Source organism: Streptomyces inusitatus (assembly GCF_014651115.1).
GTDB lineage: Bacteria > Actinomycetota > Actinomycetes > Streptomycetales > Streptomycetaceae > Streptomyces > Streptomyces amakusaensis.
This window is the reverse complement of record NZ_BMWG01000009.1, coordinates 1-57671: the sequence shown is the minus strand read 5'-3', so window position 1 is coordinate 57671 and position 57671 is coordinate 1. Positions and strand designations below refer to the sequence as shown.

General features: G+C 71.3%; 36 protein-coding genes and 3 pseudogenes (1 of these 39 running past the window's edge). 20 read left to right on the top strand and 19 right to left on the bottom strand.

The window, feature by feature from the left end; genetic code table 11:
• Positions 1 to 264 carry the 3' portion of an ester cyclase gene (locus IE247_RS16390; protein ID WP_190123871.1) on the top strand. 198 nt of this gene lie to the left of the window's left edge, so 264 of the gene's 462 nt are visible here — the last part of the coding sequence; its start codon lies off the left edge, out of view; its stop codon occupies positions 262 to 264.
• An 80-nt stretch (positions 265 to 344) separates the two neighbouring features.
• On the opposite strand, the gene IE247_RS16385 is transcribed toward IE247_RS16390, so the two are convergent.
• The 3 genes from IE247_RS16385 to IE247_RS16375 all read right to left on the bottom strand — a co-directional run bounded on the left by IE247_RS16385 (position 345) and on the right by IE247_RS16375 (position 3062).
• Positions 345 to 1367 carry a recombinase family protein gene (locus IE247_RS16385; protein ID WP_190123870.1) on the bottom strand — a complete coding sequence of 341 codons (1023 nt, stop codon included), beginning with the start codon at positions 1365 to 1367 and terminating at the stop codon, positions 345 to 347.
• A 335-nt stretch (positions 1368 to 1702) separates the two neighbouring features.
• Complete coding sequence (locus tag IE247_RS16380; RefSeq protein ID WP_190123869.1) at positions 1703 to 2353, bottom strand: hypothetical protein; 651 nt, start codon at positions 2351 to 2353, stop codon at positions 1703 to 1705.
• 163 nt (positions 2354 to 2516) lie between these two features.
• Positions 2517 to 3062, bottom strand: a complete 546-nt coding sequence (locus IE247_RS16375) for a hypothetical protein (RefSeq protein WP_190123868.1) — start codon at positions 3060 to 3062, stop codon at positions 2517 to 2519.
• Between the two features lie 506 nt (positions 3063 to 3568).
• Between IE247_RS16375 and IE247_RS35010 the strand changes: the two are divergent.
• Positions 3569 to 4218: pseudogene (locus IE247_RS35010) on the top strand (IS5 family transposase).
• Between the two features lie 30 nt (positions 4219 to 4248).
• On the opposite strand, the gene IE247_RS16365 reads toward IE247_RS35010, so the two are convergent.
• Together IE247_RS16365 and IE247_RS16360 are read right to left on the bottom strand one after the other, a co-directional pair.
• Complete coding sequence (locus IE247_RS16365; protein WP_190123867.1) at positions 4249 to 4860, bottom strand: hypothetical protein; 612 nt, start codon at positions 4858 to 4860, stop codon at positions 4249 to 4251.
• Positions 4857 to 5723: a hypothetical protein gene (locus IE247_RS16360; RefSeq protein WP_190123866.1), complete on the bottom strand. Its 867-nt coding sequence runs from the start codon at positions 5721 to 5723 to the stop codon at positions 4857 to 4859. Before IE247_RS16360 ends, IE247_RS16365 begins: the two co-directional genes overlap by 4 nt.
• A 93-nt stretch (positions 5724 to 5816) precedes the next feature.
• On the opposite strand from IE247_RS16360, the pseudogene IE247_RS16355 reads away from it, so the two are divergent.
• Positions 5817 to 5981, top strand: a pseudogene (locus IE247_RS16355) (pirin family protein); the annotation flags it as partial.
• Positions 5982 to 7270: 1289 nt separating this feature from the next.
• Here the strand turns inward: IE247_RS16355 and IE247_RS34750 are convergent.
• Positions 7271 to 14716, bottom strand: a complete 7446-nt coding sequence (locus IE247_RS34750; RefSeq protein WP_190123865.1) for a LamG-like jellyroll fold domain-containing protein — start codon at positions 14714 to 14716, stop codon at positions 7271 to 7273.
• 550 nt (positions 14717 to 15266) lie between these two features.
• Here IE247_RS34750 and IE247_RS16345 point away from each other — a divergent pair.
• The 5 genes and pseudogenes from IE247_RS16345 to IE247_RS35005 all read left to right on the top strand — a co-directional run.
• Positions 15267 to 18014 (top strand): zinc metalloprotease, encoded by a 2748-nt coding sequence (locus IE247_RS16345; protein ID WP_190123864.1) that lies wholly within the window; start codon positions 15267 to 15269, stop codon positions 18012 to 18014.
• A gap of 108 nt (positions 18015 to 18122) precedes the next feature.
• Positions 18123 to 18278, top strand: a complete 156-nt coding sequence (locus IE247_RS16340; protein WP_190123863.1) for a hypothetical protein — start codon at positions 18123 to 18125, stop codon at positions 18276 to 18278.
• Between the two features lie 419 nt (positions 18279 to 18697).
• Positions 18698 to 18967 (top strand): hypothetical protein, encoded by a 270-nt coding sequence (locus tag IE247_RS16335; RefSeq protein WP_190123862.1) that lies wholly within the window; start codon positions 18698 to 18700, stop codon positions 18965 to 18967.
• A 96-nt stretch (positions 18968 to 19063) separates the two neighbouring features.
• A complete protein-coding gene (locus tag IE247_RS16330; protein ID WP_190123861.1) occupies positions 19064 to 19204 on the top strand; it encodes a hypothetical protein in 141 nt (46 codons plus the stop codon).
• Positions 19205 to 19295: 91 nt separating this feature from the next.
• A pseudogene (locus IE247_RS35005) lies at positions 19296 to 19574 on the top strand (hypothetical protein); the annotation flags it as partial.
• Positions 19575 to 20294: 720 nt separating this feature from the next.
• On the opposite strand, the gene IE247_RS16320 reads toward IE247_RS35005, so the two are convergent.
• Positions 20295 to 21944 carry a PLP-dependent aminotransferase family protein gene (locus IE247_RS16320; protein WP_190123860.1) on the bottom strand — a complete coding sequence of 550 codons (1650 nt, stop codon included), beginning with the start codon at positions 21942 to 21944 and terminating at the stop codon, positions 20295 to 20297.
• 211 nt (positions 21945 to 22155) lie between these two features.
• Positions 22156 to 23544: an isopeptide-forming domain-containing fimbrial protein gene (locus IE247_RS16315; protein WP_190123859.1), complete on the bottom strand. Its 1389-nt coding sequence runs from the start codon at positions 23542 to 23544 to the stop codon at positions 22156 to 22158.
• A gap of 710 nt (positions 23545 to 24254) precedes the next feature.
• Here IE247_RS16315 and IE247_RS16310 point away from each other — a divergent pair.
• Positions 24255 to 25907: an ABC-F family ATP-binding cassette domain-containing protein gene (locus tag IE247_RS16310; RefSeq protein ID WP_190123858.1), complete on the top strand. Its 1653-nt coding sequence runs from the start codon at positions 24255 to 24257 to the stop codon at positions 25905 to 25907.
• Between the two features lie 72 nt (positions 25908 to 25979).
• Positions 25980 to 26933 carry an aminoglycoside phosphotransferase/kinase family protein gene (locus IE247_RS16305; protein WP_190123857.1) on the top strand — a complete coding sequence of 318 codons (954 nt, stop codon included), beginning with the start codon at positions 25980 to 25982 and terminating at the stop codon, positions 26931 to 26933.
• A 199-nt stretch (positions 26934 to 27132) separates the two neighbouring features.
• On the opposite strand, the gene IE247_RS16300 is transcribed toward IE247_RS16305, so the two are convergent.
• The 3 genes from IE247_RS16300 to IE247_RS34745 all read right to left on the bottom strand — a co-directional run bounded on the left by IE247_RS16300 (position 27133) and on the right by IE247_RS34745 (position 30005).
• The gene (locus IE247_RS16300) at positions 27133 to 27594 is read right to left on the bottom strand and encodes a hypothetical protein (RefSeq protein WP_190123856.1); all 462 of its coding nucleotides are present in this window, start codon (positions 27592 to 27594) and stop codon (positions 27133 to 27135) included.
• Positions 27595 to 27718: 124 nt separating this feature from the next.
• Complete coding sequence (locus tag IE247_RS16295; protein ID WP_190123855.1) at positions 27719 to 29632, bottom strand: KedN5 family methylcobalamin-dependent radical SAM C-methyltransferase; 1914 nt, start codon at positions 29630 to 29632, stop codon at positions 27719 to 27721.
• 241 nt (positions 29633 to 29873) lie between these two features.
• Positions 29874 to 30005: a hypothetical protein gene (locus tag IE247_RS34745; protein WP_268247200.1), complete on the bottom strand. Its 132-nt coding sequence runs from the start codon at positions 30003 to 30005 to the stop codon at positions 29874 to 29876.
• Between the two features lie 75 nt (positions 30006 to 30080).
• On the opposite strand from IE247_RS34745, the gene IE247_RS16290 reads away from it, so the two are divergent.
• Positions 30081 to 30503: a DUF6027 family protein gene (locus tag IE247_RS16290; protein ID WP_190123854.1), complete on the top strand. Its 423-nt coding sequence runs from the start codon at positions 30081 to 30083 to the stop codon at positions 30501 to 30503.
• 7 nt (positions 30504 to 30510) lie between these two features.
• Here IE247_RS16290 and IE247_RS16285 read toward each other — a convergent pair whose 3' ends face one another.
• The 7 genes from IE247_RS16285 to IE247_RS16255 are packed head-to-tail and all read right to left on the bottom strand — an operon-like array spanning position 30511 to position 38494.
• On the bottom strand, positions 30511 to 31389 hold the full coding sequence (locus IE247_RS16285; RefSeq protein ID WP_229869152.1) for a dimethylarginine dimethylaminohydrolase family protein: 879 nt from the start codon (positions 31387 to 31389) through the stop codon (positions 30511 to 30513).
• A gap of 49 nt (positions 31390 to 31438) precedes the next feature.
• On the bottom strand, positions 31439 to 32692 hold the full coding sequence (locus IE247_RS16280) for a sulfotransferase family protein (protein WP_190123852.1): 1254 nt from the start codon (positions 32690 to 32692) through the stop codon (positions 31439 to 31441).
• Positions 32685 to 34616: a methyltransferase domain-containing protein gene (locus tag IE247_RS16275; protein ID WP_190123851.1), complete on the bottom strand. Its 1932-nt coding sequence runs from the start codon at positions 34614 to 34616 to the stop codon at positions 32685 to 32687. The genes IE247_RS16280 and IE247_RS16275 overlap by 8 nt, the downstream gene beginning before the upstream one ends.
• Entirely contained in the window at positions 34613 to 35065 is a 453-nt protein-coding gene (locus IE247_RS16270) for a rubrerythrin family protein (RefSeq protein ID WP_190123850.1), read from the bottom strand. The genes IE247_RS16275 and IE247_RS16270 overlap by 4 nt, the downstream gene beginning before the upstream one ends.
• 1 nt (position 35066) lies before the next feature.
• A complete protein-coding gene (locus IE247_RS16265; RefSeq protein WP_190123849.1) occupies positions 35067 to 35810 on the bottom strand; it encodes a class I SAM-dependent methyltransferase in 744 nt (247 codons plus the stop codon).
• Positions 35807 to 36826: a sulfotransferase family protein gene (locus IE247_RS16260; RefSeq protein ID WP_190123848.1), complete on the bottom strand. Its 1020-nt coding sequence runs from the start codon at positions 36824 to 36826 to the stop codon at positions 35807 to 35809. The genes IE247_RS16265 and IE247_RS16260 overlap by 4 nt, the downstream gene beginning before the upstream one ends.
• Positions 36827 to 36829: 3 nt before the next feature.
• Positions 36830 to 38494, bottom strand: coding sequence for a B12-binding domain-containing radical SAM protein (locus IE247_RS16255; RefSeq protein WP_190123847.1), 1665 nt, complete (start codon positions 38492 to 38494; stop codon positions 36830 to 36832).
• Between the two features lie 174 nt (positions 38495 to 38668).
• Here IE247_RS16255 and IE247_RS16250 point away from each other — a divergent pair, with 174 nt between their 5' ends.
• Positions 38669 to 39823 (top strand): sulfatase, encoded by a 1155-nt coding sequence (locus IE247_RS16250; RefSeq protein ID WP_190123846.1) that lies wholly within the window; start codon positions 38669 to 38671, stop codon positions 39821 to 39823.
• A complete protein-coding gene (locus IE247_RS16245) occupies positions 39820 to 41187 on the top strand; it encodes an MFS transporter (protein ID WP_190123845.1) in 1368 nt (455 codons plus the stop codon). Before IE247_RS16250 ends, IE247_RS16245 begins: the two co-directional genes overlap by 4 nt.
• Here IE247_RS16245 and IE247_RS16240 read toward each other — a convergent pair.
• On the bottom strand, positions 41083 to 42090 hold the full coding sequence (locus tag IE247_RS16240) for a ParB/RepB/Spo0J family partition protein (RefSeq protein WP_190123844.1): 1008 nt from the start codon (positions 42088 to 42090) through the stop codon (positions 41083 to 41085). The genes IE247_RS16245 and IE247_RS16240 overlap by 105 nt on opposite strands.
• 350 nt (positions 42091 to 42440) lie before the next feature.
• Here IE247_RS16240 and IE247_RS16235 point away from each other — a divergent pair, with 350 nt between their 5' ends.
• The 7 genes from IE247_RS16235 (at position 42441) to IE247_RS16205 (ending at position 57211) form a co-directional block, all read left to right on the top strand.
• Complete coding sequence (locus IE247_RS16235; RefSeq protein ID WP_190124008.1) at positions 42441 to 44153, top strand: non-ribosomal peptide synthetase; 1713 nt, start codon at positions 42441 to 42443, stop codon at positions 44151 to 44153.
• Positions 44150 to 45436, top strand: a complete 1287-nt coding sequence (locus IE247_RS16230; protein WP_190123843.1) for an FAD-dependent oxidoreductase — start codon at positions 44150 to 44152, stop codon at positions 45434 to 45436. Before IE247_RS16235 ends, IE247_RS16230 begins: the two co-directional genes overlap by 4 nt.
• Positions 45430 to 46002, top strand: coding sequence for a DUF6875 domain-containing protein (locus tag IE247_RS16225; protein ID WP_190123842.1), 573 nt, complete (start codon positions 45430 to 45432; stop codon positions 46000 to 46002). Before IE247_RS16230 ends, IE247_RS16225 begins: the two co-directional genes overlap by 7 nt.
• Positions 45999 to 53381, top strand: a complete 7383-nt coding sequence (locus IE247_RS16220; RefSeq protein ID WP_190123841.1) for a non-ribosomal peptide synthetase — start codon at positions 45999 to 46001, stop codon at positions 53379 to 53381. Before IE247_RS16225 ends, IE247_RS16220 begins: the two co-directional genes overlap by 4 nt.
• 2 nt (positions 53382 to 53383) lie before the next feature.
• A complete protein-coding gene (locus tag IE247_RS16215; protein WP_229869151.1) occupies positions 53384 to 54361 on the top strand; it encodes a methyltransferase in 978 nt (325 codons plus the stop codon).
• On the top strand, positions 54358 to 55479 hold the full coding sequence (locus IE247_RS16210; protein ID WP_190123839.1) for a cytochrome P450 family protein: 1122 nt from the start codon (positions 54358 to 54360) through the stop codon (positions 55477 to 55479). Before IE247_RS16215 ends, IE247_RS16210 begins: the two co-directional genes overlap by 4 nt.
• Positions 55480 to 55681: 202 nt before the next feature.
• Positions 55682 to 57211, top strand: a complete 1530-nt coding sequence (locus IE247_RS16205; protein WP_190123838.1) for an alpha/beta fold hydrolase — start codon at positions 55682 to 55684, stop codon at positions 57209 to 57211.
• The last annotated feature ends 460 nt before the right edge of the window (positions 57212 to 57671 follow it).

Below are 57671 nucleotides of genomic sequence, written 5' to 3'. Positions count from 1 at the left end.
TTCGGCACCATCACCATCACCGTCGACCTCGGCCCGATCGTCGACGGCGCCATGATCGCCGCCCGCTGGACCATGCGCGCCACCTACACCGGCGGCATCCCCGGTGCCACGGCCCCCGTCGGCACGAAGGCCTCCTTCAGTGGCCACGACATCCTGCGCGTTGAGAACGGCCGGTTTGTCGAGTACTGGACCTGCACCGACATCCTCGACGGCCTGTCCCAGCTCGGCGCCATCTCCGGCCCCAACGGTCCCGCCCAGCACTGAGCAGGCGAGGCCAGGCACGGCCGGGGCGTCACTCCTCCGGCCCCGGGGATCAATCGAGCCGTGGTTGGCGCTGAGATGGATCATGGTCTCCGGGCTGGCACGGCGAGGCTGACCGACGCCTTCGCGTTCCCCTGTCCCGGAAGGCCCCCGGCTGCTTGGAGTGCGGTGTGGTCGGTGTGCGCCGCAGTGACGGCTTCTGGGTAAGCCTCCCGCTTGGCGTGTTCGGCGAGTGCCTGGTAGATGCTGGCGACGGAGGGGTTCTTCCCGGCGCGTTTGCCGGTGGCGATCCGGAGGTGGGGCTGGATCTGCTCGACGGACTCGCCGTTCGCGCGGCGCCGGAGGACGGTGTGGAGCATGTCGTCGGTGATGACCGGGGGTCGTCCGCCGTGTTTGCCCTTGCGGGCGGCGGTGTCGAGTCCTTCGAGGGTGGACTCGCGGATGTTCTCGCGCTCGGTCTCCGCCATGGCGGCGAAGAACGCGAAGAGCAGCTTGCCGGGGCCGGTGGGGTCGTAGAGGCCGGGCAGGGGCCCGGCGAGTATCTCCAGGATGAGGCCGTGGGCGGTGAGGTGGTCGGCGAGTGCGGTGAGTTCGGCGGCGTCGCGGCCGAGGCGCTTCATCTCGTACACGGTAAGGATGACCCTGCAGTGCGGGGCGTGGGCCTTGACCTCCCGGGCCGTGCGCAGGGCCTCCTCGAACCGGACGCGGACGCGGGTGCTGATCTTTTCGCTGAAGATCTTGTCCCGGGGGATGCCGTGTCCCGTGAGGGCGTCGAGCTGGGAGTCGAGTTCCTGGCCGAGGGTCGAGCAGCGGGCGTATCCGATGCGGATGTCCGCGCCCGGCAGGTCCGGGTCGAGGGGCGTCGGCGGCGGGTTGCCCGGCCGCCAGGGCCGTCCCGGTCCGCGGTCGGCGGGCGTGGGCACCCGCAGCGTCTTCTTCAGCCGGAACACCAGGGTGAAGCGGTGGGTGTGGTAGGCGGAGGCGGCCGCGCCGCCGCGCGAGCGGCACGGCGAGCCGGGCTGGGCGTCGCACTTCGGACAGGCGCGCTGTTCGACGTCGTCAGCGTCAGGCCGGCCGGACGGAGGCTGCTGCTGAGGGTCCGTCATGGGCCCGGATTTTCGCACAAGGCAAGTCTCAGAAGAGGGTCGTCCCGGTTTTGAGTGAGAACGGTTTCTGAGAGCGAATCCGGGTCCGGCGGTGGTCCGGTGGCCCGCTGTCGGTCTTTCTCGCGCAAAGGACCATTTGTGAGAAGAAGCCAGCCGATTCCGATCGGTGGCTCTGCACCTGCTCGTGGCGAAGCGAAAGGTGTGTGCCGCACAGCGGGTCCGCCGGGCGGCACACATCCGTCATCGCGTGGTGCTCCGGGTGCGGCTCAGCTGTCACCGGGCATGGTGGCCGGGGGTTCGTCCGTGATGGTCCCGGGGTGGCGGGGGCGGTCCGGTCACGCTGCCGGTTCCTCGGCTGCCTGTGCTTCGGCTGCTTGGAGTTCGTCGGCGTCGTCGGTGTTGATGTCGAAGGCGGCACTTCTTTCGCCGGCTCCGCGGTGGACGACCATGAGCTGGTTGCGGGTGCCGTCCTTGTCGCGGTAGACGATGAGGCCGGGGCCGCCGGCGCTGCGGTGGGCCGGGAGCGGAACGTCGCCGCTCCACCGGGTGCCGTCGAAAGCGGTCCACCACAGGTCCTGGTCCAGGTGGCCGCGGTGGAGGCAGTACAGCTTGTTCTGGAACACCGCCAGGCTCACACCTTCCCGGGATCTGTGGCCGGCGAACTTGGAGGGACCGTTCCAGGTGGTGCCGTTGGTGCTGGTGTGCCAGTACAGGGAGGCGTCGGTGTTGCCGCGGGTCACGCAGTACAGCTTGTTGTTGTACACGGCCAGGGCCGGGCTGGCCGAGGTGCCGTGGGCGGGCAGGGGAGGGTGCCCGGTCCAGGTGCTTCCGTCCGCCGTGCTGGTCAGCCAGACGCTGGCGTCCTGGTTTCCCTTGAACGCCATGAACAGCTTGCCGTTGAACACGGCCAGCGCCGGTCCGGCGGAGCTGCCGGCGTCGTGGACCTGCGCGTCGGGGCTCCACCGGGTGCCGTCGAAGGAGGTCACCCAGATGTTGGCGTCATGGTGGCCGCGGTGGGCGCAGTAGAGCTTGCCGTTGAAGACCGCCAGGGCCGGGCCGCTCTGGCTGCCGTGCTGGGGGAACTTCGTGTCCGGGGACCAGCCGCCCTTGCTCTCGGGGTCGTAGACCGTCCACCACAGGCTGCCGTCCTCACCGCTGACGCCCTGTCCGCGATGGACGCAGTACAGCTTGTCCTGGAACGGCCAGAGCGGGGTGGGCGGCGCTGCCGTGCGCCGCGAACTTGGTGTCCTCGCTCCAGCCCAGGCCGGCTCCGGGCTCGCCGACCGTCCAGTAGAGGCTCGCGTCGTCCTTGGGAGCCAGGCTGAGCGGGATGAGCATCGAGGGCATGATCCAGGGCGAGACAAGCTTGCAGCCGTGATTCCTGCCGATCACCGCGATGAGGGCCGCCCTGATCAGACAGGCCACCTTGACCAGGCCGCCGATCTTGCCGCCCAGCGCCGCGTCCGCGGTGTTGCCGATCTGCTCGATGACCGTGACGACCGTCGCGGAGGCCTCGGCGTTCAGATGGATCTCGAAGCCCCACCACTTCGTTTTGACCTCCACCGCCGCACCCAGCGCGGCGAGTTCCTTCTGAGCCTGCTCGGCGAGCTCCCGCTCCTGAGCGGACGCGACATAGCCGCCGTCCCACTCGGGGTTCTCGTCTTGAGCGTGTACCGCGGTCTCGTCAGTGGCCATCGCTGCTCCCGCCTAAAGCCCGCTGTGGCTGCCGCGCCCACGACAAGCCGGCCACACGGACCGGACGCCCCCGGTGGCCCGGCAGAAGACGCCCACCGACAGGAACGATCACATCCCGTACGGCTGATATCGCCAACCGTAACCAGCCTCTCCGTTCCTCACCAGAGGTGCTTTCCGGCAGCTGAGGCGATCAACGTGGCGCCCTGGTCGCCTCCTGGCCGCGCGTCATTCCTCCGCGCTGTCCTCGTCGTCGAGCCGGGACCCTGTGCCCGGAGGTCACCCCGAGAGAACGGGCTGGACATCCTCACCCACACCCTGGGCCCCGAGGGCGGTCACCGGTGGTGGAACGACTCCGCCACGGTCCGTGAACGCGCCCTGCGGCTCACCGGCGATCCCCGGTGGCGCGAGCGGGCGCTGGCCTGGATCGACACCTACCGGGCCCAGCACGGCCGCGGCCCTAGGGCGTGTTTCGAAAGTGGGTTCGGGGCATGGAGTGATCGCGGTCCGTGGCACGTGGAGACATGACTGACGAGCAGTGGGCCCGGCTGGAGCCGTTATTACCCAGGGATAAGGAGCAGGGTCGGCCGCCCAAGTGGAGCCGGCGGCAGCTGATCGACGGCATACGCTGGCGGACCCGGGCCGGAACGCTGTGGCGGGACGTCCCCGAGCCTGACGACCACGGACTCGGGCGTTCGCGCGGCGGACTGACCAGCAAGCTGCACTTGGCGGTCGAGCAGGGTCAGAAGCCGATGTCGGTCGTGATCACGGCCGGGCAGCGCGGGGGCTCCCCGCAGTTCGAGCCCGTCCTGGAGAAGATCCGGATGTCGCGCACCGGAGCGGGCCGGCCCCGGACCCGCCCGGACAGGGTCCGGGCGGACAAAGCGTACGGGTCCCGCAAAACCGCTCCTACCTGCGGCGACGCAAGATCCGGTGCACGATACCGGAGAAGAGGGCCCAGATCCGCAACCGCAAGAAGCTCGGCTCCCGCGGCGGCCGGCCGCCGAAGTTCGACCAGGCCGACTACCGCGAGCGCCATGCCGTCGAGTGCGGGATCAACCGGCTCAAGCGGCACCGCGCCGTGGCCACGGGGTACGACAAGCCTGCGGTGCGCTACGAGGCGACCGTGCTGGTTGCGGCCGTCAACGAGTGGCTGTGACAAGCATTTCGAATACGCCCCGGAACAGGTTCAGCCCAGAGCGGCGGCGTCGTCGTCGGGATCCGGCACGGAGCCGAGCACCGCGTTCCAGGCGCTGGTGAGCACCGTGCCGACCTGACCGTCCACGAGATGCGGCGCACCGAGGGCCATCGCTGCATCGAGAAGCGCGCCGAGGGCCGTACGCCACGGATCCATGAGCACCTCGTCGCCGTGCTCGTCGGTGGCATCCGCGTCTGGGCCGCCGCGAAGCCGGGCGCTCCCGCGGACCGCGTCGACCAGGACGGAGAACCCGTGCCCGATCGGCGACTGGGACGGCCCCGCTCCGGGAACTGCCATCAGCCGCGCGTGCCCCTCGCCCTGGCAGGGGGCATCTTTGGGCTGTTCGGCGAGCCACCGGTCCCACGCCGTGCCGTATGCGCGGTCGGCTGCGGGATGCCGGGCGGATGCAAGTCTGCGGGCACCCTCTTCGTCCAGCCCGTATCCGACCTCGAGCACCCGGCACACGGCAGCCCCGTGCGGGCCGAAGAGCACCGACGGGGAGAGCTCCTCCAGCAGGTCGACGGATATGGCGCGGGTGTAGCCGGCGTCAGAACGCAGGTTCTCGGCGGCCCGTGCCACGGCGGCCCGTTCCTCATCCGTCACCGGGGATACGATCTCCGCCCGGAACAGTCGTCCCGGCCACCGGACCACGAGCACCCGCTCCACTGAGTGATCCACCACGAGCCACGGAGGCTTGGGCGGGGCGGGCCGGAGAAGTCGGTAGTGTCTTCCGGTGTGAGCTGGCTGTGCACTTGGCCGTGCACGGGCTCCGTGTTCTTGAGGTTGACGGCCGCCGCCTCGCCGTTGCGCATGCCGCAGCCGCTCATGAGGTCGGCGACGAGACGGAAGGCGTCGTCGCCTGCGGCGCGTATGCCGTGGAGCTGGGGTAGAGACGGGATGACCGCGCGCGCGGGGTCGTACTGCGGGGGTTTCACACCGTCGAGCGGGTTGTCCTCATACAGGCCGAGCCGGTTGGCGTCGAGCAGGATGGACTTCAGCCTGTCGTAGGCGTTGGCCTGGGTGGCGAGGCCGACGCCGTTGCGCTCCATCGTGCGGATGAAGCCGTCCACGACCTTGTGGTCGAAGGTGTCCATCCGGCGGCTCTCCAGAGCGGGCAGCAGATGGTGCTCCAGGCGCGAGTCCAGGTGGCGGAGGGAAGATGCGGCGAGGTCGCGCTGGCCCTCCTTCCACTCGGCCGCGTACGCGCCGAACTGCATGGAGCCGTACTTCTGGATGCGCTCGGCCTTGGTCTGGCCCCGGGCGGCTTCCTTCTTCGCTTTGTAGACCTTCGTCAAACGCTCCTTGGCCAGGTCCTGGGTGGTGAAGCCGGACTCCTCGACCTGCCGGCCCGCAGCGTTGCGATACCGGATGGTGTAGGTGTGGGGGCATCGGGACCAGCCGCCCTCGGGGTGCTTGCACTCCTTGAAGAAGCTGGCCATGCCGTGTCCCAGCGCCTTGGTGGCCATGGTCCGGTACCTCCTGCGTACGATGCTGACCTTTTGCTGAGGCCGCATGGTGCGCAACGTTCCTGACCTGCACGAAGACGGAATCCACGTGGTATGTGGTGGAACTTCATCGGCCGCAGCAACGAGGAGATCGCACAGGCGCGTTCAGACTGGATGGAAGGCACACGCTTCGGTGAGGTGCACGGCTACGACGGGGATCCGCTGGCGGCTCCCGAACTGCCGCCGGGGTCGCTGAAGAAGCGGGGGCGGGTGCGCTGAACTGGGGTTTCGAAGAGGCGGTGCAGCCTGGCTGCCGTAGCGATCGAGTTGGATCGGCCAGGCCCGCCAGAGTGGCCCGCGAGGCCGCTCCAGTGGATGCGGGGTGGGCTGTGGCGATTCCCGCGTGTGGTGCTCTGTGGCCAGGTCAGGTAGACCGATGCTGACCCAATGCTGGCTTTCCTGATGCATCATCAGATTGTGTGGGACTGTACCTCCTGTGGCTCTCGCCCTGATCGGAGGCTGCCGTCGTGTGAATCGCTCGTGCGGACCGAAGGAGGCTGTCCCTCAGGTGACCGCATGGGAAGCGTTGCGAGAGTACGTGGGTGGGGGCCTTGTCTGATGGTGGAGGGTCTGCAACGGGGAGCGGGCGGGAGCGGCTCGGAGTGCGATCAGGCCGGCCGCTCCCGCGGTGATCGCGAGGACGAGAACGGCTAGGGGCACCCGCCGGGAGGTGAGGCGAGAGCCGCGCAGGCGAAGAGGGCGAGGGCGGATGCCATGGAGGCTGGTGCGTCGAGGATCGCGGACAAGCGCTCGTAGTGGGCGATGCCCCTGCATCGGGGGGCCTTGGTGCGCAGGCGTTTCCTCGCGGCGTTGTCCGCCGCTGCCGGTCTGGTGCTGCTGTTACCGGCGGCTCCCGCCCAGGCCCTGCCGGGGACGGGGCCGCACACGATCACGGTCGACCATTCGGGGAAGTGCCTGGGTCTGGAACGGGACTCCGGGGACGACTGGGTGCGGCTGGTCACGGCGGCCTGTGACGGCAGTGCCCGGCAGCGGTTCACCCTGGCCGTCGCCGCCAACTTTCCGAACACGTACCAGTTCCGCACGTCCTACGGGAAATGCCTCTTCATGATTCCCGAGGACAAGATGGCGGTGGCCCAGTATCCGTGCAGGAATACGACGAACGACACGGTTTACCTCATCCGCTACCGCCCGTGGCCGGGTGAGCAGATCAGGTACTTCAGCGGCAACGGGATGCTCCTCAGCGCATTTTGCTGGCACGTGAAGGACGTCTGGACAGGGGACGCGCGACCGTCATCCCCAGCAAGTGCAACGCGGCCGGCCAGGGTGCGCGCAACGACACCTTCCCGGACCTGGTTGCCGCCGGCCGTCATCGACGAGCGCATGGAGAGCGACGCCCTCGGGAGTCAGGGGCTGCCCGTGGCAGGTCGCTCAGGGCGGCGCGGAGTCCGGGTGGGACGGTGGGCTCGGCCGGGGAGCGGCTTCACGCCACCCGGGCCCTGCCGGCGGGGTCCGCCGGCAGGGCCCGGGTGTGTCGTCACGAGTCGGTGTCATTCGGTGACGTCGTAGTAGTCGGCGAGGAACCGGCGGATGGCCGCTTCGTGGGGCAGGAGCTGTGGCAGGTGGGCGGTGAGGGCGGCGCGGACGGCCTCGGCGAGGAGGGTGGTGCTGCCGGTGGCCTGGCGTACGTACGGGTCGAGGCGGCGGACGAGTTCGTAGTTGGACGCGATGTCGGCGCGGATCAGCTCCTGTTCCAGGGGCGGCGCGTCGGCGCCGGGTACCGGCGGCAGGACGCGGGAGACGAAGGTGACCCGGTGCAGGACGCGCCAGCACGGTGGCTTGCGGTCGGACTGCTGGGTCTGGCGCAGCGCCGCCGCGTTGGGGGCGGGGGAGTTGGCGAGCCAGAGCGGGTCGACGACCTTGTGGAAGAAGTCGTCGAAGTTGTCCCCGGACTCGTGGAGGTAGAAGCTCATGAACCGGTAGGCGTCGACCTTCCCGGGCACCCTGCGGGGGCTGCCGTCGGGGTCGAACCGGGCCTGTCCGTCGGCGCTGTAGGCCTGGAGGTCGCCGGAGGGGTTGCAGGTGACGTCGAGGGCGTAGGAGCGGGAGGCGTCGCGGGAGCGGGTGCGGGTGACGCTGTGGCTGCCGCCGATGCTCGCGTCGAGCTGGGCGCCGATGCCGATGCCGAACACCTCGAAGCCGAACTCGACGCCGACGGTGGCCATGTCCTTGACGGTGTAGGAGCCGGCGGTGGTCTCGGAAACGGAGTCGGTGGTGGTGGTCGTTTCGGCGAAGAAGCCGCCGTCGGCGGTCCACACATAGGTGTTGGCCAGGTCGCGCACGGTGGCGCCGTCGGCGGCGGCCTTTCCGGCGCTCTCGTTGCGGTTGTCGCCGATCGGCCCGACGAAGGTCTCGGCGATCTTCGCGGCCCGTTCCTGGACGGGGTCGGGCGTGCCGGTGGCGGTGGAGACGCTCTCGTAGTAGCTGCGCTGCTGCTGCTGGCGGCGCTGGATGGCGCGCTTGAGGGTGTAGGCCTCGCGCGGTTTGTAGTAGCTGTACTCGCCGTACTGTCGGGCGTTCGGGTAGGCCGGGTCGAGGACCTTGCCGCGCTCGTCGAAGCCGACCCCGCCGTCCAGGGTGCCCTGCTTGGTGTACTGGGGGTTGATGGGGAAGGTGACGATGTTCCAGTCCCTGGGGATGTCGGGGTTGGGCATCATCCGGTAGGCGACGAGGGCGCCGGTGTGGGCCAGGCGCAGCGCGAAGACGTCGGCGGTCAGTGACTGGACGAGAGCGAAGCCGGTGTTGGCGGGCTGGTAGCGGCGGCCGAGTGCGGGGTTGAGCAGGCGGGCGGGATCCTCCCAGTGGCCGGTGAGGGCGACGCGGGTGGCCCGCGCGGTGTCGGTGGACTGGGAGAGGGTGGTCGCGTCGGTCCAGGTGTTGGTGAATTCGAGGGTGTTGTCCAGGCTGAGGACGGCACCGCCCTCGACGGCGGGTTTGGCGGTTCCGATGCCGAACGGGGCGAGGATGAGCAGGGTGTCCGCGTCGTAGGTGTTCTTGAACGCGAAGTGGAAGGCGGTGTCCACGCTGCGGTCGCGGGAGGAGGACAGCGACTCGGTGACGGCGTCGGCTGTGGTGAACTCGACGCTGGAGGCGCCCCGGTAGTCGTTGCCCTGGCCGGTGAGGTTCTCGGAGGGGACGGGCGGGGCGCCCTCGACATAGCCCACGAGCTGGGGGTCGTACTGGACCTGGCTGACCCACTCGCTGACCAGGTCGCCCACCTTGTAGCCGGTGACCAGACGCCAGCGGCCCTGCTCGGTGAGGTAGGAGTAGGCGCGCTTCATGACCCCGGTGGCGGTGCCGTCGGCCGCGAACTGCATGTCGGCGTACTCGCCGGCCGCCGGCGCCTCGGCGATGGTCTCGTGGAAGGGGGTGCGCACGCCGGAGACGGCGGAGCGCACGGCAGCGGTGTCGGTGGAGACCGGTGCGGTGGACAGGACCACGGCCGGGGCGGCGCCGGGGCCGGGCCGCAGGTGGTTGCCGCGCAGCCCCATGTCGCGGACCTCGCCGGTGCCGCCCGAGGTGGAGTCCCGGTCGAACGGCCAGTAGCCGAGCAGGTCCTCCTTGTCGCCCTTGAGGCGGGTGAAGAGGTTGTCGCTGATCTGTTCCGCGGTGCGGGCGGTGCGCCAGACCCGGACCTCCTCCAGGGTGCCGTCGAGGGCCTCGGTGACCGTGGTGCCCTCCAGCCGGGCGCCGAGGGTGAACTGCCGCTGTCCGTACGTGGTCGGGCTGTCGGGGTCGGCCGCGTCGAGCGGTTCGGCGGCCAGCGGGGTGCCGTTGCGGTAGAGGCGGAAGACGCTGGCCCGCGCGTCGGTGTCCCGCGTCCAGGTGGCGCCCCGCAGCCGGGCGCTGTGGGCGCGGGTGGTGTCGGTCGTGGTGCTGCCGGTGTTCTCCTCGAAGGTGAACCGCGCCACCAGGCCGGTGTCGTTGTCGGAGACCGGGGTACCGATGGCGGCGGCGTCGCGGGCCTTGTTCCAGATCCGGACCTCCCCGAGGACGCCGCGCGCCCCGTACGTGCGCAGGCCCTGCCAGACGCGTCCGATCTCCAGGACACCCTTGCCGCTCTCGACGCCGGGGCCCAGGTAGCGGGAGGTCCCGGCGGGTGTGCCGTCGATGTAGAAGGTGATGTCGTCCCAGGTGTTGACGTCGACGCCCTGGACGACGTCCACGGTCTGGGTGGTGGTGGAGCCGTCCGCGCCGGTGAGGGCGAACTGCCGGGTGCCGCGCTGCTCGACGGTCTCCCGGCCGGCCCTGCGCACGACGGCGATCCGGGTGAAGCGGCCGGCGGGGACGGTGGCGGTCGACACGAAGCGCCGGGCGACCGGACCGGACGCCCCCAGGAGCGAGGCGGCCTCCTCGAAGGCGAACTCCAGCCTGCCGTCCGGGCGTACGGACAGCTGGTAGGGGACGTGCTCGTCGCCGCCGAGCCGGCCGCGGGCGATCAGGCCCTGGGTGGTGCCGAGGCGGTCGAGGGTGCCGAAGACCTCCAGGGTGAGGTCCCCGGTGAGACCGAGGCTCTCCTCCGCGCCGCCCTCCAGCCAGGACGAGCCGTCCAGCCGGACGGCCCAGGCCTGTTCGTACGCGGAGGCTATGTGCGCCCACTCGCCGGCCGGGAAGACGTCCCGGCTGCGCACGGCGCGCTCGCCGACGCCGGAGACCACCCGGTAGCCCTTCGCGTGGGACTCCCCCGGCTGCGGGGTGCCGCCGAAGATGCCGTGGCGGCCGTGTCCCGAGGTGTCCAGGAACTGCTGGTCGCCGCAGGTCCACGAGCCGAGCAGGCCGGGCAGGCCGCTGGCGACGTTCTGCCGCATCAGGTCGCGGATCTCGTCGGCCGTCCGGGCGCGGTTCCACACCCGCAGGCTGTCGACGGCACCACGGAACGAGCCGCCGCCGAGGACGAGCCGTCCGCTGCCGGTGACGGCGCGGGTCGTGCTGCGGCGGGCGGCTTCCACGCCGTCCCGGTAGAGCAGCTGGGTGCCGGTGGCGGGGTCGAGGACGGCGGCCCAGTGGTGCCAGTCGGTGTCGGTGAACGTCGCGGCGGTGGTCAGGACCTCGCCGCCCAGGGTGAAGCTGAAGGTCCCGCCCTGGTCGTACTGCAGGGACAGCGCGGCATCGCCGTAGGTGAGCACCGCCTCGCGCGCGGTGTGCGCCGCGACGGCCCGCCGGGCCCACAGCTCGACGGTCACGGCACCGTCGGACGGGGCGAGGCCGTCGACGGACACCTGGTCGTCCGCGCCGTCGAAGACCACCGCCGTGCGGGCGGTGGCATCGGCGAGCACCAGGCTGTACGGGGCGTCGGCGTCGTTCGCGGCGTGCACGAGCCGGGCCTTGCGGGTGGCCCGGTAGGGGCTGACCCACGCCTCGACCGTGACGTCGGAGGCGGTCGCTGTGGTGGGCAGCGCGGCCGTGGGCAGGGCGAGGTGCTGGTCGGCGCCGTCGAAGGCGAAGGCCCGGCCCGGGGAGGAGCCGCGCCAGCGGCAGCCCTGGCCGAGGACCGCGTCGGTGGCGGTGCCGTCCTGTACCCGGGCGTCGGCCGAGACCGCCGCGACGGTGACCAGCCGCGAGCCGCGGGACAGGTCCGCGCCGGGCCGCTCGGCCGACGCCAGCGCCGGGTCGTACGGCACGAGCCGTACCGGCGAGCCGGGCGCGGGCCGGCAGGGCCGGTCGACGCGCAGCGCGGTGGCCCCGGCCGGTGCCGACTCGGTGAGCAGCCGGACGCCGTCGGCGGTGGCGAGGTACGCGGGGGCGGCGATCGGCGCACGGAGCGGGGCCGCCAGAGCGAGCACGCTCCCGGCGCCAGAGTCCTCCGATGCGCCGGCCGGGCCGGACTCGGCGGCGGTGCCGACCAGTTGAGGTACGGCAGTGGCACCCGAGAGGACGTCGACCAGGGTGCCCGCCCGCCGGGGCAGGCCGTGCCAGACCTCACGGTCGCCGGGCAGGTCGATGGTGAGGTCGCACAGCCCCGGCCGTCCCGGCACCGCGGCGACGCTCACGCTCGCCCCGGCCAGGTTCACCCCGGCGTCCCGGGCGGTGAACAGCAGCGCGCCGTCCCCGCTGCCGAGGGTCTTGCTGCCGCGCACCACCTTGGTGTCGTAGTAGGCGGCGAAGAACTGGTCGTTGAGACCGCGGAAGTACAGCGCGACGTGGCCGGTGGCGCTGTCCATCAGGAAGGGCCGCGAGGAGCTGCGGGCGAAGGAGAGCAGCCCGCCGGTGGCGCCGAGCCCCGTGGCGTCCGTGCCCAGGTGTACGACGGCCACCGTCAGGTCGTCGGCTCCGGACAGGCCGGCGGTGAACCGGGCCAGCTCCTCCTGCGCCGAGCCCAGGGCCGCTTCGCGGACCGCGAGCTGGAGGGTGACGGTGTTGAGCTGCTCACGGGCGGCCTGCAACACCGTGAGCTGCGCCTGGGCGCTCTCGTGGGCGGTGCGCGCGGTGGCGAAGGCGGTGTCCGCGCCCCTGTAGGAAGTCCGGACGACCCGGCACCGGCTCTCGCCGCTGGCCAGCACGGTGGAACTCGTGTACTGAGCCAGCCTGGTGCCGGGACCGCCACGCAGGCAGATCGTCTTGCCGCTGCTGGAGGCGATGAGCTGGTAGGTGCCGCCGGACTGGGGGACGACGGCGAACAGCTCGTTCGAATGATAGTCGTTCGAGGCGTCGTACAGCTGGACGTACCTGCCCTCCTCGCTGTCGCCCCAGTAGACGTTCATCTGGAAGCCACCGCTGACGAGGCGGATGAAGAAGAGCCGGCGGCCGCTGCTGTCCTGCCAGCCGGAGTAGACGAACCGCCAGTAGCTGTTGCTCGGTGCATCGCTCCAGCCGATCACCGGGTTCTTGTGGTAAAGCTGGTTGCGGTCCGGCACGATCCAGCAGTCGGTGCCGTCGGGCCTGGTGAAGCACAACTGGGCGTTGACCCAGTCGGCAGGGTTGTCGCGTTGGAGGTCCCACTGCGTCTGGGCCGCCGTCAGCGTCTGCAGTGCGGTGGCGACCCGCGCCTCCTGGTCCGGAATGCCGACGCAGGTCGCGGTGAGGGTGACGGACTGGGCCCGCAGGTCCGCGATCTCGGCCTGGAGACCCTTGATCCGCTGCTCCAGCGCGCTCTGCCGGTCCAGGTCCTCGTGCTCGCGGGTGGCGAGCTCCGGGAGGGTCAGGACGTCGGCGACCTGCGCGAGCCGGCCGTCGGCGCCGACGGCGAGGTCGAGCACGGCGAGGCGCGGCTCGGCGTCCGGCGCGGCGGCGTCGCCGGTGGCGCAGGACAGCAGCACCCTGGCCTGGTGCTTGGCGGGCTTGGGCTCTGCCTGGTACCCGGTGGCCTGCGCCTCCTGCTGGTGATAGAGGACTGCGGACGGCGCGGAGAGGACGGTGCGGCCGGCGAAGGAGAAGCTGTCCCGGCGGATGCCCGCGTGCTCGCCGACCGGGGCCGTCGAGGTCACCCAGGACACGGCCCCGGTCAGGGCGGCGTGCCGGGCGTGGTCCGTCTGGTCGTGCGCCGCGGCACCCGACGCCTCGTCGAAGCGGTAGTACCCGACCAGCCCGGGTTCGTCCCCGACCAGCCGGTGACCGCGGTCCTGCCGCAGCTCGTCCTGCGCCCGGGCGCGGTCCCAGATCCGCAGCTCGTCGGCGTCGAACGCGGTGCTCCGCCCGGCGCCGCCGAGCACCGCGGCGCCCGTACCGTCCGGCGGGGTGAACGGGCCGCTTCCGCAGGGCAGTCCGCCCACGTAGAGGGTGGCCGTGCCGTTGCGGAAGACGGCGGCGAGGTGGGCGTACTCGCCCGCCGCCAGGGACTGGGTACCGGTGACGACGGTGTCCGCGCCGCCGAGCCGGGGCACGCCGTCCTCGGTCAGCTCCAGCACGAACCCGTCCGCGTACACCGTGGTGGCCGCCGCCCGCTCGGGCCGCAACCAGACCTCGACGGTGAACTCGGGTCCGCGCGGCACCCCGGTGACCGTCGCCGCCGCGTCGGGCCCGGCCAGCCGCAGCGCCGTCTCCCCGAAGCCGGAGCCCGACACCAGCGGCACCAGCGGTGCACCCGTGAACGGGCAGGTGCCCGGCTCCCGCTCGTACACCGCGCTCCGGTACGCCGGGTCGGGGCTGGTCCAGGCCCGGTTGCCCCGGGTGTTGAACAGCCCGTCCCGGCCCTGCTCCACGCTCAGCGCGTCGATCCGGGAGGTGGCTGTGTTGAGGCTGAAGAACTGCCAGCGGCTCGCGCCCGCGACACTGGTGGGCACGAGCAGCGCCGTGAACCGCCCCTCGCTCAGGTTCCGCACGAAGCCCAGGACCTGGGTCGGCTCGCGGAACGGGCGGCCCTCCATATCGGTGCTGCCCAGGCTGTCCTTGGCCGAATCGGGCCGGTCCTTGCTGCGACTGCGCCGGTAGCGGATCTCCCGCACCGGCTTGAGCACGCCCCCGACCAGGACGAAGCGGTCGCACAGCAGAGCCGAGTCGACCAGCGGGGCCCCGGCCCCGCCTCCCGACGCCCGGCCGGGCGCCGCCTCGCGCACGGCGTCCGGATGCCCGGCGGGCACCGACTGCCGCAGCACCACCACGTACGTGCCGTCCGACAGCACCTGGAACGGGACGGCGGCGGTGAGCCGCGCCGTGCTGGACAAGAACCCGTCGCCTTCCTGCGGGGCGAGCACCTGGCCGGGCTCCGCCTCGACCCGTCCGCCCTTTTTGACCTGGGGCATCGTCACGGTGCCGAGCGCGGCGTACCCGACCCGGACGAGCTCGTCCGGGAAGGCCAGCTCCAGCGGGTCCTCGGTCCAGTAGGCGGCGTCGGACTCCCCCCGGGCAGGGTCGTACGCGTCGAGCGCCAGGACCGAGTACACGATGCGGCGCCGGTCGTCCATCGCGAACGCCAAGGTCGTTCCCTGATGGCGGATCACTGTGGTGGAGATGTAGGCACGGTCGCTGTAGACCTTCACCACGCCGTCGCTGACACTCATCAACCCGCTCCCCTCGGCTGTGTCCATGCGCACTGACAGACACCCCGGAGGCTACGGAAAGTGAATCATCGCAACCAGACAGTGGTTTCAGCCAGTGGTGGGCAGCCAGCCCACCCGGGTGTGCCCACCGGCGGACGGCGTCGCCCGGTGGCGGGGCGCGTTGGCTCCATCATGATCCACACGGCTTGCCGGTCCCGCCGGACCGGCTGATCTGCCGCAGCGACGGAAGAAGGCCCGACCTGGCCGGCGGGGTGCCGCACGCAACGCCGATGGCCCATTTTTTATCGATCATAGTTTCGAAGCCTGGGGTCGGGGGCGGGATTCCGGCAGGGCGGGTTCCGGGGCAGACCCGAATGAACCCGGTCGGATGGTCACGCCGGGCGGAGGCGGCGGACGGTCGGGGTCGCATACATGTTCGGGGTGGAGCTGGTGTGGTGCCGGTGATCGGTCAACTTCGTTTTGCGGTCTGTGAGCTGGGGGTTCATCGCTGTCAGACTCGCCCCTGGGCTGCGGGCGGAAGGTTCCGCGGCGCTTGGGGAGGGGACGGCTCATGGCGTTCATGCGGTACAAGACGACGGGCTTCGCGTGGGCGATGGCCTACCCGGGAGAAGAATGGAAGGTCCTGTTCCGACGAGGGGAGGAGGCCGCTCTGGTCAACGGGCAGTCGCTGGTCTCCTCGGGGCCGCTGACCACGGTGGTGACCCACTTCCAGGGAGTGCCGGAGGCGTACCGGAAGTTGAGTGAGGCGGTGGTGATGACACCGCTGGATCGCGGGTCATGGGCGACGCTGTTCGTCCGGGGCAGCAGCATCCTGTTCTACAACTGGGACCGGGGGCGGATCAGCGAGGGCCGGTGGGACGCCTTCTACAACTGGGGAACCGCGCTGCCGGAGTTCTTCCGTTCCCAGGTCGACGCCCTGCTCCAGGCGCCGAACGCGGCGGACGGGAACTGGCAGACGTACTTCTTCAAGGGCCCGCGGGTGCTGACCCTGCACTGGACCAGCGGAGTGGTCCGCAACGCGCTGATCACCGAGGGGCCGGACGCGTCGGGCTGCGCGGGCTGGGCCCGGCTTCCGGAGGGCTTCCGCTCTGATCTCGACCAGGTGATCGCCTACAAGCCGGCCACCGACGGGGCCCGGCAGAGCCTGCTGGTCAAGGGCGACCAGGGTCTCTTACTGAACTGGCGGACCGGCCCGGTCGGCTCCGCCGGAAAGCTGCACGAACTCGGGATACCGGGCCTGAGCGCGCTCCCCGAGCCGTACCGGACCCCCTACCGGACGGTGACGGGCACCTGGAAGAAGGACACCGGCACCGGCCAGCGCGCGGAGCTGCGCGTGGACCTGGAGGGCAGCCGGGCCCTGTGCATGGTCAGCGGCGACCTCTTCAACCCCGACGGCTCCCTGGCCGGCTCCTTCCGCAGCACCGACGCCCTGACCATCGAACAGCACAGCGACCGGTACACCCTGACCCAGACCGGTCTGGCCTGGGCCGGCAGCGTCGCCCAGACCACGCTCACCCTCACCGTCCCCCGCGTCCCCGCCACGGCCACGCCCGCCGCCGCCGCCCTCTCCCTCACCAAGCCGGACGGCACCGGCCCGCTCCAGTTCGCCTGCGCGCAGACCGGCACGGCGCTGCGGATGGTGGAGCTGGAGACCGACGTGATCGAGGGGGTGGAGGTCTTCCAGAGCTACGACACCACCCTCGCGCCGGTGCCGCCCGGCTACCGCAACCGGGTGCTGAGCGTCGCCTCCGCCTACGCCGAGGCCGGGATAGAGATCCGGGCCGCCGGCACCGCCAACACCATCGCCGACAGCTCCGGCACGGACCTGCGGTGGTCACCGTCCGAGCTGTACGCGGCGATGAGGGCGAACTACAGCCTCCGCGGCACCAGCCCCCAGTGGAAGCTCTGGGCGTTCATCGCCTCCTACAGCTCCACGGAGGCCTTCGGGCTCATGTTCGACACGCAGTTCCGGGGCCGCCAGGGCCTGGTCATCCTCTACAAGTCCCTGCGTGACCACCAGGCGCTGGGCACCGCCGACGAACTCCTCACCTACGTCCACGAGATCGGTCACGCCTTCAACCTGTCCCACTCCTGGCGCAAGGACATCAACGACCCTCCGTCCCCCCTGGGCCCCAACCAGGGCTACGGCGAACTGTCCTGGATGAACTACCCCTGGGGATACGACGACGGAGCGGGCCGACAAGGCGCCGGACACTTCTGGCAGGACTTCCCCTTCCACTTCTCCACGGACGAACTGCGCCACTTGCGGCACGGCCACTACCGGCACGTCGTACCGGGAGGTTCCTCCTTCCAGACCGGCGGCGCGCTCCTGCCCGACGAGGCCCTCGCCACGGCCCAGACACCGCTGCGGGACGACGGCTCCGGGCTGGCGCTGACCCTCGGCGGAAAGCAGGTGTTCGGCTACGGCGAGCCGGTCACCGCCGAGCTCAAACTCGCCCTCACCGGCACCCGCGACGAGGTGACCGCCGCCCGGCACATCGGTCCGGGCGGTGAACGGACCCTCGTCCTGGTCACCGACCCCCGGGGCCGCACCACCCCCTTCCGCCCCATGGTCCGCGCCTGCCACGGCCACGGCGCCGCCGAGCAGACCCTCACCCTCACCACCGCCCAGCCCGCGGTGTACGAGACGGTCTACCTCGGCTACGGCGCCGACGGCCTCACCTTCGCCGACCCCGGCCTCTACCGGGTCACCGCCGTCCACACCGCCCTCGACGGCACCCGCCTCGTCTCACCGACCCGCACCCTCCGCGTCCGCCTCCCCCTCGACCGCACCGACCAGGAAGCCGGCGAACTCCTCCTCGGCGACGAACAGGGCGCACTCCTCACCCTCCTCGGCTCCGATACCCCCACCCTCACCGCTGGCAACGACGCCCTCCAGGAACTCATCGAACGCCACGGCGACCACCCGCTCGCCGCTCACGCCCGCCTCGCCCACGGCGCCAACGCCGGACGCCACTTCCAGACCATCACCGACGGCCGCCTCACCGTCCGCCAACCCGACACCGCCACCGCCACCCACGAACTCACCGACGCCATCACCGCCTCCCGCACCGACGAGGCGACCGGCCTGGACAACCTCACCCTCAACGCCGCCATGCGCCGCCTCGCGACCGTCCACGCCAAAGCCGGCGACCTCGACCGGGCCGAAGCCGTCCTGACCGACCTCACCACTCACTTCCACCACCAGGGCGTCCCCGCCCACGTCCAGCAGCACATCCGGCAACAGGCCGACGAAACCCGTGCCGCCATCGCCGAACTCACCGGCGACCAGACCTGACAACACCCACCAGGACCGGGCCGGGGAACCGTACGGGACCCCGGCCCCGCACCCCGCGCCCCGCACCCCGACCGACGCCAGCCCAGCGCCAGCGGGGGAGGACTCACGGTGAACGTGCACCCCGAAGACGTCTCCCACGCCCTCCTCATCGCCGTTTTCACGCACCACGGTGGCTCCCCGACCGTCCCCGCCGAAGCGCTGGAGGACAACGACGGCACCGTCACCGTCAACGGCGTGCCCCACGTCGTGTCCACCCGCCCATAGGCACCAAGTGGCCCTCCGTAACACGAGCGGCGGGCTCCGCCCATGGGGACCAGCGGTGCAGCCGAGATCGGCGAGAACGATCACGGCTGCGAGCTGCCGTTCATCCGCTGCCGGATCATCTTCAGCGCCACCACCGTGTACGGCATGAAATCCTTCGCCACGCACACGGTCCGCGGACGGCTCCAATCCACCGATCCGGTGCCACCGACGACCCCGCCATTTTCACCGCACGCCCGCCGTCCACACGGTCCGCCTTCAGATCACCCGCACGAACCTCCAGCCCATCGGCAGATCGACTGGGCGGAGGATCCACCTGGACCAGCAGGTATTCCGCCGATACGGAATCGTGATCAGGGCGCGGGGGTGGCTGCCGAGGCACGGCGGGGGCGGGCTGGTGCCGTCTTCGCCTGCCGTCCGGGGTGCTCGGGTCGGCCGTCGGCCGTCGGTACGACTGGGACCCGGACACCCTGCGCATCGGGCCGATGGCTCAGGACTGGCGGGCCGCCTTCGGCTACGGCCGCCGGGAGACGACCATCGACGTCGTCGACGGCCAGGGCGTGCTGATCGCCGCCGTCCAGGAACTCTCCCGCCGCCTGCGCCACCTCGAACAGCAGCAGGCCGCACAAACCCTGTGTTGTTGCGCGCACACAAACGAACCCGAACCCGACCCCGGGGAGAGGACACCATGACTCTGACCGAAGCCATCATCGCACTGATCAGCGGCCTCGGCCCTGTGATCACCTCGCTCTGACCGCCCGCCCAAGCTCTGTGACAAGGACCCACCCGTGAACACCTTCCGCCGCGCCGCGACAGCGGCCACCGCCCTCTCCGCGACCGCGTTCGCCCTGCTCGGGTCCGTGACCCTGCTGACGTTCGGGACCTCCGTACGCGAGATCTTCAGCCTCACCATCGGCATCGGCGCCTGAACCGACGCCCCACCAGGCCCTGACTCGGCGGCGGAGTCGGCCGGACCCTCAGTCCGGGAACGGCCGGTTCGCCGCTTGCCCGCCCGCGCGTATGGCCGTCACGCTCCGAGGCAAGCGCACCCTTCAGGCAGGGTGCGGCGTCGGTGCTGGGAGCGGTGCTGGTGGTGGCCGGGCTGGTCGGAGGTGGGGCGGGGCGGGCGTCCGCGGTCGTCGGCGGGACGGATGCCCCGGCGGGCGTGTACCCGTACCAGGTGTCGGTGCAGTCCCAGAACTCCACCGACTGGGCCAGAACATCAACGCCGGCCACCTCTGCACACTCGACAAGGCCCCTCCCAAGTCGGCTTGCCTGGGCGACAGAGGCGGCCCGCTCGCCCAGAACGGCCGGGTGCTCGGCATCGTCAGCTGGGCCACTCCGTCTGCAGTGGCCGGTTCCCCTCCGTCTGCACCAACGTCGCCGCCCACCGCCCCTGGATCACCGGCAAGACCGGAATCTGACACCCCTCACGCCGTCCCCGCTCCATGTGTCCCCGCTTCCCGCTCCGCCCGACCGGGTGGAGCGGGCGTGGCGGCGTTCCTCACTCGCGGGCGGGATCGTCGGCGGGGAGGGTTTGGCATACGGTCCCACCCACCCGTCAACGCAGTCGGTGTACCCGTCCCGTTCTTGAGTGAGAACGATCTCTCAGAGCCGGACAACGGACACCGCGGCGGGGTATCCAGCTGTGTCGCGGAGTCGGGACCATACGCCGAACCCTCCGCACGGGCGATCCTCTCTGCGGGCGAGAGCCCTCCGCGCGCTGACATCCCGGGAGCGGAGGCCCCCGACACAGCCTGCTCCGCCCGGGCCGGGGCGGGGCGTTCACGAGTCGACCGGCCGGCGGGTCCACCAGCACAAGGATCTTCCGCCGCACCGTCGTCATCGGCGTGTGACCTGCCGGGCCGTGTTCGCGGGCCGACCCGCCATCCGCGGTGGACCGGCCGTACCCGTTGGCCGGGTGCGGCCGGTCCGTCGCTGTGTGGGCCCCGTCCCGCGCGCGGTCCGGCTGGGCGGGGGCGTCGGTGTCCTCGGTCCGGGTGTGCCGGGTGTGCCGGGTCAGTCTTGTCCGGGGAGGGGCGGGCGGACGGCTCCTTCCTCGGCGGTGCGGTCGAACGCTCCGGGGCGGGCGAGGTCGGTGAGGAGTTCGTCGATGAGGTCCCGGGTCACATGGGGCATGACGTAGACATGGCTGTAGTCGTGTCGTTGTCCGTCACGGCTGAGAGGGACGCAGGCCAGGGTGTATTTGGCGGTGATCTCGGTTCGGGGCTGCTGGAACCAGATGCTGAGCGCGTGGTCGCCGTGTCCGACCTCGATGCCGTCCTCCGCCCAGGGTTCCTCGCGTTCCCGGAGGGTGGCGCTCAGTTCCCTGAGCCGGGCGGCGGCGTACTCGGCGACGTGCAGGGATTCGGCGGCCTGCCGTAGCTGTTCCTCCTCGCCGAGCCGCGCGAGGTGGTTCCACATGGCGAGGGAGGCGAAGCCGCTGCGGGATCCGGCGAAGGTGCTGTCCGGTGAGGAGACGACCGCCGGGTCGGAGGGCGGGCGCAGCTTGGATCCGGCGCGGGAGAGGTAGATGCCGGTGGGGACCGGGGCGCCCGGGTATTTGTGTCCGCTGGTGACGATGGAGGAGACCTCCGGGATCCGGAAGTCGAAGACGGGCGGGGCGCTCTTCACCAGGCCGCTGTCGCGGGCTTTTTCCAGGTAGGGGGCGTAGGCGCCGCCGAGTGCGCCGTCGACGTGGACCCAGTAGCCGTTCCGTACGCTGGTCCGCTCCGGGTCGTCGGGGTCGAAGCGCACCGTGCGGTCGACCAGACCGTATCGCTCGAAGACCGGCCGGAGCCGTGCGCAGGCGGTTTCGACATCGTCGTACGCGCCCTTGAAGACGCTGCCGACGTTGAAGTTGACGAGGACGGGGTGGCCCTTGGCCGCGAAGAACTCCACGAGCGGGACGAGTGCGTCGATGTCGACCGTGCCCGGCCCCTCGTCGCCGCCGGTGGTGGGGACGCCGCCCAGGGGCCAGCCGTTGTACGTCCGCGTACCGGTGCCGGACAGGTCGATCGGGCACTGGCCGGGGTAGAGGCTGCCGCCGAGGTCGTAGAAGGTCGGGATGTCCAGGACCCGCATGGCCTTGATGTGGGAGTAGTGGGTCTCCTGGGAGAAGAAGGCCACGGGGGAGTAGGCGTTGGGGTTGTCGTCGGGGTGCTGGGCCCGGACGTAGGTGGTGCGGCAGCTCGCCTCTCCGGAGATCTCGTCGCGGACGAGGGCGTTGCCGTCGAGGTAGTCGCGGGCGTTCCACAGGGCGTAGAGATTGCCCTCGGTGCTGCCCATGGACAGGACGTAGCCCCAGGCGTCGTCGTTCCGGGGGCGGGCGGGGTCCTCGGGCAGCCGGGCGTGCCACAGCCGGGCGTAGTGTTCGAGGACCGCGCGCTCCAGCCAGCGGGAGTGCAGGCTGAAGCGGCTGTCGACGAACGGGTCCCCGGCATTGTTGATGTGGTGACGCAGGAAGCGGCCGAGGGAGGCATGGCCGTCGAGGGAGAGGTTGACCTGGTAGCCGAGCATCCGGACCCGGTGCCGTTCGAGATGCTCCTCCAGCCGGTCCAGCACCTCCGCCCGGCGCTCGTGGGTGAAGGGCTCGGCGCCCAGACGGAAGTCCGCGTCCGACAGCGGCGGTAACGGTGCCCCGGTCGCGCCGGGGATTGTGTCGGTCATTGCGGTCGTGCCCTTCGATGTGGTGGGAGTTGCATGAAAGCAGAGAGTGCGACGACCTGGTGGTGAGTGAAGGGATCGGGAGGACTGGCAGCCGGTCGTCCCGACGGGATCCGGATCAGGCCGTCGGCCGGTGGCGGCACCCGGCTGGGCGAGCGACACGTTCACAGGACGCTTCACCAAGTACTGCGTGACTGCGTAACGAAGGAGCGGTCTACGCCTGCGCGGCGCAGACGGGCGCGGCGGCGACGCAGACGATGACGCTGTCGGCGTTGTCCGTCTGGTCGGGGTCGCTCTCGCTGCCGGTCACGGTGGCGGTGTTGGTGACCCGGCCGGGGGTGGTGGCCTTGGCCCGCAGGGTCAGGGTGGCGGTGGCGCCGTGGGCGAGGGCGCCGACGGGCCATTGGCCGGTCGCCAGGTTGTAGGCCCCGGTGGAGGATTCGGCCGAGAGGAAGACGAGGGAGGCGGGGAGCTGGTCGGTGACGGTGACGCCGGTCGCCGGGTTGGGGCCGGTGTTGCGGACGGTGATCCGGTAGGTCACGGTCTGCCCGACGGTGACGCTGGTCGCGTCGGCGGCCTTGGTCACGGTCAGGTCGGTGGTCGGGCGGACGTCGACGGACGTCTGGTTGGAGGTGGCGGTCAGTTGTTCGGGGGTCGCCGCGAGACGGTTCTCATAGGTGGCCGAGGCCGTGTTGGTGATCCGCCCGCCGCCGCTCGCGGTGTTCACGGTGACCTTGTACTCCACCGTGGTCCCCGTGGGCAGGGCGGCGGTGTTGGCCAGCGCGCCGCCCTGCGTCGCGGAGGCGCCGGTACCGAGCCGGAAGACCACTCTGCTGCCGGTGGCGTCGAAGTTCGCCTGGTCGTCGCCGCTCTGGTCGGTCTTCGCGCCGGCGTTCGGCCCGTCCACGATGCGCAGGGAGCCCGGCAGGAAGGTGGTGCCGGCCGGGACGGCGTCGGTCAGGACGAGGGCCTCGGCCGCGTCGCCGCCGGTGTTCGTCGCCCTGACCCGGTAGGTGAGGACGCTGCCGACCTCCACCGGGCCTGCCGGGGAGACGGTCTTCTCAAGGGCCACGACGGGGGCGGTCCCGAAGAAGACCCCGTCCAGGAAGTTCCCGGCCGCCGGGCCCCCGGCGGCGGAGACGGAGCGGAAGGCGAAGCGGGTCAGGGTCTGGCCCGCCGGGACGGTGTAGGTCCCGGTGTAGAAGCCCCACGCGGTGTTGCCGTCGCTGAAGGTCCGCTGCTGGACCACGGCGCCCGGCGCGCCGATGTCCAGCGCCATGACATCGGTGCCCGCCCGCCCCCGGTGGTACAGCTTCCAGTAGAGCTTGGTACCGGGGGTGGTCGGCAGGTCCTGGTAGAGCGTGGACACCTGATGGGCGTTCAGCTCGGCGAACTGGGTGCCCACGGCCGACGGGACGCCGTCGTGGCCGGAGCGCCACAGCTCGACCAGATGGTCGGTCGCGGTGGTGATCCAGCCGGGGACCTTCCTGGCCTGTGACTGGGTCGAGTCCGGCAGGATCTCGAAGCTGGCGTTGAGGACCGGCTCTTCGAAGCCGCCGTTGACCAGGGCGACCCGGAGCGGAGTGGCGGGAGGTGTGGTCACAGTTCTTCCCCTTGTTCGGCGCTGCTGGGGGGGGGTGTGTCCGGATGGCCGGACCACGGGCACGGCCCCGGCGGAGCCGGGACCGATGGAGGATCAGAGCACAGTCGGAGAAGTACGAAAAGCGACGCTGACGGCTCCTCGCCAAACCACCCGCACCGGTTTGCCGGACGGCTTCACCGATGCCGTCGCACAACCTTCTCCCTTCGTGCTTCACCCCCGTCACCCCCGTCACACCGGGCGCACTTCTGACTGCCGCCCCTCTCTCAAACGCCCGGAAACATCCCCGCGCCCCTCCTTGAGCGCCCCTCGAAAGAGTGGTTTGCCGAACGCCGGGCCGGTTCCGGAGCGCACCCCGCCGAGGAGCCCGAGCCCCCCAAGACCCCCGGAGCCCCGAAAGGCCGCCCACGGCGGCGGGATCGTACGGATACGGATATGGCTGTCGGCACTGGGGCGACGCCGGCCGGGAGGCGAGATCGAGTTCGCGGGGCCGGTCGCGGCTTCGTCCCGGTCGCCGATGATGGCTTCCCCTGTCTCGCCGCCCAGGGAGGAGCGGGGTGCTTGCCACGGATTCGTGTCGCGCGAGTTGAGGCGAGACGATTCGTCTTGTTATGGTGAGGGTATGGCTTTCCTCTTCTTCGTCTGAGTCCGGGCACGGCCGATGCCGCCGTTACTGCTGTCCGTAGACCCTTCGCATGCCCAGGGAAAGCCCTATGCGCGACCGCGCCCCCACCTCCCTGCCCACCGCCGTCCCCGCTGTGGCGCAGCTGTCCGTCAAGTCCGTCACCAAGTCGTATGGCACCCGGACCGTTCTCGACCAGGTCTCCTTCACCGTCCGGCCGGGCGAGAAGGCCGCCGTCACCGGCGAGAACGGTTCCGGCAAGTCCACCTTGCTGAGGCTCCTCGCCGCAGGCGAGATGCCGGATGCCGGGGAGGTCACCGTCCGCTTTCCCGGCGGCACCGGTCACCTCGCCCAGACCCTCGGCCTCGATGCGGGTCGCACCGTGCAGGATGCCGTCGATCTCGCTCTGGCAGAACTGCGCGATATGGAGCGAAGGCTCCGTGAGGCGGAGGAGTCCCTCGCCGACGCACCGGACGAGGAGCTCGCCGCGTACGGCGAGCTGTTGATCGAGTACGAGGAACGCGGCGGCTACGAGGCGGACGCACGGGTGGATGCCGCCATGCACGGGCTCGGGCTGGCCCGGGTCGCCCGGGAGCGCCTGCTCGGCTCACTGTCCGGTGGCGAGCGGGCGCGCCTCGCGCTCGCCTGCGTCCTGGCCGCGGCTCCCGAACTGCTGCTCCTGGACGAACCGACGAACCACCTCGACGCGACGGCCGTGGGCTGGCTGGAGGAGCACCTGCGCGCACACCCCGGCACCGTCGTCGCGGTCACCCACGACCGCGGCTTCCTGGAGCGCATCGCCACCACGATTCTGGAGGTCGACCGGGACGAGCGCACCGTGCGCCGGTACGGCGACGGCTGGGCGGGCTACCGCGCCGCGAAGGCCGCCGCCCGGCGCGGAGCCGAGCAGCGGTACGCGGACTGGGTCGAGGAGGTGACCCGCGCGGAGGAACTGCTGGAGGCAGCGGGCAGGAGGCTGGCCGCCACCGGCCGCGACCCGAGGCAGGGCTTCGGCAAGCACCGCCGCTCCAGCGAGGCCAAGCTCGGCGGGCAGGTGCGCTCGGTGCGGGAGCGCCTGGACCGGCTGCGGCGCGATCCGGCGGCAAAGCCGCCGGTACCGCTCCGGTTCACGACGGCGCTGCCGTCGGCGGCCGGCGGCCCGGTCCGGGGCGCACTCGCCGAGCTCGACAACGTACAGGTCGGGGACCGGCTGCGGCTGGACGGGCTCCTGGCGATCGAGCCCGGAGGACGTCTCCTCGTCACCGGCGAGAACGGCGCGGGCAAGACGACGCTGCTCCGCGTCCTCGCGGGCGACCTGGAGCCCGACGCGGGCACGGCGTGCCGGCCCGCCCGGATCGGCTATCTCGCCCAGGAGCTGCCCGCGCACGCCACGCGGCTGCCGCTGCTCGCCGCGTTCGCCGCCCGGCGGCCCGGACCGCCGGACGAGTACGCCGAACAGCTCCTGTCCCTGGGCCTGTTCCGTGAGCAGGATCTGCACGTCCCGGTCGCCGCCCTGTCCGTGGGGCAGCGGCGGCGGTTGCAGATCGCGACCCTGGTGACCCGGCCCGCGGACCTCCTCGTCCTCGACGAGCCGACCAACCACATCGCACTCGACCTGGTCGAGGAGCTTCAGACGGCGCTCTCGGCGTACCCGGGGGCGGTGGTCGCGGTCTCGCACGATCGCGGCTTCCGCGCGCGTTTCGAAGCCGAACAGCTGGAGCTGCACGCCGGCCGCAGGCGCTGACCCGGTTCCGCCCGCCACCGCCCTGAATCGCTCACATCCATCAATCCATCAATCCACTGAAACCAGGGATCCATGACCACCTTCCTGACACCACAACAGCACGCCGATCGCACCGGCGCCGCCGTCGCGGCGGCCGTCGCGGCCGGGCGCGGGCTCGGCCTGACCGTCACCGATCCCACGGTGCTCCACGACGTCTTCTCCGTCGTCGTCCACCTTGCCCCTTCGCCGGTCGTGGCCCGGATTCCCACCGTCCTGCCCCGCCCGAACGACCTGGCCGCCATCGCGCGCCGCCAGCAGGACGAGCTGGACGTCGCGCGGTGGCTGGCCGGTCAGGGAATTCCCGTGATCGCGCCCAGCCCTCTCGTGCCGCCCGAACCCGTGCGGCGCGACGGGTTCTCGATGACCTTCTGGCTCTTCGTCGAGGAGGCCCGGGGCAAGGAACCCGACTACGTCGCGAACGCCGAGAGCGTCGCCGACCTCCACGCGGCGCTGCGCGCCTACCCGGGCCGACGGCTGGAGTTCCTGTCCGCGGCCGACCCGCGGTTCATCGCGGACAGCCTCGCCCTGCTCGACCGGCACCCCGACCTGATCGGAGCGGCCGAGCTCGACCGCGCCCGACGTGAATGGCGGATCCTCGAACCCCTCGTACGCTCACGCGGCGCCTTCGAGGCCCGGTTCCCCGGCATCGACCTCCAGCCCATCCACGGCGACTCCCCGCCCGCGAACATCTTCAACGCGGTGGACGGCGACCTCTACGCCGACTTCGAACTTGTCACACTGGGGCCCATCGAGTGGGACCTGGCCGCTCTCGGGCCCGAGCACGAAGCCGCGTACAACCGCGGCGCGCGACGCAACGGCACCAGGCCGCTCGACGAGGAGGTCCTCGCCTTCGTCAACGCCCTGGCCATGCTGAGGGTCATCGCCGCCCTCTCCCTGGTCCCGCAGCTTCCCCGACTGATGGAGTACCTCAAGCCTGCGGTCGAACACTGGAAGACGACGCCCTTCGCCGCAGGCATCAGCGGCTGACACCAACGCGAGGCCCAGCTCAAGGGCGGAGTGCGAACGTCTGCGCGGCAACCGTCCCGGCACCGGCACCGGCACCGGCACCGGCACCGGCACCGGTATCGCCGAAGCCGAACGGTCTCGATGACCGTGGCGGTGGCGCCGTTGTCGCTGGTGGGCGGGCGCACAGTGGTGCAGCCGACCAGGACGTCGCCGAGGTCGATTACGCCACGTGAGAGTCCCGGGCGGCACGGAGGCGCGACCTCAGGTCCGCGGCCTGGGTCAGCAGCTCCTCGTACCGGGTGCGCGAGGCGCGGATGTCCACGTACGGCGCGGGCAGGGGCCGGGGTCGGCGCCCGGGGCGGGAGATCACGATTCGGTAGGCGCCGTGGCCCCGGCTCGTCCGCTCCTCGACCGTAATGTCAGATATGTCGTGCCAGGCGTATGTGCGACGGGAGAGCAGGCGCCAGGCGTGGATCCCTCTCTCGTCGACGGTGGTCCGGCCGAGGCTCACCCGCAGGATGAAGGGGGCGACCGCCAGCCACGCCAGTCCCAGAGCGTGGAGAAAGTCGGGTTCGGTGCCGCGCAGCAGGCGAATCAGGGAGAGTGCGCCCCACAGGAGGAGTGCGGCCGACACGATCACCGCGCGCCGTGCTTCCCGGTTGCGGTAGACGATCGGTTCCACGCTGCTGCTTCCTCATTCGACCCGACATGGAGACTTACACCCATTTATTGGGTTGAATATGGGAATTATACGCAGTGTCGGCGGCCGCTCCGACAGCGGCAGCCGTCCGTTCAAGGCCTCTCGGTCACGGCGACGCGGTGGAAGCGTCGCGGTGCACAGTGTTCGTCCGCTGCGCTGTCAGCTCCTGGATCTCCAGGCAACGGCCGGCGTAGTAGGTCGCGAGCTCGTGGTTGTCGAGGTAGTCGTCGAACCCGACGCGATACGCGAGGGTCAGTTCGACCGGCGAGGGTTCGTCGTCGAAAGGCCGGCTCGCGCGGATGGCGTCGAGGATGTGCGGCATCGCGTACTGGAATCGCAGGCCGCTGCGGATGTAGTGGGACAGGCCGTCGATGTCGCGCACCTCGGCGTCCTCGGCACTCGCCCCGGAGTAGATCGGGCGGGTCGCGTTGTCGTAGCGGAAGATCTCGTTCAGTAGTGGTCTGTGCTGTTCGGGGGCCTTTGGCAGGATCGCCTCGTCCCACCATCGCTGGAAGACCGGAGCGAACCGCGGGTCGGCGTAGAGCTTGTGCAGCGACTCGACGATCAGGCCGGAGTCGGTGAACTCGCGGCCGTGGCCGAGCAGCTCGGCGACGGCGGGATCGGTCGAGTCCTGGAACCAGTCCGACAGGAGCAGCAGTACGGCGCTCTGGGTGAGTCCGGCGAGCTCCCGCAGTGGCACCCAGATGTGCCGGAAGTACATGTTCTCGCTCATCATCCGGGCCCAGAACATGAACCGTTGCATCATCGTGTTCTCCGCGACCGTGACGGTGCGGTTGGCGAGAACGTACTCGAAGTCGTCGTTGTCGCCGCGCACGGTGACGAAGCCGTGCTCCTCGCGGTTCTCCGTGTAGTTCGTGTTGGGCAGCAGCAACAGTGGGTAGACGGCGATGCGGGACACATGTTCGGACAGCCTGTCGTAGCCCGTCAGGAAGGAGTCGACCGTCTCACCCGGCGCGCCCCAGATCAGCTCGGCGTAGGCGTCGAGTCCCTCCGACGCGAGCCATGCCGCCAGGTCCTTCCACTCGTTGAGCCGCATGTTGCTTCTGCCCATGTCGCGCAATGCCGTGTCGTCCAGTGTCTGGAGCGCCACGGTGAACGAGCTCTGGAACCCCTCGGCCTTCATCCGGCGGATGATGTTGTGGAACGTCTTGGACTTGTTCTTCGCCCACGACGTCTCCAGCGACTGCGGGAACCCGTATTTCTCGCGCGTCCTGACGAGGTCCTCGACGAACTCCGCGTCCGGCTGTCGCATGCCGAAGTTCGAGTCGCACAGCACCACCGTCGGAATCCGGTGATAACCGAAGAGGTCGAGTTCCGCGCGCAGCCGCTCGCGGGAGAAGTCGCGCATTCTCTGGCCGACCGCGCCACCCCAGTAACAGAACGAGCACTTGTACGGGCAGCCGCGGTTGGTCTCCATCAGCGCGACGTCGTAGGGGAACCGGCCGTTGTGGTCGAGCAGTGGGATGGCCCCGGTGAGGAATGGCGACGGAATGGTGTCGAGGTCGTCGATGCGCGGTGCCTCGGCGGTGGTGTGGACCGTGCCTTCCTCGTCGCGGTAGGAGATTCCCGGCACCTGTGCGAGGTCGTGCGGCGGCTTCTCCTCAAGGGCGGCGAGCAGCAGATCGCGGAAAGTGAACTCGCCCTCGCCGTTGGCGACGACGTCGACCTCGGGGAAGCGCCGGAAGACGCGTTCCGCCTGGTGCGCGACGTGTGTTCCGCCGAAGACGACCCAGCCGTCGGGGCGCACCGACTTGTAGGTCTCGGCGAGCGCGCCGAACTGGTTGAAGTTCCAGCCGAAGACCGAGAAAGCCAGCACGTCCGGCACGACCCCGGAGAAGATCGTGCGCGCCATCGAGCCGAGCGATTCCCCGCCGCGGAAGTTCTGTATTCTCACGTCGAACTCGGGCCCCACCAGGGGATCGGCCCGTGCCGCGGCGGTCAGATAACCGGCGGCGAGCGGCATCGATTCCTTGGGCATGTCCCAGGCGCCCTGTTGCACGATCAGCGCGCACCGGTGCTTTTCCCGTGAACGTGAACGTGGTCGTGGTAACGGAAATATGGACTGGCTCACTTTTCTGCCCCTATGCCGCCAGGCCGCCAGGTTCCCGCGGCGATTGCACGCCGTACACCGTGCGAAATGTGGTTGTCCAACTGGCTACGACGTTCGAGGGAGCACCCGCTCGGCCTCCTTCGAGGGGACGCCCCGGCCCGCCCGTGCGGGAGGGCCGGGGCGGTTGTGGTCAGATGCGGTAGCCGAGGCTGCGCAGCTGCTGGCGGATCGCCTCGTCGTCGGCCGTGGCGGCGCCGCTGGTCGCGGTGCCCGAGTCGGCCGGAACGAGCGCGACTTGCTCCTCACGAAGGTTCTCGTTCACTGGTACTCCTTTCCTTGCTCCGGTGTTCATTCCTGTCCGGTCGGACAAGCTCGGTGCCGCCCTTAAGGTGGCGGCATGGATGGCGACATGGACGACCTGACCTACGACGCGACCGGTACGCCGGCGGTTCGGCTGCGCCGGTGGGAACGGTGCTGGCCACCGGACGACCCGCATGCCAACTTCAAGTCGGAGGTGGTCGACTACGGGCTCCTCGATCCGCTGGAGACCGTGCGCGGCATGTCCCGGAACCTGGACATCCCGGTCGGCGCGATCGTCCGGTATGTGCTGGCGAAGTGGGCCACCGGCGGCAGCGGCGGCCTGCTCGAACTCGGGCCGGTGATGGTGCCGCGCCTGTGGGAGCCGATCGCGGCCGCGGAGGAGGCCGACTCCGACGAGCAGCGGCTCGCGGCGTACCACCAGCTCCGGCAGATGATCTCTTGGCTGAAGGTGCCGCTGGACGACCCCACGGTGTATCCGCCTCAGTATTCGGCCGAGTGACCGGCTCTCAGCGCTCACGGCGCACCACCCCGACCACACAGCCGATCCCGCCGGCCGCCCGCAGATACTCGCCGATGCCGATCTCGTCGACGGCCACACCCGCCCGCTCCAGCGTCCGCCGGATTCCCGGGCAGCCGGCGGGCATCAGCACCCGCCCCGGCGCGAGCACCAGCAGGTTCATCCCGCGCCGTACCAGCAGTTCCTCGTCCGGCGGCAGTGCGATCACCCGATAGCCGTACTCGGCGAGCAGCGCCGTCAACTCCGGTGGGGCCGCCGCGCGGTGGATGACGGCGGTGGACGAGTCGAGGAACACCACCGTCCCCAGCAGATGCTGTACGCCCGGCGCCAGCGGCACCGTCACCACCCGCGCCCCCAGTCCCGCGACCGCAGAGGCGACCTCGGCCGCGCCGGCCGCGTTCGTGCGGAACCCGGTACCGACGATCACCGTCGACGGGTCGATCCACAGCGCGTCGGCGCCCTCGAACACGGCGGTGCCGGACACCGTGCGCAGGATCGGGAACCCGGCCCCGGCCAGTGCGAGCGCGGCATGCCGTTCCTCGCCGGCCCGCTGTGTCGACGCCATCCGCGCCAGCACCGCCCCGGCCGGGGTCATCCAGAACAGGTCTCGCGCGAACACCACGTTCGGCGTGGCCGCGGGGGACGTCAGGTGTACCTCGACCTCGTTGTCCCGCAGACGGTCCGCCAGCGCGTCGCACTGCGCCCGCATCGCCGGGAGATCCACCGGCCCGAGCATGAGCGAGGCTTCCGGCCGTCGCACCGCGGCGATGCTGTCCGGCGGGCGGACCAGCAGCACCGACCGCAGCGCGGCCGTCTCCGACCGGTACCCGCACGGCGCCCACACACCCCCGGCAGCGACTTCGTCCACATGCGACGCCGTGCGGGGGACCCACCCCGGGCCGCCGTGGGTGCTCGGCTCAGATCCAGTGCTCGTCACGGGCATAGCCAAGCCTCTCTGCCATCGCGAGCACGTCGGCGCTCAGCGCGGACCGGATCTCCTCTTCCCGCGCCCGCCACCGGCCGGGGCGTGGTGCGGCGGTGGCGACGGTGGAGGCGATGCCGTCGGTCGCGGTCCGCTTCAGCGGTCCGTCGAACGGGATCCCCAGCCAGTCCGCGATCCGCTCGACGGCGTCCGCGCGGGTGTGCGGTCCGCTGATCAGGTCCTCGAATCGCACCGTGTGATCCGCCCCGTGCGCGAGCGCCGCACGGTGACTCGACAACCACTGCTGGGCGCAGACCCGGGGCAGGGCGGCGGCGGTGTACGCGGGCCAGCAGGGCGGCAGGTCGAATTTCCACCAGTGCCGGTCGGCCGGCCGCACATCGGCGTATCCGGCGATGCGCAGCGGCCGGTCCAGCCGGTACGCGTGGAACCCGTGGTGCAGCCACCCGTCGACCAGGCCGTTGATCGACGCGGCCGGGTTCCTGGTCAGATGCAGCACCCGCAGGCGCGCGTTGGGGAACACCGCCCGCAGGAAGCCGAGCCGGTAGGCGTTGCCCGGCGTCTTGATCACCAGTGGTTTCGTGGCGAGGTCGTGTTCGTCCGCGGACCGCCACGGACGGGGGAGGACGAAGGGCGGCTCTTCGAGTAGTACGTCACCGGGCGGCCCGGCCGGTCGTGGTCCCGGTGACTGCCCGGGAAGGTCGTAGTACCACGGGTTCACGCCGGCCATACCGATCAGGGCCCGCGCGAACCGGGGGAGATCGCGGTCCAGTACCGCCTCGGCGGTCCGCACCAGGTCGAGAGGGTCGAGGTCCAGCCCCGGCCACTGCACGACCAGCCGCCACGCCGCGTCCACCGCCAGGTTCTCCACGCCGGTGCCGGGAGAGCCCGCGTCCAGTGCCAGTTCCGCCTCGAACAGCGCCCGGGACCGTGGCCGGAGCCCGTGCCAGTGCGCCGCGTCCAGCGCGTCGGATCCGGTGCCGCTGTGCGGGTGGTCGAGGCCGACCAGCCGCAGCAGCGGATTCAGCTCGGCGCGCAGATGCAGCAGGTGCGGCGAGGACCGCAGCAGCTCGGCGAGCATGCTCGACCCGCCCCGCGAACTCGACGCGACGACGACGAGATCGCGCACCTTCGCGCGGAAGTGCGGCACGGGCGTGCCCCGCAGCGGCCGCAGCGTCTCCAGCCCGCGCACGACCTCGGCGACCGGGCGATCCACGGTGCGGCTAGGCATGGTCGGGCTTCCGTACCGAGTACACACACCAACGCCACCGGTCGCGCACCGAACCGTCCGGCAGCACCTCGAACGGGTGTACGTCGCGCACTTCGCGCGGCGCGTCGTAGTAGAGGCGGTAGATCTCCTGCCGGTTCGCCGGTGTCGTCTCGTGGGTGTCGATCCACCGGTCGATCGACTCCCACAGGAAGTACTCCTCCATCCGCACATCGGTGAAACCGCCGCCGGTGAGCAGCGCCCGGAAGTCCTCCTCGCGGAACATCTGGTACAGCAGCGGCTGTTTCTTCTTGAACACGCGGAACATCCAGAACGCGTCCACGTCCGCGTACGGCACGATCTGCCCGACGATGAACTGCCCGCCGGGCCGCAGCACACGGAAGATCTCCGACACCGGCCGCTCCGGCTGGGGCAGCAGATGCAGCACCTCCCGGGTGACCACGAGATCGAAACTGGCGTCGGGGAACGGCAGGTCGTAGACGGTGCCCTGGTGTACGACGTCCAGCCGGGCGGCGGCGAGCGCGGCCATCTCCGGGGTGAGGTCCAGCCCGACCATCTCGCCGACCCGGCCGCGGAACGCGCCGCCGACGACACCGCTGCCGCAGCACACGTCCAGCATTCGCGCGTCCGGCTCCACCGCGCACAGCTCCGCGTGCTTGCCGAGGAGGTCCTCGTCGGTGAGCCAGGCGCACGAGTCGTGCCAGTCCTTCGAGCGAATCCCGAACTGTCGCTGGTAGACCGCGTAGTCGACCTCGACGGCCCGGGTCCGGGAGCGGGCCGTCCGCCCGGCCAGCCGGGCGGCGAGCCTGGCCCGGCTCGCGTCGACGGCCCGTTCGGCGATGCGGCGGGCCAGCTCCGGGTCGGCCGCCAGCGCCCGCCGCGCCTGCTCGCTGACGACGTCGAACACCCGGGCGCCCGCGTCGTCGTTGCGCAGGGTGCGTTTGGTCTGGCCGTCGAAGCGCGCGTCCGGGATCCGGATCGCGATCACCGCGGTCAGCCCCTCCAGGATGTCGACCACGGTCATCTTGTCCGCGGCCGGGCCGAGGTGGTCGGCCACCACCCCGGCCAGCGCGCCGCGCAGGGCGTCCACATGCGACCCGCCCAGGTCGGTGCGGATGGTGTTGACGTAGCTGAAGATCTGCTCCGCGTACCCCTCGGTCCACTGGACGGCGGCGTCGATCACGCACCCGTCCCCGGCCCAGGTGATGGTGGTCGGCTCGGCGTGCACCTTCTCGGCGTCGTGGGCGCGGTACGCGAGCAGGCCCCGCACCCCGGTCGTCTCGCACAGCGACTCGTGCCGCCCGGTGCGGTGGTCGGTGAGATCGACCCGCAGGCCCGGGTGCAGATACGCGATGTCGAGCAGCCGGGCGTGCACCAGGTCGGCGTCGAGCACGCACGAGGAGAAGATCTCCGGGTCCGGGCGGAACCACACCCGGGTGCCGCGGCGGCCGCTGTCGCCGACCCGCTTGAGCGGGGTCTCGACCGAGCCTTTGGCGAACGACTCGCTGTGGTGCGCGCCGTCGCGCCACACATCCAGCCGCAGCCACTGCGACAACGCGTTCACGCAGGCCAGACCGACGCCGTGGAGCCCGGCCGAGGTCGCGTACGAGGAGTGGTCGAACTTGCCCCCCGAGTGCAGCGTGGTGAGCACCAGCTCGCACGCCGGGATCCCGGCCTCCGGGTGCGGGTCGGTGGGGATGCCCCGGCCGTCGTCGGTGACCGAGCAGGAGCCGTCGCTGTGCAGCTCCACCGAGATCGCGCCGCAGTGCCCGGCGGCGGCCTCGTCCACGGCGTTGTCGACCAGTTCGAGCACCAGATGGTGGGCGCCGTCCGAGCCGGTCGACCCGACGTACATCGACGGGTTGCGGCGCACCGCCTCCAGCCCGGAGTAGACGGTGATCGCCTCGGCGGTGTAGTCGGTGGTCATGGCGCTCCGTTCCCGGCGAACCGCGGCTCGGTCAGCCCGGTGAGGGCCTGCTCCAGCCGGTTCACGTGCGTCTTCTTCAATGTGCACAATGTCTCCAGCCAGCTCGCCAGATCGGCCACCCCCTCCATGTGCGCCCGCGCCGCCAGGCCGGGGTAGCGTTCGGCGGCCTCCCCGAGGTCGCCGCTGATCGCCGCGGCGAGATTGCGGCGGGTGTCGCCGAGCGCGTGGCCGCTGCCCGGATCGTCGCCGCCCAGCAGGTCGCGCAGCACATCCAGGTGCCCGTGGGCGGCGCAGGCCACACTCTCGGCAAGCTCGCCGAACACCCGGGCGGCCTCGGTGTGACCCTCGATCTCGGCGACCCGTGCGAAGTAGGTGTACCGCGTCGCGGTGGCCGCCTCGGCGAGGAACGCGGCCCGCACATCGCCGGCGAGTGACTGGTCCGGTTCCATGTCAGACCCTCGTTCCCGAGGCGACCACGAACAGCATGTGGTCGGTGATCCGCCCGTTCGTCTCGGCCACCGCGTGCCGTGCGCGGAACGCGGGTGACGCCCTTCCGTAGCGGTCCCGGATGGCCTCCCGCGCGTCCTCGCCGATCGCGCCGTTGTCCGACCACACGTCCACGTCCTCCACCGACACATACCGCTCGGACCGCACCGGGTCGCACCCCGCGCCGGCGAGCAGGGCCTCGACATCGCCGGGCCGGAAGAAGTGCCGCCGGGCCGGGTTGCGCAGCCGCAGGATCTCGAAGTACTCCTCGCGGTCGTCGTCGCCATAGGCGCACAGATGGGTCAGCACGATCCGGCCGCCCGGCCGGGTCACCCGCACCATCTCCCGCACCGCGTCCGGCAGTGTCATGAACTGGATCCCCTGACGGCACACCACGATGTCGAACGTGCCGTCACCGAACGGCAGCTTCTCCGCCGGGGCGATCACCAGTTCGTCGAGCGTGCCGCGCGCCTGCTCGGCCATCTCCGGCGTGATGTCCACGCCGACCAGCCGCCGCACCCGCCCGGCGAACAGCCTCGACACCAGTCCGGTGCCGCACGCCACGTCCAGGACCGAGTCGCCCGGTCGGGGCTCGGCCGCGGACAGCATCAGCTCGCCGAGCGCGTCGTCGGTGCACCATGAACTGGACCGGTCGTAGGTGCTCGCGCGGTCGGCGAAGTGGGTGCGGACGCTTCCCGTTTCGTTCATCTGCTCTCTCCTGCCAGGAACAGGGCGCGGCCCGGCGCCGCGCGGCGGCGCAGCCGACGGACGGTGGCGTCGCGCCGCCAGCGCCGGAAGTGGTTGCGGTCGGTGCGCAGCGATCGCGCCTCCACCGCCAGCCGCACCGCGAAGCCGCGCAGCACGACACCGAGCGGACCGGGAGCCGGTTCGTCCAGCGAGGATCTGTCGAACGGATAGCGAAGCGCCTCCATCGCCCCCGCGGCCACGCTCTCCACCTGCCGCCGCTCCCGGTCGGACAGCCCCCGCCGGTGGGCGCCGATCCTGGCCGTGGTGATCGGGTCGCCCGCCGTGCGCCAGGACGCCGACAGCGACGCGGTGACCCGGGCGTTGCCGCTGAGGTGGTGCGCCAGCATCGCGGGCTCGACCGCCTCACCGATGAAGTCGCAGATCGCCCGGATCTCCCGGTCGGGCGCGGACACCAGATCCTCGTACCGCACCAGACGCACCACTTCCGGCCCCCACCGCTCCAGGGCCGCGCGGGCGAGTCCCTGTTCGGCCGCCCACCGCAGCGCCATCCGGTACGGGTGGCAGTGGCCGAACACGGCCCGCTTCGCCGACGCGGCCACATCGCGGGGATCGCGCACCAGCCACAGGAACCGGGCGTCCGGGAGTTCGGCGAGCACCTCGTCGACGTGCTCGACCATGAAGGTGCTCTTGCACCCCCACCGGGCCGCGCCCTCCGCGACGCGGTACTGGTCGTAGATCGCCGACACCACCCCGAACAGCGACGGGCCGGCCGCCTCGGCCACCGCGGCCCGGTCGATCGCATGCGGCCACGGGTGGATGTGGTTGCGCAGCAACCACATCGCGTCGCCCACCATCGCGTCGACATCGCCGTTGTACGGGATGCCGGACAGATACCGCATGAAGTGCGGCGGATGCGGGACCGCGATCCGCGAGTGCGCGTCGAGCACCAGCCGCAGCAGGTTCGACCCGGAGCGCTCGGTCCCGATGATCAGGATCGGGCCGTCCTGAGCGGACACCGGTCAGACCCCGACCGAGAGCTTCTTCGCGCCGCAGTCCATCAGCGTGCTCCCGACTGCGGCCACCTCCGGGTCGGCCACCTTGTCCAGGGTGTACTTCTCGGAACCGGGAACCAGTGGCGCGGCGGCGGAACTCCACTCCGTGCGCCAGCCGGTCCCGGCGTACGACGTCGACCGCTCGGTGCCGTCGGCCGGCTGCGGGTGGAAATACTGGAAGTGCTCAGGCCAGTGCCGGAAGTCCATCACCGGGCCGGGCTGATAGGCGTCGTACACCCGCTTGTAGGCGTCCCGGCAGACCTGCTCGGGCAGCCCGCTCACATTCAGGAACTCGTCCTCGTGCAGCGCCTGTTCGACCGACAGCCAATTCAGATGGTCGATCTCGGTGCGAATCAATTTGTTCCGCCGCGCGTCCTGGTACACCGTCGTACCGGGCATGGCCGACAGATATTTCACCCGGGTCACATGGTTGTACTGCTCGGCGAACTGCACCATGTGCGACAGGGACTCCTCGGTCTCGTTCGGCAGACCGACGATGAGCAGCGAGCCGAATCGCACGCCGCCCTCGAACGTGGTGCGCATCGCGCGGACGGTCAGGTTCTCGCTGCTGCCCTTGCGGGCCTCGCGCAACACCTCGGGGCCCAGCGACTCGACGCCGTACAGGATGATGTCCGCACCCGCGTCCCGCATCGCGTTGATGCGCGGTACATCCATGTCGGCGCACCGGGTCAGACAGGTCCACCGCAGATCGTGCTGGGAGATCACATCGCACATCTCGATGGTCTGGCCGCGGTGCGAGCTGAACGTGAGGTCGACGAAGAAGCAGAAATCCACGCCGTACTGGGTCTTCAGCCAGTCGAGGTCGCGGTCCATCTTCTCCGGCGACTTCGCCCGCACCTGCGGGGTGGTGCGATAGCAGAACGAGCAGTCCATCTTGCAGCCGCGGCTGTAGGACGAGATCACCTGGGGCTGCATGCCGAGCGGCGACCGCGACTGGGGCCACAGGTCGAGCCGCATTCTGGGCAGCGCGTCGAGATCCATCATCTGGCCGCGCGGCGGCGTGCGGCGTGCTTTCCCCTTCTCGTCCCGGTAGCAGATGCCCTTGATGGTCGGGAGATCCTGCTGCCACGAGCCGCGGGCGTAACTCTCCATCAGCTCCAGGATGGTGATCTCGCCCTCGCTGATCACCGCGATGTCACAGTCGGTGTCCGACATGAAAATCGCCGGAACGGAAGTGACCAGCGAGCCGCCGCAGATGATCGGTATGTCCGGGTGCGAATCGCGGACCATCGCCATCAGCGCGCGGCAGAACGGGAAATTGTCCTCGAAGGTGCATATACCGAGCACATCGGTGCCTTCGATGATCTGCTCGTACGCCGCTCGCAGCGGGTTCGGGGTGTAACGGACGTCGACGATGCGCACCGGGTAGCCGGCGTTGTGCAGCACGGTCGAGATGTATGTCGCACCCTCGTACGGTGAGGTGAGGAAGAACTCCCAACCGCGCGGCATGGTGAACGGCGAGGGCCCGACGATGAGGGTGAACCTCGGAAGTGTGGGATCGACCGGCACCGGTTCGGCGTCCTGGTTGCGCATTTGCTCGATGTAGCGCTGGTCGACGGTGCCGTTCGCGTCGGCGTACAGCTCCAGGGCCAGGGATAACTTGCGCGCCATGTGAATTCTCCCTCGCGTCACGGTCGTGGGCGTTCCGCCAGGTAACTGTATTGGCGGGAGGTGCTGTTCGGCACTGGTGTTCATAACGCGCTGTTTCGTCGTTGTCGTACGCGCAGAGCCCGTTGCTAGCCTTCGGGGCCGCTGGCGTCGACAGAGGAATACAGAGGAATCCCGGTGACCACACAGCCGAACATCCTGTTCATCTCCTTGGACACCGTGCGCGCCGACGTGGCCTATTCGGGGAAGTACCCCGGCCTGGAGCGGCTGCGCGCGAGCGGGGTCAGCTTCACGCAGGCGATCTCGTCGTGCCCCCTGACGCCGGTCAGCCACGCGACGGTGTTCACCGGGCTCCAGCCACCCCGCCACGGGGTCAGGCACCTGTTCCGCGAAGCGCTGGACAAGCGGGTGCCGACGCTGGCGGAGTGCCTGTCGGCGGCCGGGTACACGACCGGCGCGGTGGTGTCCTGCCCCGGCCTGAACCAGTGGTACGGGATCGACCGCGGGTTCGACTTCTACGACGACGAGATCCCGCTGCTGCCGGACGGCCGGGACCCGCTGTCGGTCGGCGACGTGAAGCTGCGCGGGCTGGCGCTCAAGCGCGCGCCCCTGGTGGTCGAACGCGCCACCGACTGGCTCGGATCACTGGACGGCTCCGGACCGTTCTTCCTCTTCGCGCACTTCTTCGACGCGCACTGGCCGTACGAGCCGCCGGAGGACGTCGGCGTCGAGGTGGCGAACCCGTACGAGGGCGAGGTCGCCTACACCGACCACTACGTCCAGCTCCTGCTGCGCCGCATCGCCGAGATGGGCCACGACATCGAATCGATGCTGGTGGTGTGCTTCTCCGATCACGGCGAGGACCTGGCCGGGTGGTACCCCAACGACCACGCCGGCGACCTCGGCCACCCTTACGAGGAGGGCCACGGCTGTCTGCTGTTCGACGCGACCCAGCATGTGCCGCTGGTCATCAGCGGCCCCGGGGTGCCGGCGGGGATGAGCGTGGACAGCCAGGTGCGGCTGGTCGACATCATGCCGACGGTCCTCGACCATCTCGGGCTGGACCCGCGGTCCTCGGACGGCGCCTCGCTGACCGAGTTCTTCGCGGACGGCACCGGGGCGTCCCGCGAGGCGTACTCGGAGACCTACTTCCCGCAGGAGCGGGCCGCCGCCTCGGACGACTACCCGGACCTGAAGGCGCTGCACGCGGTGCGCGCGGACGGACGGAAGGTGATCTGGGAGGCGGACGGGCGGCGGGTGTGGGCCTACGACCTCGCCGACGATCCTCACGAGCTGGGCGGGCGGGTCCTCGTCTCCGATGAGGACGCATGACGACAGCGGTGACCTCGAAGCCTCGTTCGGTCCGCCGGGTGCTGATCGCGAGCACGGTCGGCACCGCCATCGAGTGGTACGACTTCTATCTGTACGCGACGGCGTCCGCGCTGGTGTTCGGCCCGCTGTTCTTCCCGGGATCGTCGACCGCCGGCGGTGTGCTCGCCTCGTTCGCCACCTACGCGGCCGGGTTCGTCGCGCGCCCGCTGGGCGGCCTGCTGTTCGGCCACTTCGGCGACCGGGTGGGCCGCAAGTCGATGATGGTGTGGACGTTGCTCATCATGGGCATCGCCACGTTCGGCATCGGCCTGCTGCCCACCTATGAGACGGCCGGCGTCCTCGCGCCGGTCCTGTTGGTGACACTGCGCGTCGCGCAGGGCATCGGCATCGGCGGCGAATGGGGCAGCGCGGTGCTCCTCAGCACCGAACACGGCCCGCCCGGACGCCGGGGCTTTCTCAGCAGCTGGCCCGCGATGGGCTTCGCGGTGGCGCTGTTCGGCAGCAACCTGACCTTTGTGCTGATCTCCAAGCTGCCCGAGGAGGACTTCCTCACCTGGGGGTGGCGGCTGCCGTTCCTGGCGTCGAGCGTCCTGGTCGGCATCGGCATCTGGGTCCGGCTGGGGATCGAGGAGACACCGGAGTTCGTGCGTGGCCGTGCGGAGAGCCGCCCCGCCCGGGTGCCGGTGCTCATGGTGCTGCGGCGGTGGCCGCGCCGCGTGGTGATCGGCATTCTCGCTTCGCTCGGCACCGGGTCGGTGATCGCGATGTTCACCGTTTTCCTGGTGGCGCACGCGGCGAAGGCCGGGCCGGAGGCGCGGTCGACCGTGCTGACCGGGCTGATGATCGCGGCCCTGGGGGAGTGCGTGACACTGCCGGTGTTCGGCGCACTGTCCGACCGGTTCGGCCGCCGGCGGGTCATGATCTTCGGCTACGCGGTCGCGGTGGCGGCGATGATCCCGGCGGGCGCCTGGCTGGCCTCGGGCGATCTGACGCTGGTCGCCCTGGTGTTCATCCCCGCGCTGACCATCGCGCACGGCGCGATCTACGGTGGCCTGGCGGCGTTCCTGGTGGACCTGTTCCCGACCATGGTGCGGTTCTCCGCGATCGCCGTGACCTACCAGGTAGGCGTCACGATCTCCAGCTTCTTGCCGCTGGTCGCGGTCGCGATCACCGGCGGCTCGTCGGCGCTGCTTCCGGTGGTCGCGCTGTTCGCGGTGGTCCAGCTGGCGGCGGCGATCGCCGTGGCGTGCGCGCCGGACTCACGCGCTGACACGGACCTGCCCGTGGACCTGGCCGCGGACCCGGCCGGCGAGCGCCGACCAGTCGGCCGCGCAGTCCATGGCGAGGTCGGCGACGACCGGTGACCAGCGCTGGGGGACGGCGGCGGCGAGGCGGTCCCACTGCGCGGCGTCGAGGGTGCTGGCGTCGAGCAGCCGCAGAAGCGCGCGGCCGATCTCGGAGCACCGCAACGACGGATCGGCGCGCAGCGAGAGCAGGAACCGGTTTCGTTCGGCGCGAGGCGTGCCGTTGGCGCCGTTGTCACCGCCGGTGTTGTCGCCCGGTGCGTTGCTGTTTTCCGCGCGGTTTCCGGTGGAAAGGCGATGCCTCGGCGGAATAGGATCCTCGCCGCGACGCATTCTTTCCCGGACATCCCGGGCGGTGCCGACCGATATTCCGGCGATTCGGGCGATCTCCCGCAACGAAAGATCTGGGTTGTTCGAGATCGCCCGACTCGCAATCATGCGTCCGTGGGAGGCGTCGAGTGGCCGTACTTTCCCGTCGCGGCCGAGACGGGTGTTCAACTGAGTCATTTCGCCGGTTGCACACTTCCGAATCGCGGCCACCGTCTTGGTGGACAGTCCGGCTGTCGACGCGATCAGACGGTCCGACAAGTGCGGATGCGACGAGAGGATCCGGGCGGCGGCGGCCGTGCGGTCGGCCAGCGTCAGCGGCAGCCCCTGGGTCACATTGACGCTCACGGCCAGCACGAACGCGTCCTCCTCGGTGCCGTCGACGAACCGTACGCCGATGGTGGCGTCCCCGCGCAGCTTGGCCGCGCGCAGCCGGTGCACGCCGTCGATCACCCGCATGGTCGGCCGGTGCACCAGGATCGGCGGGAGGTCGTCCGAGCACTGCGCGAGCGCGCTGACGTGGTCGGGACTGGAGCCGGCGACCCTCAGGAGACTCGTCTCGGTCACCTGGTCGACCGGCACGGACGCAGGCGGCGCGTCCATTGATCGCTTCGTACACGGCGATGTCTCGCTCATCCGAACTCCTCCAGATGGCCAACCCATTTCCGAGCACGACTCGGGCGCGCTCGGCAGCGCGTAATTGATCAAGTCTCAGGAAGCGGCTGAAAGATACCGGCCAGGTTATGGTGTCGAACAGGCCGACGGAACGAAATTTCCATGAGCAAGTTCTCATAATTGCCATTGCGGTTGGCGCATCGGGTGAGCGCCTAGGTATGCACCTCCTCGACCTTGTCGACCTCGTTGACACCGATCCGAGTCATGGGACAGAGTTCCCCTCGTTCCCCTAATAGATTTCCGTGGGTCACGGAGTGTGAAACGCAGTGGACGCGCGATTAGATACGGTGAATTCATTGGCGGCCGAGACGATGGCGGGGATGTTCCGGCGCCAGGCCGCCCGGGCCCCGGAGTCGATCGCGGTCGTCGCCGCTGACGGCACGCTCTCCTACGGCGAACTGGACGCCCGGGCCTCCGCGGTGGCGGGCGGGCTGCGAGACCGCGGGGTCGGGCCGGACGACATCGTCGCCGTCGCGATCCCGCGCGGCGCGGACATGGTGGTCGCGGTCGTCGCCGTGCTCGCCGCGGGAGCCGCGTACCTGCCGGTCGACTCCGCCCAACCGCCGGACCGGGTGGCCGCCGTGCTCGCCGACGCCCGTCCCGCCCTGGTGCTGACGCCGGGGGAGCTGCGGGCGCTGGAGGCCGCGGCGGTGTCCGCCGTGGTGTCCGCCGCCCCGCCGGCGGATCCCGATCCGGCGTGCGCCGCCTATGTCATCTACACCTCCGGCTCGACCGGAAAGCCCAAGGGCGTGGTCGTTCCCCACGCGGGGATCGCCCATCTCGTCGCGGCGCAACGGGAACGCTTCGGCGCCGGGCCGGGCGCCCGGGTGTTGCAGTACGCGTCGGTCGGCTTCGACGTCGCCGTCGCCGATCTGTGCATGGCGCTGCTCACCGGGGCCACGCTCGTTCTCGCGCCGCCCGAGGGCCTTCCGCCCGGCGAACCGTTCGCCCGGTTCGTCGCCGAGCACGGCGTCACCCACGTGTGCATGCCGCCGAGCGCGCTCGCCACCCAGCCGGACATGGCGCTGCCTTCGGTCGCCTGCCTGATCGTCGCGGGGGAGGCGGTGGGCCCGGACCTCGTCGCCCGATGGTCCGCCGGCCGCCGGATGATCAATGCCTACGGTCCGACCGAGACGACCGCGTGCGCCACCATGAGCGCGCCGCTCACCGGCGGCCCGGTGGTGCCGATCGGGGCGGCGATCCCCGGCACCGAACTACGGGTGCTGGACGAGAAGTGCGCCCCGGCCGCCGAGGGCGAACTGTACATCGGCGGCGCCGGGGTCGCGCGCGGCTATCTGGGCCGCCCCGGGCCGACCGCGCAGCGGTTCGTCGCCGACCCGTGGGGTCCGCCCGGCTCGCGCATGTTCCGCACCGGCGACCTGGTCCGGGTGCTGCCAGGCGGTGACCTGCTGTTCCTCGGCCGGGCCGACGATCAGGTGAAGATCCGCGGCCACCGGGTCGAACCGGCCGAGGTGGAGGCCGCGCTCGGGGCTCACCCGGCGGTGGCGCGGGCGGCGGTCGTCGCCCACTCCGGACCGCTCGGCGCCTACCTGGTGGGCTATGTGGTGCCGCGTCACGGGGCGAGCGTGCCGGACCTGCGCGCGCACCTCGCCGGGCGGCTGCCGGCCCACCTCGTCCCGGACATGATCGAGGTGGTCGGGAACTTCCCCTTGACCCCCAACGGGAAACTGGACCGGGCCGCGTTCGCCGAGCCCGCGCCGCGGGCGTCGGGCGCGCTCGCCGACGACCTCGCCCGGTTGTTCGCCGAGGTGCTGTCGGTGGACTCGGTCGCGCCGGACGACGACTTCTTCGCCCTCGGCGGCACCTCGCTCATGGCCACCGCGCTGGTCAGCCGGATCCGGGTCGAACTGGCCGTGGACGCGTCCGTGGCCACCGTGTTCGACGTCTCCACACCCGCCGATCTCGCTGAAGCCCTGTCCGCGATGGACTCAACGGACCCGAAGGCCCCGATGGCCTCGGTGGACCCGATGGCTCCGGCGGACTCGGCCGGGGGCCGGACATGAACATCGTCATCGTCGGGGCGGGCATGGCCGGAACCATGCTGGCGATCCGGCTGGCCCGCCGCGGCCACCGGGTGGACGTGGTGGAGCGGCGCGGCGACCCGCGCGGCACGAACGGCCCGGACGCCGCGTCGATCAGCGTCGGGCTGTCGGAACGCGGACGGGCGGCGTTGCGCGACATCGGCCTCCTTGAGGAGGCCCTGGCCAGAGCGGTTCCCATGCGCGGGCGGATCGTCCACCACAGCGGCCGGGTCACCTACCAGCCCTACGGCGCGGACGACACCGAGGTGCTGCACTCGGTCCGCCGCCACGACCTCAACATCGCCCTGCTCGACGCCGCCGAATCGGTTCCCCGGCTGCGGCTGTGGTTCGGGCACCGCGTCACCGGCCTGGCCGATACCGAGGTGCGCACCCCGGACCGGACGTTCCCGGCGGATCTCGTCGTGGGCGCGGACGGCGCGTACTCGACCGTGCGCGCGCACCTGCACCGCCGGGTGCGCGCCGAGTTCCACCAGACGCATCTGGACTGGGGCTACCGGGAGTTCACCATCCCGGCCGTCGACCGGCCGGAGGCGTTGCACGTGTGGCCGAGCAGCCGGGGACTGGTGGTGGCACACCCCAACCCGGACGGATCGCTGACCGGCACCGTGTTCCTGCCGTTCGACGGCGACACCGGGTTCTCGGGGCTGCGCGACCCGGCGCGGGCCGGGGCGTTCCTGGCCGAGGAGTTCGGCGACCTGACCGAACTGGTGCCGGACCTGGTCACCCAGTTCCTCGCGCACGAGCCGGGCAGCCTGGTGTCGGTGCGCACCGCGCCGTGGCAGCACGACCGTGTCGTCCTCGTCGGCGACGCCGCGCACGCCGTGTTCCCGTTCTACGGCCAGGGGATGAACGCCGCGTTCGAGGACTGCGCGGTGCTCGACGCGTGTCTCGCCGAGCACTCCCCGGGCGACGCGCTCGCCGCGTTCGAGGCCCGCCGCCGCCCGCACACCGATGTGCTCGCCGAGTTGTCCGCGCGCAACTTCGTGGAGCTGCGCGACCGGGTGCGGTCACCGGTGTTCCTGGCCCGTAAGCGGATCGACTTCGCGCTCGGCCGCCTGTTGCCGGGGTGGCGGACGCTGTACGCGATGATCAGCCACAGCAGCCTCCCGTACGGCGACGCGCTCGCCCGGGCCCGCCATCAGGACCGCCTCCTCGCCGGGCTCGGCGGACTCGTGGGGCTCGTCGGGTTCGGCGGAGTCACGTTGCTCACTGCGGCGCGGTGGAAGCGGAGCGGGAGATGTTGAGCCACCCGACGGGTGACGTCACGCTGTTTGAACCGGGTCACCCGGACCTGCCCGCCGCCGCCGAGGTGGTGCTCGCGTGGGCGCGGTCCTATCTGTGCCGACCGCACCCCGATCTGGGGCGGGGCGGCGACGTCTGCCCGTACACGGCGCTCTCGCTGGAACGGGGCGGGTTCTTCCTCGCCGTACACCCCGGACGGCCGGACCTGGAGGCGGTGATGACCGCTTACCGTGACTGGTTCCCCGACCTGCCGCCGCGTGAGGGGCCGCAGGCCAGATATCGGACGGTCCTGGTGGTGCTGCCGGACGTCACGCCCGGGGAGATCGACCGCACACAGCGGGAGCTGAAGCCCGGGTTCGTGGAACGAGGCCTGATGATCGGTGAGTTCCACCCGGGGCCGCCGTCCGCGCCCGGTCTGTGGAACGCGGACTTCCGGCCGATGCGCAGTCCGCTGCCGCTGCTGGCGGTGCGGCACATGGTGGCCGCCGACGCGCCGTTCCTGCGGGCGGACCCGGAGCATCTGGCGGCGTACCGAAGCCGGTTCGGGGATCGGGGAGCGCACCGATGACGGTCCCGCTCCCGCCCGGCGCCCGGCGACTGTGGTTCCTTGAGGCGTTCGCCGACGGCGCACCCCTGCACAACAACCCGGCGGTGTTCCGGCTGGCCGGCCCCGTGTCGGCGGACGCGCTCCGGCGCGCGGCGGATCTGCTGGTGGCCCGGCACCCGATGCTGCGAACCACCTTCGACGAGGTCGACGGCGAGCCGGTCGGACGGGTGGGTCCGGTGGTCGCCGCGGATGTCGTGGTGCGGACGGTGCCATACGCGGACGTAGGCACGGGCACGGGCACGGACGTGGACACGGAGGCGGAGGCGTTCGCGGCGCAGGCCGCACGGGAGCCGTTCGACCTGCGCACCGGGCCGCTGTTCCGGATCCGGCTGGGCCGGATCACGCCGACCGACCACGTACTGGTGATCAACACGCATCACGCGGTCGTCGACGGTACGTCACTGTCGGTGCTGTGCCAGGAGATCAGCGCCCTGTACACCGACCCGGCCCGGCCGCTGCCGGACCCCGGAGCGCCGCCGGACACCGTCGACCACGACCCGTCCCGCCGGGTGTCCGACCTGGACGGTGCGCCGGACCTGCTCACCCTGCCCACCGACCGACCCCGCCCGAGGATGCGCGCCTTCCGGGGGGAGCTGCGCCGCCACGCCGTCCCCGAGGGGCTCACCGCGCGGGTCGACGCGCTCGCCCGCGCCACGCGCGCCACCCGGTTCGTGGTGCTCCAGGCCGCGTACGCCGCCACCTTGGGCACGACGGCGGGTCAGGACGACGTGGTGGTCGCCACCCTGTGGTCCGGGCGGCCGGGGCCGGAGTTCGCCGGGGTCGTCGGAATGTTCGTGAACCCGGTGCCCTTGCGGGTGGGGATCGGCGGCGATCCGACCTTCCGCGAGCTGGTGGCCAGGGCCCGCCGCGCGGTCGCGGCGGGACTGGGCGGCGCGGCGGTCCCGTTCGACCGGATCGTCGAGGCGGTCGGCGCCTCCCGCGACCCGAGCCACGCGCCGCTGTGCCAGGCGCACCTTGTGATGCAGGACCCGCCCGAGGTGGCGTTCCCCGGCGTACGGGCCGACCGGATGCCGCCGGACACGGGCACGGCCGACGTCGACCTCAGCTTGATGGTGGAGTCCGGCGGCGCGGAGATGGCGGTGGTCACCGAGCACGACACGGACCTGTTCGACGGTGCGACGGTCGACGGTGTCGCCCGGCGGCTGCTGGCCCTGCTGGACCGTGCGTGCGCCGACCCCGATCGCCGGTTGTCGGCGCTGACGGCGGGCTCTTCGGTGACGGCCGCCCCCGCGGCCGGCCCGGCCGGCCCGGCCGGTGCTCCGGTGCCGTCGACCGTGCTGGAGATGATCCGGTTCGGCGCGGACGGCCTCGCGGTGGGGGAGTTGTCCTACGCCGAGCTGGAGCGCCGTTCGGCGGCGCTGGCCTCGGTGCTGCGGGCGAAGGGCGCCGGGCCGGAGGCGTGGGTCGCGGTGGACCTGCCGCGCGGCCCGGACCTGGTGGTGGCCGTCCTCGGGATCTGGCGGGCGGGCGCGGTGTACGTGCCGGTGGAACCGCTGTGGCCCGAGCCGAGACGCCGGGCCGTCACCGAGGCCGCCCGCGTTGTACTGACCGAGATCCCGGACCTGCCCGAGGAGTTCGAGCGCGTCGATCCCGGAATCGCGCCCGAGTCACTGGCGTATGTGCTCCACACCTCCGGGTCGACCGGCCGCCCGAAGGCGGTGGGCGTGCCGCACCGCGCGGTGGCCGGGATGCTGGCCCGGTCGGCGGCGCTGGTGGGGCTGGGCGCCGGGGACGTGGTGGCGGCCATGATCTCCCCGGCGTTCGACATCTCGGTGTGGGAACTGGTGGGCCCGCTGACGGTGGGCGCCCGGGTGGCGCCGATACCGCCGGAGATCGTTGTGGACGGTCCCGCGCTGGCGCGGCGTCTGACGGCCGAGGCGGTCACGGTCGTCCAGGTCACCCCGTCGGTGTGGGCGGTGCTGGTGGCGGCCGGGGGCGTGCCGGAGTGCGTGCGGGTCCGGGTGTCGATCGGGGAGGTGCTGACGCCGGAGCTGGCCGGGGCGCTGGGCGGGGCCGAGCTGTGGAACACGTACGGCCCGACCGAGACGACGATCTGGTCGACCGCCGAGCGGGTGCGCCGAGGCGGCCGGTTCGGCATCGGCGACCCGCTCGACGGTGTGGCCCTGCATCTGCTGAACGCGGGCCTGCGACCGGTTGACGACGATGTGGTCGGCGAGGTGTACCTGGGCGGTTTCCCGCTGGCGCGCGGCTATCTCGGCGCGCCCGGCCGGACGGCGACGAGCTTCGTCGCCGACCCGTTCTCACCGGTCCCCGGCGCGCGCATGTACGCGACGGGCGATCTGGCGCGGCGCCGGCCGGGCGGTGTCATGGAGTTCGTCGGGCGGGTGGACGCGCAGCTCAAGGTGCGTGGTCACCGGGTGGAACCGGCGGAGGTGGAGGCGGCGCTGCGGGCGGACCCGGAGGTCGCCGACGCCCGCGTGGCCGGTGACGGGGACCGTCTGGTGGCCTATGTGATCCCGGCCGCCGGGCGGCCCCACTGGCCGGGGGTGCGGGAGCGGCTGAGCCGTGTCCTTCCCGCCTACCTGGTGCCGTCGGCGCTGGTGTCCGTGGACGCGTTTCCGTTGACCAGCTCCGGGAAGCTGAACGTACGCGCTCTGCCCCCACCGGCGGAGGAGGTCGCCGCCGCTGATCCCCACCCGGGTCTGGAGACCACGATCGCGGAGATCTTCGCGCGTCTGCTGGCTCGCCCGGTCGACCGCGACGACGATTTCTTCCTGTCCGGCGGCCATTCCCTGGCGGCGGTGAAGGCCGTCGCCAGGATCGGGGCGTCGGTCGGCGCGGAGGTGACGATCAGGACCCTGTTCGCCAACCCCACCGTCGCAGCCCTGGCCGCCGCGATCGACGCGGGACAGGGCGATCCCGATATCCCTGAGGTCTCTGAGGTCCCTAAGGTGGTGCCCGCTCCACCAGGACGGCTCTCCGGCCCGCAGCACGGACTGTGGATCATCCACCAGGCGGGCCGGGACAACGGCGCCTACGTCGTGCACGCCGCGTTCCGGCTGGAGGGCGCGCTCGACGAGGCGGACCTGCGCGCCAGGTTCGCCCACACCCTGGCCGCCCATCCCGCCCTGCGATCGGCGATCGCCGTCCATGACGACACCCCGCGGCTGAGCGCGGCGCCTTATACGGACGAGTTGTCGGCGAGGGCCTGGCGCACCACCGACCTGAGCGCTCACGCCGACCCGTGGCCGGAGGCCGAACGCCTGGCCGCCCGGGACGCCGACCGCCCCTTCGACCTGACCCGGCGTCCGTTGGTGCGGGCGCATCTGATCAGAACCGCCCCCACGACCCATCTTCTGACGATCACCGCTCATCACGTCATCTGCGACGACACATCGATATCGGTCCTGCTGACGGCCCTGTCCGGTGCCACGGACATCCAGGGGCCGAGGGCCGCGCTCGGTACGGGGACCGGCGCACCGGGGCTGCCGGTCCCCGCGTCGGCGGCCGTGGGCCCACGGCGACGAACCATCGAATTCTGGGCCGAAACACTCCGCGACGCCCCGCCCGCCTCCGGACCCGCGCCGGACCACCCGTACGGCCCCACGCCAGGCGGATCGCCGCACTCGGAATCCGGCCCGCACTCTGAATCCGGCCCGGGCCCGGCCCGCCCCCGCCGCGCGGACGCCGCCCCCGGTGCCACCCACCGGTTCACCGTCCCGGCCGGACTCGCCCGCCGCTTCGCCACCTGGTGCCGGGGCGAGCGGGCCACGACCTTCGCCGGTCTCCTCACCGTCTTCGCCATCGTCTCCTCCACCCGGGACGGTGGGGACGACCTTGTCGTCGGCACCCCGGTCAGCACCCGCCCGGCCGGGTGGGACGACGTGATCGGCATGTTCGTCACGACCCTCCCGCTCCGGCTCCGGACGAACCGTCGAGCCACCCCCCGCGACCTGCTCGCCGACGCCACCGGTGTGGTGGCCGACGCGATGGACCACGCCGACGTCTCCCTGGCCGACATCCTCACCACGGTTCCCACTGCGGTCCCCGCCACGGTCCCCGTCCCACGGGAGGACCACCCCCTGTTCCGGACGATGCTGGTCCTCAACCGCGAGACGGCCCCCGTCACCTTCACCGGCCTGACTGCCACCCCGCTGCCGATCGACCGCGCCACCAGCCGTTTCGACCTCACCCTCCACATCAGGGAACGCGAGGGCGACTGGCCCGCCCTCATCGACTACCGCACCGACCGGTACGAGGCGGACACGATCGCCAGAATCGCCGACCAGGTGCTGGCGGTCATGGAGACCGTGACCCGCCACCCCGGTCTTCCGCTGTCCCACCTGGACCTGTTGTCCCCGGCCGACAACGCCGTCCACACCGCCCTCCGCACCCGCACCCGCACCCGGTCCGAGCCGGCCTCCCCCGGTGGACAGGACACGCCGTCCACCGGCCCGGCCGTCCACACCCGGCCGGCCGCCACGACCGTGGTGGGCCTGATCGCGGCCCAGACCGCCCGGACCCCCGACGCCACCGCCGTCCTCGACCTCGCCGCCGCTCCCCTCACCTACCGCGACCTGGACCGCAGATCCTCAGCCGTCGCCAGTCAACTGCACGAGGCCGGCATCCGGCGCGAGGACCCGGTCGCGATCACCATCCCGTCCGGCGCCGACGCGATCGTCGCGATCCTCGGCGTGCTCAAGGCGGGCGGCTGCTTCGTCCCCGTCGACCCCGCCCAGCCGCCCTCCCGCCGACATGCCCTGATCGCCGCCAGCGGTGCGAGGATCGTTCTGACCCGCGAGACCCTCCCCGCCACCGGCCTCCCCGCCACCGGCCTTCCCGCCATCGGCCTTCCCGCCATCGGCCACCACGAACCCACGCCCATCCACCCGTCCCAGCTCGCCTACGTCGTCCACACCTCCGGCTCCACCGGCGAACCCAAGGGCGTCGAAGTACAGCACGACACTCTCCTCAACCTCACCACCGCGTTCATCGCCGAACACGGCCTCACCGCCGCGCACCGCCTCCTCATGGTCCCGCCCCCGCACTTCGACGCCGCGTTCGGCGACATCTTCCCGGTCCTCGCGGCCGGGGCCACCCTGGTCATCCACCCCGACCCGGGCGGCCTCACCGGAGGGGACCTCCTGAGGCTCTGCGTCGAGCACCGGCTGTCCGCGGTGGACACGGCGGCTCCCCTCTGGCAGCGCTGGGTGGCCGATCTCGCCGGGGAACGCCTCCCGCTGGAGATCATGATGGTCGGCGGCGACATCGTCCCGGCGGCGACCGTCCGCGCGTGGGCGAAGCACGGCATCCCCCTCCACAACCACTACGGCCCGACGGAAGCCACCGTCTGCGCGACCAGCCATCGCACCGTCGACGGCCACGAGCACCCCACCCGGCTGCCGATCGGCCGCCCGCTGCGACACGTCCGCGTCCACCTCCTCGACCGCGCTCTGCGCCGAGTGCCCGTCGGCGTGGTCGGCGAGATCTACATCGGAGGGACGGCGCCCGCCCGGGGGTACCGGGGAAACCCGGCCGCGACCGCCGCGGCGTTCTTCGCCGACCCGTACGGAGACCACCCCGGCGCCCGCATGTACCGGACCGGCGACCTCGCCAGGCTGAACCCGCACGGCACGATCGAGTTCGTCGGCCGGGCCGACGACCAGGTCAAGATCCGCGGCAACCGGGTGGAACCGGGGGAGGTGGCGGCCGTGCTCGCCGCGCACCCGGCCGTCGTGGAGGCCGCGGTGGTGGCCAGGGGCGACCGTCTCATCGGCTACGTCGGCGTCCCGGCCCCGACCGCACCCACCCGGAACACACCCGACGCGCGGGTCGCCGTCCCGGACGTTCCCGGCCTGCGCGCCTTCTGCGCCGACCGACTGCCCGCGCATCTCGTGCCGGACACCGTGGTCGTCCTCGACGCCCTTCCCACCACAAGCACCGGCAAGGTCGACACCACCGCCCTCCCCGAACCCCCCACCACCCCCTCCGCTCCCGCGGATCCGCCTCGGACCGCCACTGAGCGAGCCGTCGCCGCCATCTGGGCCACCGTTCTCGACCGGTCCGACGTGGACCGCGCCGCGGACTTCTTCGCCATCGGCGGGCACTCGCTCATCGCCGCCCATGTCCTCGCCGCCGTCCGCGACCGCCTCGGCGTCACGGTGCCGATGCGCACACTGTTCACCGCCCCCACCGTGGCGGCGTTCGCGGCGGCCGTCGACGACGGCGCCCCGGCGGACCTGCCCACGGCCGACCGCTTGCGCGCCGACGCCGTCCCCCCACCCGAAATCCGTCTCCGCGCCGTCCACCCACCCGGCGTCCCCCCGGCCGGCCCGCCGCGCCGGATCCTGCTCACCGGCGCCACGGGCTTCCTCGGCCGTCACCTCCTCGACCAGCTCCTGGCCCGGACCGACGCCCGGATCCACTGCCTCGTCCGCCAGGGCTCGATCGACCGGCTGCCGGTCACCGACCGCGTGATCCCGGTCCCCGGCGACCTGTCCGCACCCGGCCTCGGCCTCTCCACAGAGGATCACGACACCCTCAGAGCCGTGGACGCGATCTACCACAACGCCGCCGTGCCGCACTTCGCCGCGCCCTACAGCACCCTCAAAACCGCCCACGTCGACGCCACCGCCGCGATCCTGCGCCTGGCCGCCGACAGCGGCGCCCCGCTGCACCTGATCTCGACCCTCGGCGTTTTCCTCGGTGACGCCTACGACGGCCGCGTCGTCACCGAAGCCGACGCCCCCACCGACCCGAGCGGCCTCACCAGCGGCTACGACCTCAGCAAATGGGTGGCCGACGCCATGGCCGCCGCCGCCCGCGGCCACGGTCTGCCCGTCTCCATCCACCGCATCGCGGCCATCGTCGGCGACACCGCCACCGGCGCCGCCGACCCGCGCTCCGCGTTCAGCCGCTGGCTCACCGGCTGCGTCGCCGCGGGCGCCGTCCCGGACACCGCCGAGGTGCTGGACATGGTGCCCGTGGACACGGTGGCCGCGGCGATCGTCGCGCTCTCACAGACCCCGGACCACCTCGGCCGGGACCACCACTACCACGGCGACGGCGGCCTCACCCGCGCCGCCCTCGCCGCCGCTCTCACCTCGGCCGGTCACCCGACCGAGGTGGTGCCGTACGACCGATGGCGGGAGCGGATGCTCGCCGACCCGGCCGGGCCTTTCGCCCCGCTCGCCTTCTCCCTGCCCGAACGCCCCCGCCCGCACCCGCGGTTCGACTGCTCCCGCACCTGGGCCGCCGCGGCCGGGGCGGGGGTGGAGTTCCCCCCGGCCAACGAGCGAATGCTGCGCAGGCACCTGGACTTTCTCACCGGTGCCGGCGCGCTTTCCGGAAATGGATGACCATGCCATTGCCCGAAGAATCCTCCGGTGTCCCGGCTCCGGTACTGGACCGGCTCGGCGCGGCCGGGTACCGGGCCATGATCGCCGGTCTCCGGCTCGGAGTGTTCACCGCGCTGGAATCCGGCCCGCTGCCCGTCGAGGAGCTGGCCACCACGATCGGCGGTGACCCGGACGGGGTCCGCAGCCTGGTGAACATCCTCGTCACCTTCGGCCATCTGCGGCACGACGAGGACGGGGTCGCCACCGTCGCGACGCCCGGCCCGGTGGACGCCGAACTGTTCTGGCACGAGGTCCTGTTCGAGCACTGGGCCGACATCGAGGACACCATCCGTACCGGCACGCCCCGCCGCGGCTTCTACACCTGGCTGAGCGAGCGCCCCGCCAGCGGGGCCCGGCTGCGCCGGATGCTCGCCGGGGCCGCCGTCGACCTGGCCGACGACATCGCCGCCGCACTGCCTCCCGCGGCCACCGTCCTGGACATCGGGGGCGGCCACGGCGACCACGCCGTCGAACTGTGCCGCCGCCGCCCGGACATACGGGTCACCGTCTTCGACCTGCCCGAGACGATCACGGCCCTCCGCGAGGACGCCCCGCCGGACCGGGTGACGGCGCGGGCGGGCGACTACCTCACCGACGACCTGGGTTCCGGGCACGACCTGGTGCTGCTCTTCAACGTCCTGCACGGCCACCGCCCCGAGGAATGCCGCGAACTGTTCCAGCGCGCGGCGAAATCACTGTCCCCCACGGGAAGCATCGCCATCCTCGACCACGACCGGGAGCCACCGGCCGGGCTGGGCCCCGCCGCGGGCGGGTACCTCAGCATGTTCGACCTCACCCTGTGGCAGGGCCACGGCGGCGGCGTACACCGCTACACCGACCTCGCGACCTGGCTGGGCGAGGCCGGACTCACCGAGACACGGACCGTGCCGCTCGCCGCGTCCCCGCTGGAGAAACTGCTGATCGCCGGCCGGCCGTCGTGACCGCCGATCCGTACCCGGGCTACGCCTGGCTGCGCGAGCACGACCCGGTCTGCCCCGTCGACGACCCGCACCTCCCGGGCCGAATGTGGCTGGTGACCCGGTACGACGACGTCCGCGCCTGTCTGGCCGACCGCCGCCTGGGCAGCGGCGCCCCGGTCAACCCCGACCCGCACTCGCCCGGCCTGTCCAATCTGGACGATCCCGGACACGCCAGGCTGCGCCGGCTCGTCGCCGCGGCGTTCACCCCCGCCGCCGTGTCCCGCCTGCGCGATCGCACCGCCCGCACCTGCGCGCACGCCGTCGATTCGTTTGCCGGGCGGGGGCGAGCGGACCTCGTCGCCGAGTACACCCGGGAGATCCCGGTCGCGGTCGTGCACGACCTGCTCGGCATCCCGGAAGCCGAGCGCCCGCCCGCCGCCGATGTGCTGGACATGTGGTACCGCGCGAAGTTCCGGCAGCCGCGTGACGAGGCGAAGCTCGCCGAGATGCTGGGTTACGTCCGGAAGCTGGTGGCCTACAAACGATCGCACCCGGGGGACGACCTGCCGACGCGGTTGATCGAGTCGGACGCGCTGACCGGGGACGAACTGGAGGTGATGGTCATGACGCTGATCGGCGCCGGTCACATCACCACGATCCAGTTCCTCGGCACCACCGTCCTGCGCCTCCTCGGCCACCCCCGCCAGCGAGCCGCCCTGCTCGGCGGCGACATCGACTGGTCCCGGGCGATCAACGAGCTGCTCCGCATGGACTCGCCGGATCACGTGGCCGAGTACCGGTACGCGGGCGAGGACATGACGATCGCGGACGCCCGCGTGAGAGAGGGCGACGTGGTGCTGCTGTCACTGGCGGCGGCCAACCACGACCCGAACCGGTTCCCCGACCCCGACGCCCTGGACCTCACCCGCGACGCCCGCCCGCACCTGGCGTTCGGCCACGGCGCGCACACCTGCCTGGGCAGCCATCTGGTGAAGCTCCAGACGGAGATCGCGATCACCACACTGTTCGGCCGTCTGCCGGATCTGACCCTGGACATCCCGAGCGGCGAGATCGACTGGGGCTACGCCCCGACGTTCCGCGGCCCCCTGGCCCTCCCGGTCACCTTCACCCCCCGATGAGCCGATGACCTCGTCTGCGTGACTGACGGACGGTCAACAGCGCCTGCCGCGGTTGCCTCGGTGATACAGAACGGATGGGCGGCCGCCGCCGTATCCGTGCGTGGTGGATGCGTGTGCGGTCCATGGTGGGGAAGTCCGCGGACGCTGTGCCGCGGGCCTTCCCCATCTTCCCCTCGCACGGAGGCTTCTTCTCGTGTCATCGATGACTGATCACCGCAGTGGGCGGCCCGGCCCGACCGGGGTCGTGCGCCGTCGCGCCCTGGCCGTCTCCGCGGTGGTGCTCGCCGGGTTGCAGGCGAGCACGGGCCTCGCCGCCGCGCGGGACGCCGGGCATCCCGCCAGGACGGGACTTCAGTGGCAGCTCTGCTCGACCGCGGCGGTGGAGTGGCCGATAAAGAACGACACCCGCACCGAGTGCGCCGAGCTGACCGTACCGATGGACTACCAGAAGCCCGAGGGCCGGAAAATCAAGATCGCGGTGAGCCGTGTCAGGGCCACACATCGGACGGCGCACAAGGCGCCCATCGTGTCTGTTCTGGGCGGGCCGGGATTCTCCAACATCAGCGACTCGGCGTCGATGACACAACGCGGACTCGCCACGCTCAACACCGACCACGATTTCATCGGGCTGGACCTTCGGGGATCCGGATACAGCGACCATGTCGCCTGCGAGGAGAAGCCGATGACCGAACCGGCGCCGACGGCACCGGAGAAGAGGGTCAAGAAGGCTGTCTTCGATCAGCAGGCCGAGTTCAACAACCGCTGTGCCGCCGTCGACCCGAAGTTCGTACGACAGATCACCCCGGAGAACGCGGCCCGCGACATCGACCGCCTGCGTGCCGCGCTCGGCGTGGAGAGGATCAGCTTCTACGGGGCCTCCTTCGGCACCGCCGTCGGAATGGCCTACCACTCGCTGTTCGACCGTCGCACGGAACGCATGTGGCTGGACTCCGTGATGCCTCCGACGCGCCACTGGCCCACGATGGACGCCGAAACAGAGGCGGTCGGCCGGGGGAGCACCGCGCCGTTCGTCACCTGGCTGGCCCAGCGCGACGCCGAATACCACCTGGGCGCCGACGAGTCCACCGTCCGCGGGCGGCTGGGAGATCTGCGCGATGAGCTGGAGAGGGAGCCGCGCACCGGCGGCGGGGTACGCCTGGACGGGTACTGGGCGGTCGAGCAGTTCAACCGCCCCCGGGAGGAATGGGACGCCGCGGCGAAGAACCTGGTCGCGGTGCGCGACGGCGGTACGCCCCCGACGCCCCGGGCAGCCGCGGGCACGGCCGCATCGGCAACGGTACGTCCTCTTGGACTGGGCGAACCGCGCAGCCGCTTCAACGTGCTCCAGTACAACGCGATGTTCTGCAACACCGCCCCCGCGAGCCGCGGGTTCGGGGACTTGTGGGCGGCCCGCGAGGCCCGCCGCAAGGCCGATCCCCTGGCGGGAGGGACGGAGTTCAGCCCCTGGTGCGCGAAGTGGCCGCTGAACGCCCAGGCAGCCAAGCCCGCGCACGGCGACAGCGCCCTCCAGCTGTCCGGCCACCGCTACGAGATCGTCACTCCCTACGCATGGGCCGAACAGGCCAGGGACGCCACCGGAGGCGCCCTGCTCACTGTTCTTGACGACGGGCACGCCTCCCTGCCCTCATCACCCTGCGCCGAGAAGGCGGTCACCTTCTTCCGCACCGGGCGGAAGGCCGAGGGCACCTGTGGCGGCGGCCAACAGCCCTGACAGGGCGACCGGTCGCGCCACAGAGCCTGGGAGCGGGGCCGCGTGCCGACGGTGTCGACTCGCACGCGAGGCTGCCCCGCACCGGACACTGTTGATCGATTTGGCCCTTACTCTGCCCTCCGCGCCTCACTCTGACCGGGAGTGAGGCGCGCTTGGATGTGGCCAAGTACGCTGCGCGCCGTCCAGAGGGCTGGCGTTGCCCCGCAACCGGCAGAGCTGTTCGGCTTCGTGGCCCTCCCAGAGCGTGAGCCGGGTGATGGTTTCGACCAGGAGGGTTCCGCAGGCGTCGCCGTAGAGCGCGAAGCGGTCCACCGCTCCGTCCTGCTGGCACCACACCGATGTTCTCCACCAGGCGCTGCAAATGCCTTGACAGACGCTCTGGTTCAACAGGGCAGGACTAGGGCGTTTCTTAGGGATCTTCTGGTCGTTGGTTCAGGTGTGTCGTTGACTGACGCCCAGT

Excerpts from the sequence above, each read along its gene's own strand:
- IE247_RS16385 (WP_190123870.1), bottom strand. The coding sequence starts at position 1,367 with ATGACGGACCCTCAGCAGCAGCCTCCGTCCGGCCGGCCTGACGCTGAC.
- IE247_RS16375 (WP_190123868.1), bottom strand. The coding sequence starts at position 3,062 with ATGGCCACTGACGAGACCGCGGTACACGCTCAAGACGAGAACCCCGAG.
- IE247_RS16360 (WP_190123866.1), bottom strand. The coding sequence starts at position 5,723 with ATGGCCACCAAGGCGCTGGGACACGGCATGGCCAGCTTCTTCAAGGAG.
- IE247_RS34750 (WP_190123865.1), bottom strand. The coding sequence starts at position 14,716 with ATGAGTGTCAGCGACGGCGTGGTGAAGGTCTACAGCGACCGTGCCTAC.
- IE247_RS16345 (WP_190123864.1), top strand. The coding sequence starts at position 15,267 with ATGGCGTTCATGCGGTACAAGACGACGGGCTTCGCGTGGGCGATGGCC.
- IE247_RS16320 (WP_190123860.1), bottom strand. The coding sequence starts at position 21,944 with ATGACCGACACAATCCCCGGCGCGACCGGGGCACCGTTACCGCCGCTG.
- IE247_RS16310 (WP_190123858.1), top strand. The coding sequence starts at position 24,255 with ATGCGCGACCGCGCCCCCACCTCCCTGCCCACCGCCGTCCCCGCTGTG.
- IE247_RS16305 (WP_190123857.1), top strand. The coding sequence starts at position 25,980 with ATGACCACCTTCCTGACACCACAACAGCACGCCGATCGCACCGGCGCC.
- IE247_RS16290 (WP_190123854.1), top strand. The coding sequence starts at position 30,081 with ATGGATGGCGACATGGACGACCTGACCTACGACGCGACCGGTACGCCG.
- IE247_RS16280 (WP_190123852.1), bottom strand. The coding sequence starts at position 32,692 with ATGCCTAGCCGCACCGTGGATCGCCCGGTCGCCGAGGTCGTGCGCGGG.
- IE247_RS16275 (WP_190123851.1), bottom strand. The coding sequence starts at position 34,616 with ATGACCACCGACTACACCGCCGAGGCGATCACCGTCTACTCCGGGCTG.
- IE247_RS16270 (WP_190123850.1), bottom strand. The coding sequence starts at position 35,065 with ATGGAACCGGACCAGTCACTCGCCGGCGATGTGCGGGCCGCGTTCCTC.
- IE247_RS16265 (WP_190123849.1), bottom strand. The coding sequence starts at position 35,810 with ATGAACGAAACGGGAAGCGTCCGCACCCACTTCGCCGACCGCGCGAGC.
- IE247_RS16255 (WP_190123847.1), bottom strand. The coding sequence starts at position 38,494 with ATGGCGCGCAAGTTATCCCTGGCCCTGGAGCTGTACGCCGACGCGAAC.
- IE247_RS16245 (WP_190123845.1), top strand. The coding sequence starts at position 39,820 with ATGACGACAGCGGTGACCTCGAAGCCTCGTTCGGTCCGCCGGGTGCTG.
- IE247_RS16240 (WP_190123844.1), bottom strand. The coding sequence starts at position 42,090 with ATGAGCGAGACATCGCCGTGTACGAAGCGATCAATGGACGCGCCGCCT.
- IE247_RS16235 (WP_190124008.1), top strand. The coding sequence starts at position 42,441 with ATGGCGGGGATGTTCCGGCGCCAGGCCGCCCGGGCCCCGGAGTCGATC.
- IE247_RS16230 (WP_190123843.1), top strand. The coding sequence starts at position 44,150 with ATGAACATCGTCATCGTCGGGGCGGGCATGGCCGGAACCATGCTGGCG.
- IE247_RS16225 (WP_190123842.1), top strand. The coding sequence starts at position 45,430 with ATGTTGAGCCACCCGACGGGTGACGTCACGCTGTTTGAACCGGGTCAC.
- IE247_RS16220 (WP_190123841.1), top strand. The coding sequence starts at position 45,999 with ATGACGGTCCCGCTCCCGCCCGGCGCCCGGCGACTGTGGTTCCTTGAG.
- IE247_RS16215 (WP_229869151.1), top strand. The coding sequence starts at position 53,384 with ATGCCATTGCCCGAAGAATCCTCCGGTGTCCCGGCTCCGGTACTGGAC.
- IE247_RS16205 (WP_190123838.1), top strand. The coding sequence starts at position 55,682 with ATGACTGATCACCGCAGTGGGCGGCCCGGCCCGACCGGGGTCGTGCGC.